51 protein-coding genes (2 of these 51 only partly in view) are annotated in these 55,890 nt (G+C 65.1%); 20 read left to right on the top strand and 31 right to left on the bottom strand.

Features of this window, described 5'->3' with window-relative positions:
- On the top strand, positions 1-1,125 hold the 3' portion of the coding sequence (gene metK, locus AAEO60_RS13165) for a methionine adenosyltransferase (RefSeq protein ID WP_341674168.1). 93 nt of this gene lie to the left of the window's left edge; only the last 1,125 of its 1,218 coding nucleotides appear in the window; the start codon falls outside the window, past its left edge; its stop codon occupies positions 1,123-1,125.
- A gap of 19 nt (positions 1,126-1,144) precedes the next feature.
- Positions 1,145-2,395, top strand: coding sequence for a DUF418 domain-containing protein (locus AAEO60_RS13160; RefSeq protein WP_341674167.1), 1,251 nt, complete (start codon positions 1,145-1,147; stop codon positions 2,393-2,395).
- Here the strand turns inward: AAEO60_RS13160 and AAEO60_RS13155 are convergent.
- Positions 2,349-3,641 carry a spinster family MFS transporter gene (locus AAEO60_RS13155; RefSeq protein WP_341674166.1) on the bottom strand — a complete coding sequence of 431 codons (1,293 nt, stop codon included), beginning with the start codon at positions 3,639-3,641 and terminating at the stop codon, positions 2,349-2,351. The genes AAEO60_RS13160 and AAEO60_RS13155 overlap by 47 nt on opposite strands.
- 246 nt (positions 3,642-3,887) lie before the next feature.
- Here AAEO60_RS13155 and AAEO60_RS13150 point away from each other — a divergent pair, with 246 nt between their 5' ends.
- Positions 3,888-4,079 carry a hypothetical protein gene (locus tag AAEO60_RS13150; protein WP_341674165.1) on the top strand — a complete coding sequence of 64 codons (192 nt, stop codon included), beginning with the start codon at positions 3,888-3,890 and terminating at the stop codon, positions 4,077-4,079.
- On the opposite strand, the gene AAEO60_RS13145 is transcribed toward AAEO60_RS13150, so the two are convergent.
- The 5 genes from AAEO60_RS13145 to AAEO60_RS13125 are packed head-to-tail and all read right to left on the bottom strand — an operon-like array spanning position 4,070 to position 8,391.
- Entirely contained in the window at positions 4,070-4,753 is a 684-nt protein-coding gene (locus AAEO60_RS13145) for a glutathione S-transferase family protein (protein ID WP_341674164.1), read from the bottom strand. The two genes, AAEO60_RS13150 and AAEO60_RS13145, sit on opposite strands and share 10 nt — an antisense overlap.
- Before the next feature lie 24 nt (positions 4,754-4,777).
- Positions 4,778-5,413 carry a CoA transferase subunit B gene (locus AAEO60_RS13140; RefSeq protein ID WP_341674163.1) on the bottom strand — a complete coding sequence of 212 codons (636 nt, stop codon included), beginning with the start codon at positions 5,411-5,413 and terminating at the stop codon, positions 4,778-4,780.
- A gap of 20 nt (positions 5,414-5,433) precedes the next feature.
- A complete protein-coding gene (locus AAEO60_RS13135) occupies positions 5,434-6,060 on the bottom strand; it encodes a hypothetical protein (protein WP_341674162.1) in 627 nt (208 codons plus the stop codon).
- Positions 6,061-6,070: 10 nt separating this feature from the next.
- A complete protein-coding gene (locus AAEO60_RS13130) occupies positions 6,071-7,672 on the bottom strand; it encodes a hypothetical protein (protein ID WP_341674161.1) in 1,602 nt (533 codons plus the stop codon).
- Positions 7,672-8,391 carry a CoA transferase subunit A gene (locus AAEO60_RS13125; protein WP_341674160.1) on the bottom strand — a complete coding sequence of 240 codons (720 nt, stop codon included), beginning with the start codon at positions 8,389-8,391 and terminating at the stop codon, positions 7,672-7,674. The genes AAEO60_RS13130 and AAEO60_RS13125 overlap by 1 nt, the downstream gene beginning before the upstream one ends.
- 437 nt (positions 8,392-8,828) lie before the next feature.
- On the opposite strand from AAEO60_RS13125, the gene AAEO60_RS13120 reads away from it, so the two are divergent.
- Positions 8,829-11,135, top strand: a complete 2,307-nt coding sequence (locus AAEO60_RS13120) for a CDC48 family AAA ATPase (RefSeq protein WP_341674159.1) — start codon at positions 8,829-8,831, stop codon at positions 11,133-11,135.
- A 36-nt stretch (positions 11,136-11,171) separates the two neighbouring features.
- Here AAEO60_RS13120 and AAEO60_RS13115 read toward each other — a convergent pair whose 3' ends face one another.
- Both AAEO60_RS13115 and polA read right to left on the bottom strand, forming a co-directional pair.
- Positions 11,172-12,263 carry a mechanosensitive ion channel family protein gene (locus tag AAEO60_RS13115; RefSeq protein WP_341674158.1) on the bottom strand — a complete coding sequence of 364 codons (1,092 nt, stop codon included), beginning with the start codon at positions 12,261-12,263 and terminating at the stop codon, positions 11,172-11,174.
- Positions 12,264-12,304: 41 nt separating this feature from the next.
- A complete protein-coding gene (polA, locus tag AAEO60_RS13110) occupies positions 12,305-15,154 on the bottom strand; it encodes a DNA polymerase I (protein WP_341674157.1) in 2,850 nt (949 codons plus the stop codon).
- 110 nt (positions 15,155-15,264) lie between these two features.
- Between polA and AAEO60_RS13105 the strand changes: the two genes are divergently transcribed.
- Positions 15,265-15,606 (top strand): hypothetical protein, encoded by a 342-nt coding sequence (locus AAEO60_RS13105; protein WP_341674156.1) that lies wholly within the window; start codon positions 15,265-15,267, stop codon positions 15,604-15,606.
- A 109-nt stretch (positions 15,607-15,715) separates the two neighbouring features.
- Here the strand turns inward: AAEO60_RS13105 and AAEO60_RS13100 are convergent, their stop codons facing one another.
- The 3 genes from AAEO60_RS13100 to AAEO60_RS13090 form a co-directional block, all read right to left on the bottom strand.
- Positions 15,716-16,744, bottom strand: a complete 1,029-nt coding sequence (locus AAEO60_RS13100; protein WP_341674155.1) for a serine hydrolase — start codon at positions 16,742-16,744, stop codon at positions 15,716-15,718.
- A gap of 143 nt (positions 16,745-16,887) precedes the next feature.
- Complete coding sequence (locus tag AAEO60_RS13095; protein ID WP_341674154.1) at positions 16,888-17,295, bottom strand: baeRF12 domain-containing protein; 408 nt, start codon at positions 17,293-17,295, stop codon at positions 16,888-16,890.
- Between the two features lie 72 nt (positions 17,296-17,367).
- On the bottom strand, positions 17,368-18,156 hold the full coding sequence (locus AAEO60_RS13090) for a class I SAM-dependent methyltransferase (RefSeq protein WP_341674153.1): 789 nt from the start codon (positions 18,154-18,156) through the stop codon (positions 17,368-17,370).
- A 150-nt stretch (positions 18,157-18,306) separates the two neighbouring features.
- Here AAEO60_RS13090 and AAEO60_RS13085 point away from each other — a divergent pair, with 150 nt between their 5' ends.
- A complete protein-coding gene (locus tag AAEO60_RS13085; protein ID WP_341674152.1) occupies positions 18,307-20,643 on the top strand; it encodes a DUF305 domain-containing protein in 2,337 nt (778 codons plus the stop codon).
- 131 nt (positions 20,644-20,774) lie between these two features.
- On the opposite strand, the gene AAEO60_RS13080 is transcribed toward AAEO60_RS13085, so the two are convergent.
- From AAEO60_RS13080 to AAEO60_RS13070, 3 genes are read right to left on the bottom strand one after another with little or no spacing between them, the layout of a single operon-like run.
- Positions 20,775-21,020 (bottom strand): hypothetical protein, encoded by a 246-nt coding sequence (locus tag AAEO60_RS13080; RefSeq protein WP_341674151.1) that lies wholly within the window; start codon positions 21,018-21,020, stop codon positions 20,775-20,777.
- A 56-nt stretch (positions 21,021-21,076) separates the two neighbouring features.
- Positions 21,077-22,072 (bottom strand): copper resistance protein B, encoded by a 996-nt coding sequence (locus tag AAEO60_RS13075; protein ID WP_341674150.1) that lies wholly within the window; start codon positions 22,070-22,072, stop codon positions 21,077-21,079.
- Positions 22,072-23,823 carry a copper resistance system multicopper oxidase gene (locus tag AAEO60_RS13070; protein ID WP_341674149.1) on the bottom strand — a complete coding sequence of 584 codons (1,752 nt, stop codon included), beginning with the start codon at positions 23,821-23,823 and terminating at the stop codon, positions 22,072-22,074. The genes AAEO60_RS13075 and AAEO60_RS13070 overlap by 1 nt, the downstream gene beginning before the upstream one ends.
- Before the next feature lie 52 nt (positions 23,824-23,875).
- Between AAEO60_RS13070 and AAEO60_RS13065 the strand changes: the two genes are divergently transcribed.
- The 3 genes from AAEO60_RS13065 (at position 23,876) to AAEO60_RS13055 (ending at position 25,528) form a co-directional block, all read left to right on the top strand.
- Positions 23,876-24,163, top strand: coding sequence for a metal-sensitive transcriptional regulator (locus AAEO60_RS13065; RefSeq protein ID WP_341674148.1), 288 nt, complete (start codon positions 23,876-23,878; stop codon positions 24,161-24,163).
- Positions 24,164-24,189: 26 nt separating this feature from the next.
- A complete protein-coding gene (locus AAEO60_RS13060; RefSeq protein ID WP_341674691.1) occupies positions 24,190-24,903 on the top strand; it encodes a MauE/DoxX family redox-associated membrane protein in 714 nt (237 codons plus the stop codon).
- A 64-nt stretch (positions 24,904-24,967) separates the two neighbouring features.
- Positions 24,968-25,528: a DUF305 domain-containing protein gene (locus tag AAEO60_RS13055; protein ID WP_341674147.1), complete on the top strand. Its 561-nt coding sequence runs from the start codon at positions 24,968-24,970 to the stop codon at positions 25,526-25,528.
- A gap of 6 nt (positions 25,529-25,534) precedes the next feature.
- Here AAEO60_RS13055 and AAEO60_RS13050 read toward each other — a convergent pair whose 3' ends face one another.
- From AAEO60_RS13050 to AAEO60_RS13030, 5 genes are all read right to left on the bottom strand, one after another.
- Positions 25,535-26,839, bottom strand: coding sequence for an APC family permease (locus AAEO60_RS13050; RefSeq protein ID WP_341674146.1), 1,305 nt, complete (start codon positions 26,837-26,839; stop codon positions 25,535-25,537).
- A 121-nt stretch (positions 26,840-26,960) separates the two neighbouring features.
- Positions 26,961-28,808, bottom strand: a complete 1,848-nt coding sequence (locus AAEO60_RS13045; RefSeq protein ID WP_341674145.1) for a DUF885 domain-containing protein — start codon at positions 28,806-28,808, stop codon at positions 26,961-26,963.
- A gap of 119 nt (positions 28,809-28,927) precedes the next feature.
- Entirely contained in the window at positions 28,928-30,577 is a 1,650-nt protein-coding gene (gene groL / locus AAEO60_RS13040) for a chaperonin GroEL (protein WP_341674144.1), read from the bottom strand.
- A 116-nt stretch (positions 30,578-30,693) separates the two neighbouring features.
- Complete coding sequence (gene groES / locus AAEO60_RS13035; protein WP_341674143.1) at positions 30,694-30,981, bottom strand: co-chaperone GroES; 288 nt, start codon at positions 30,979-30,981, stop codon at positions 30,694-30,696.
- Between the two features lie 117 nt (positions 30,982-31,098).
- Positions 31,099-32,496: an MATE family efflux transporter gene (locus AAEO60_RS13030; protein ID WP_341674142.1), complete on the bottom strand. Its 1,398-nt coding sequence runs from the start codon at positions 32,494-32,496 to the stop codon at positions 31,099-31,101.
- A 196-nt stretch (positions 32,497-32,692) separates the two neighbouring features.
- On the opposite strand from AAEO60_RS13030, the gene AAEO60_RS13025 reads away from it, so the two are divergent.
- Positions 32,693-33,247 (top strand): c-type cytochrome, encoded by a 555-nt coding sequence (locus tag AAEO60_RS13025; RefSeq protein WP_341674141.1) that lies wholly within the window; start codon positions 32,693-32,695, stop codon positions 33,245-33,247.
- A gap of 120 nt (positions 33,248-33,367) precedes the next feature.
- On the opposite strand, the gene AAEO60_RS13020 is transcribed toward AAEO60_RS13025, so the two are convergent.
- The 3 genes from AAEO60_RS13020 to rplJ form a co-directional block, all read right to left on the bottom strand.
- Positions 33,368-33,787, bottom strand: a complete 420-nt coding sequence (locus tag AAEO60_RS13020; protein WP_341674140.1) for an MOSC domain-containing protein — start codon at positions 33,785-33,787, stop codon at positions 33,368-33,370.
- Positions 33,788-33,901: 114 nt separating this feature from the next.
- Positions 33,902-34,279 (bottom strand): 50S ribosomal protein L7/L12, encoded by a 378-nt coding sequence (rplL, locus tag AAEO60_RS13015; protein ID WP_341674139.1) that lies wholly within the window; start codon positions 34,277-34,279, stop codon positions 33,902-33,904.
- A gap of 69 nt (positions 34,280-34,348) precedes the next feature.
- Positions 34,349-34,864 (bottom strand): 50S ribosomal protein L10, encoded by a 516-nt coding sequence (gene rplJ / locus AAEO60_RS13010; RefSeq protein WP_341674138.1) that lies wholly within the window; start codon positions 34,862-34,864, stop codon positions 34,349-34,351.
- Between the two features lie 353 nt (positions 34,865-35,217).
- Between rplJ and AAEO60_RS13005 the strand changes: the two genes are divergently transcribed.
- Positions 35,218-35,727, top strand: a complete 510-nt coding sequence (locus AAEO60_RS13005) for a hypothetical protein (protein ID WP_341674137.1) — start codon at positions 35,218-35,220, stop codon at positions 35,725-35,727.
- A gap of 43 nt (positions 35,728-35,770) precedes the next feature.
- Here the strand turns inward: AAEO60_RS13005 and AAEO60_RS13000 are convergent, their stop codons facing one another.
- A complete protein-coding gene (locus AAEO60_RS13000) occupies positions 35,771-36,283 on the bottom strand; it encodes a MarR family winged helix-turn-helix transcriptional regulator (RefSeq protein ID WP_341674136.1) in 513 nt (170 codons plus the stop codon).
- Between the two features lie 60 nt (positions 36,284-36,343).
- Here AAEO60_RS13000 and AAEO60_RS12995 point away from each other — a divergent pair, with 60 nt between their 5' ends.
- Positions 36,344-37,468 (top strand): dipeptidase, encoded by a 1,125-nt coding sequence (locus AAEO60_RS12995; RefSeq protein WP_341674135.1) that lies wholly within the window; start codon positions 36,344-36,346, stop codon positions 37,466-37,468.
- Positions 37,469-37,507: 39 nt separating this feature from the next.
- Here the strand turns inward: AAEO60_RS12995 and AAEO60_RS12990 are convergent, their stop codons facing one another.
- The 3 genes from AAEO60_RS12990 to AAEO60_RS12980 form a co-directional block, all read right to left on the bottom strand.
- Positions 37,508-37,981, bottom strand: a complete 474-nt coding sequence (locus AAEO60_RS12990; RefSeq protein WP_341674134.1) for a nuclear transport factor 2 family protein — start codon at positions 37,979-37,981, stop codon at positions 37,508-37,510.
- A complete protein-coding gene (locus tag AAEO60_RS12985; protein ID WP_341674133.1) occupies positions 37,981-38,610 on the bottom strand; it encodes a pyridoxamine 5'-phosphate oxidase family protein in 630 nt (209 codons plus the stop codon). Before AAEO60_RS12985 ends, AAEO60_RS12990 begins: the two co-directional genes overlap by 1 nt.
- A 69-nt stretch (positions 38,611-38,679) precedes the next feature.
- Positions 38,680-39,225 (bottom strand): carboxymuconolactone decarboxylase family protein, encoded by a 546-nt coding sequence (locus AAEO60_RS12980; RefSeq protein WP_341674132.1) that lies wholly within the window; start codon positions 39,223-39,225, stop codon positions 38,680-38,682.
- A gap of 117 nt (positions 39,226-39,342) precedes the next feature.
- Between AAEO60_RS12980 and AAEO60_RS12975 the strand changes: the two genes are divergently transcribed.
- Entirely contained in the window at positions 39,343-40,251 is a 909-nt protein-coding gene (locus AAEO60_RS12975) for a LysR substrate-binding domain-containing protein (protein ID WP_341674131.1), read from the top strand.
- A 60-nt stretch (positions 40,252-40,311) separates the two neighbouring features.
- Here the strand turns inward: AAEO60_RS12975 and AAEO60_RS12970 are convergent, their stop codons facing one another.
- The 4 genes from AAEO60_RS12970 to AAEO60_RS12955 form a co-directional block, all read right to left on the bottom strand.
- Complete coding sequence (locus tag AAEO60_RS12970) at positions 40,312-40,548, bottom strand: helix-turn-helix domain-containing protein (protein ID WP_341674130.1); 237 nt, start codon at positions 40,546-40,548, stop codon at positions 40,312-40,314.
- Entirely contained in the window at positions 40,548-41,105 is a 558-nt protein-coding gene (locus tag AAEO60_RS12965) for a DUF2975 domain-containing protein (protein ID WP_341674129.1), read from the bottom strand. Before AAEO60_RS12965 ends, AAEO60_RS12970 begins: the two co-directional genes overlap by 1 nt.
- Before the next feature lie 23 nt (positions 41,106-41,128).
- Positions 41,129-41,263 carry a hypothetical protein gene (locus AAEO60_RS12960; protein WP_341674128.1) on the bottom strand — a complete coding sequence of 45 codons (135 nt, stop codon included), beginning with the start codon at positions 41,261-41,263 and terminating at the stop codon, positions 41,129-41,131.
- Positions 41,264-41,576: 313 nt separating this feature from the next.
- Positions 41,577-43,016 carry a S41 family peptidase gene (locus tag AAEO60_RS12955; RefSeq protein ID WP_341674690.1) on the bottom strand — a complete coding sequence of 480 codons (1,440 nt, stop codon included), beginning with the start codon at positions 43,014-43,016 and terminating at the stop codon, positions 41,577-41,579.
- Between the two features lie 121 nt (positions 43,017-43,137).
- Here AAEO60_RS12955 and AAEO60_RS12950 point away from each other — a divergent pair, with 121 nt between their 5' ends.
- A complete protein-coding gene (locus tag AAEO60_RS12950) occupies positions 43,138-43,542 on the top strand; it encodes a hypothetical protein (protein WP_341674127.1) in 405 nt (134 codons plus the stop codon).
- A gap of 44 nt (positions 43,543-43,586) precedes the next feature.
- On the opposite strand, the gene AAEO60_RS12945 is transcribed toward AAEO60_RS12950, so the two are convergent.
- On the bottom strand, positions 43,587-44,342 hold the full coding sequence (locus AAEO60_RS12945; RefSeq protein WP_341674126.1) for an HAD family acid phosphatase: 756 nt from the start codon (positions 44,340-44,342) through the stop codon (positions 43,587-43,589).
- 437 nt (positions 44,343-44,779) lie between these two features.
- Here AAEO60_RS12945 and rpoB point away from each other — a divergent pair, with 437 nt between their 5' ends.
- From rpoB to gltX, 6 genes are all read left to right on the top strand, one after another.
- Entirely contained in the window at positions 44,780-48,976 is a 4,197-nt protein-coding gene (rpoB, locus tag AAEO60_RS12940) for a DNA-directed RNA polymerase subunit beta (RefSeq protein WP_341674125.1), read from the top strand.
- 71 nt (positions 48,977-49,047) lie between these two features.
- The gene (gene rpoC, locus AAEO60_RS12935) at positions 49,048-53,346 is read left to right on the top strand and encodes a DNA-directed RNA polymerase subunit beta' (RefSeq protein WP_341674124.1); all 4,299 of its coding nucleotides are present in this window, start codon (positions 49,048-49,050) and stop codon (positions 53,344-53,346) included.
- 172 nt (positions 53,347-53,518) lie between these two features.
- Positions 53,519-53,971, top strand: a complete 453-nt coding sequence (locus AAEO60_RS12930; RefSeq protein ID WP_341674123.1) for a hypothetical protein — start codon at positions 53,519-53,521, stop codon at positions 53,969-53,971.
- A gap of 88 nt (positions 53,972-54,059) precedes the next feature.
- Positions 54,060-54,770 (top strand): hypothetical protein, encoded by a 711-nt coding sequence (locus AAEO60_RS12925; RefSeq protein WP_341674122.1) that lies wholly within the window; start codon positions 54,060-54,062, stop codon positions 54,768-54,770.
- Positions 54,767-55,222: a hypothetical protein gene (locus AAEO60_RS12920; RefSeq protein WP_341674121.1), complete on the top strand. Its 456-nt coding sequence runs from the start codon at positions 54,767-54,769 to the stop codon at positions 55,220-55,222. The genes AAEO60_RS12925 and AAEO60_RS12920 overlap by 4 nt, the downstream gene beginning before the upstream one ends.
- A gap of 27 nt (positions 55,223-55,249) precedes the next feature.
- Positions 55,250-55,890: the 5' portion of a glutamate--tRNA ligase gene (gene gltX, locus AAEO60_RS12915; RefSeq protein WP_341674120.1), read on the top strand. Its footprint extends 691 nt past the window's final position; the window shows 641 of its 1,332 coding nt (coding positions 1-641); its start codon is at positions 55,250-55,252; its stop codon lies beyond the right edge, outside the window.

Here is a 55,890-nt window from a genome sequence, read left to right as displayed (position 1 = left end):
TTCCTGTCGAAAGATCTCGAAGCCCGCGTGGCTTGTGAAACGCTGACCACGACGCAGCGCGTCGTGCTGGCGGGCGAGATCCGCGGCAAGGGCATCATCGACGGCGACGACTGGGCACCTGGCGTGGAGCAGGAGATTGAGGACACCGTGCGTTCGGTCGTGCGCGACATCGGTTACGAGCAAGAAGGCTTCCACTGGGAAACGCTGAGGTTCGACAACTACCTGCATGGCCAGAGCGTCCACATTGCGCAGGGCGTGGATGCGGGCGTCGAAGGCTCGAACAAGGACGAAGGCGCGGGCGACCAGGGCATCATGTTCGGCTTTGCCTGCGACGAGACGCCCGACCTGATGCCGGCGACGATCGACTACAGCCACAAGATACTCCAGCAGATGGCGACCGATCGCAAGAACGGCACGGCCCCCTTCCTGGAGCCGGACAGCAAGAGCCAGGTCACCCTGCGCTATGAAAACGGCAAGCCCGTCGCCTGCACTGCCCTGGTCGTCTCCACCCAGCACGCGCCGGGCTATGACGAGGGCGAGAAGGAAGCCGAACTGCACGCCTACGTGAAGGGCGTCGTCGGCAAGATCCTGCCCGAAGGCTTCATCACCGACGCCACCGAGTGGCACATCAATCCCACCGGCAGCTTCGTGATTGGCGGCCCGGATGGCGACGCAGGCCTGACCGGCCGCAAGATCATTGTCGACACCTATGGCGGCGCGGCCCCGCACGGCGGCGGCGCGTTCTCGGGCAAGGACCCAACCAAGGTCGACCGTTCGGCCGCCTATATCACCCGCCATCTCGCAAAGAATGTCGTCGCGGCTGGCCTGGCCACCAAGTGCACGATCCAGATCGCCTATGCCATCGGCGTGTCGAAGCCGCTGTCGCTCTATGTCGACACCCACGGCACCGGCACGGTGGACGACGCCGCGATCGAGGATGCGATCCGCAGCAATGCCAAGCTGGGCGGTCTTACCCCGCGCGCGATCCGCACCTACCTTGGCCTCAACAAGCCGATCTACCGCCAGAGCGCAGCCTATGGCCACTTCGGGCGTACGGCTGAAGGCGACCTGTTCCCGTGGGAACGCACCGACCTTGCCGCCGACCTGAAGGCAGCGCTCGCCTGATCCGGGAAGGAGCCCGATCATGTCGGGCTCCGCCCTCGCTTCTCCGCCGGACCCTCGCCAGCGCGTAACCGCGCTCGATGCTCTGCGCGGGGTCGCGGTGATCGGCATCGCGGTGATGAACGTCATCGCCTTTTCCATGCCTGCCAATGCCTATCTCAACCCGGCGGTCTGGGGCGGCACGGGGCCGCTCGAAACCACGCTCTGGACGGCGAGCTATGTGCTGGTGGAGGACAAGTTCCGCGCCCTGTTCGCCATGATGTTCGGCGCCGGCGTGGCGATCTTGCTCGGCAAGGGAGAGCACCCCGCCCGCGCGCACTATGCCCGCATGGCGGCCTTGCTGGCGATCGGCATGACCCATGCCGTGCTGCTGGCCAGCAACGACGTGCTGCGCATCTATGCCGTGGCCGGCCTACTGCTGCCGCTGGCGGCGCGCTGGCCCGCGCGGCGACTGGTCTGGGCAGCGGTGCTGCTGGTCGCGGGACAGCTGGCTGTTTCGGGCTGGTACGCCTGGGGCTGGCTCGACTTCTGGTACCAGCGGGCGAGCGGCGCCCTGGTCGACCCGGCGTGGATCGAGGTGGCCGAGCGCACCTATGGCGGCCACCCGGATACCACGGCCGCCGCCTTTGCGCGCGGCGAGGAGGGCTTTGCCGAGCGGATTGTCCGGCGCATCGAGACCCTCCCGGCGCAGGCCAATTACATCATCGCCTCGCTGCCCTCGGCACTGGCGGCCATGTTGCTGGGCATGGCCTTCTGGCGCAACGGCCTGCTGGCGGGCGAGTGGCAGGCAGATCGCGCCTTGCGGCTGGCCCGCACCTGCGCGCTGGCGAGCCTGCCGGTGCTGGTCGTGCTGGCCGCATGGTCGATCCTGTCGGGCTTCGACGTGATCGTTACCGCTGCCAATGCCATCGTCTGGTCCGCGCCGTTCGATATCGTGCTGGGCGTGGCCTATGCCGCGCTCGCCATGGCGCTGTTCGGCGGAGCGCTGAATGACAGCAGGGCAACCCGCGTGCTGGCAGCGACGGGACGGCTGGCCTTGACCAACTACCTTGCCACCAGCCTGATCTTCTCGGCCCTGTTCGCCAGCTGGGGGCTCGGCCTGTTCGGCGAGGTCTCGCGCGGGCAGGCGCTGCTGCTGACGCTGGTGCCGATCACCGCCATGCTCTTGTGTTCCGCCCCGTGGCTGGCGCGCTTCCGGCAGGGGCCGATGGAGTGGCTCTGGCGCTCTATGTCTGCGGCGCGGCTGCAGCCGTTCCGGCGGCGCCAAGCCTGATCCTCTCGCTGTCGCGCGGCAGGTGCCGTGCGGCGACGAAATAGTGCGCCGAGGCCCACCAGTAGATCGCGGCAGAGATCGCCATGGCATAGGCCAGCCCGCGCGCCGGTCCATAGTCGCCCGCCAGCCAGTCGCTCAGCAGGCCGAGCAGGGACGGCCCCAGCGCGCCCGCTACGCCGTAGAGCCCGCTGAGCAGGGCCGAGGCGGTGGCGCGCATGCGCGGGTGCATCAGGTTCTGCAAGGCGGCGTAGGTGACGCCGAGGTAGCCGAAGTTGAGGAAGGTCGCGACGCTGACCAGCGACAGCAGCAAGACCAGGTTCTCGCGGGTGATGGCGAAGATGTAGAGCGGCGCGCCCAGCAGCAGGGCGACGGCGGGCACCATGGCATAGGCCGCGATCGAGCGCGTCCCCAGCTTGTCGGACAACCAGCCGCTGCCGACCACGGACAGCGCGGCGGGCAGGCTGGCGATCACGCCCGCGTAGAGCCCCGCCTCACCGATGCCGAGCTCGAACTTGCGCATCATCAGCGAAGTGAAGAAGTAGTTGAGCCCGAAGCCGAGCATGGCTGCCAGCGCCGATCCGATCACCAGGTTGCGCGCGCTCGGCAGGGCCAGCAGCCGCGAGACCACGGCAGAGATCGGCGGGACCGCGTCATCGGCCTCCGGGTCGTGCTGTCCGCGCTTGGGTTCGGCGACGAAGAAGTAGGCAATCACGCCCAGGACCAGTCCGGGTACGGCGGCGACAAGGAAGGTGGCGCGCCAGTCCAGCTCCTGCGCGATCCAACCGCCACCGACGAAACCGATGAAGGCCCCCAACGGCGGCGACAGCAGCAGCACCGACATGGCGAGGCCGCGCCTTCCGGCGGGGAAGTAGTCGGCGATCACCGACTGGTTGCTGGGCAGCCCGATAGCCTCGCCCAGTCCCACGCCCATGCGCGCCACCAGCAGCTGCGGCCAGCTGGCCGCCGCACCGCAGAGCGCGGTCGCCACGGACCACAGCACCGTGCCCACCGAGATCAGCGTCAGCCGCCGCACCCGCTCGGCAATGCGCGCGATCACCACGCCCGCGCCGATGTTGAGCGCGGCAAAGGCCCAGGCCATCAGCGATACCTGGAAGTCGGTCAGGCCGAACTCGGCCTTCACCGGCTCCACCAGCACGTTCACCACGATGCGGTCGATAAAGCCGACCGTGCCGATCGAGGCGAGTACGACCAGCGCCAGCCATGGTGAATTTCGTTGTGTTTTCATGCGTTCCCTCTCCGGTGCGCAGGGTTGGCATGATTGCCACGAAACGCAAGCGCTTCGGGCGGGCGGACAGCCAAGGTGTTACAGGTGTGACAGTGTCCTGGAGCAAGAAAGCCGGGCCGCGCGAATGACCTCGCAACCGGCGGAAAACTGGCAAGAACGAACGGCACCGCGACATGGCCATGCGTTGGCCATGCGCGGTGCCGCTTAGGAAAGCGCTATCCGCTCAGGCGGCCCGACGGCCCCTACATGCGCATCGAAACCGGCGGCTACGAGCTGGAACGCCTGCCGGACGGTCGGCACCTGCTGCGTCTCCACACCACCTATGCCGCGCAGACGCACTTCAACGGCTATGCCGCGCTATGGGGCGAACTCTTCCTCGGCGATATCCAGGCCAACGTGCTGGAGGTGATCCGCCAGCGGGCGGAAGGTCAGGACTGACGCAGGTCCTCGACCAACGTCCCGACCGCGCCGATCTCGGCTTCGTGGCTCACTTCGCGCCATGTCTCGGCGAGCGCGGCCTGCTCCCATTCCTGCATGGCTGGATGTGCCAGCACACGCTCAACCCAGGCCATGCCGCGCCCGACATCGAGCCCGAAGGTACGTACGCGGTAGGCGACCGGGGCGAAGAAGGCATCAAGTGCGGTGAAGTCCGGCCCGGCGAGCCACGGTCCGCCGAAACGGTGCAGTCCCTCCTCGAACAGCTCGCGGACACGCGCCACGTCCTTGGCCAGCGCCGCATCGTGCGGCGGCATCTGCACCCGCACGCCGACATTCATCGGGCACTGGCCCCGCAGGGCAGAGAAACCGCCGTGCATTTCCGCCACCCCGCACTGCGCGAAGGCGCGCGCGGCCTCGTCCGTGGGCCAGACACCCGCGTGCCGTTCTGCAAGGTAGAGCACGATGCCGAGCGAATCCCACACGGTCCGCTCGCCATCACGCAAGGCCGGCACCTGTCCGGCAGGCGAGAACTTGCGGAACTCGTCCCAGTTCACCGCCTTGGTGAAGGGCTCGATCCGGTCAGTGAAACCAATCCCCAGCGCCTTCATCAGCACCCAGGGCCGCAGGCTCCAGCTGGAATAGTTGCGGTTGGCAGTGATCAGCACATAGCCCATCGCCGCATCCTCCCGGCTCGTGGCCTAGCTGACGTAGTGCGCGGTGGTCTTCTCGGCCACTTCCTCGGCACTGACGCCGGGAGCCAGTTCGACCAGCTTGAACGGGCTGTCGTGATCAGGCCGCTGGAATACGGCAAGGTCGGTGATGATCATGTCGACCACGTTGGTGCCGGTCAGCGGCAGGGTGCATTCGGGGATGAACTTGGGATCGCCGTGCTTGGAAGTGTGCTCCATCACCACGATGATCTTCTTCACGCCGGCGACCAGGTCCATCGCGCCGCCCATGCCCTTCACCATCTTGCCGGGGATCATCCAGTTGGCGATGTCGCCGCCTTCGGAAACTTCCATTGCGCCCAGTACGGTGAGGTCGATGTGCCCGCCGCGGATCATCGAGAAGCTGGTGGCGCTGTCGAAATAGGCGGTATTGGGCAGCTCGCTGATGGTCTGCTTGCCCGCGTTGATCAGGTCGGCGTCGACCTCGTCCGGGTAGGGGAACGGCCCGATGCCGAGCATGCCGTTCTCGCTCTGCAAGGTCACGTGCATGCCGTCCGGGATGTGGTTTGCCACCAGCGTCGGGATGCCGATGCCGAGGTTGACGTAGAATCCGTCCTCCAGCTCGCGGGCGGCGCGGGCGGCCATGTCGTCACGGGTCCAGGGCATCTGTCTTTCCTTTGCGGGTCTTAGCGGTTGGCGGCCTGGCGGACAGGCCGGTTGAAGTGGAGGATCAGGAATTCGTATTCGCCATGGTCCATCGAGCCGTCCTCGTCATCGTCGAACCAGGCGACAAGGTAGAGTCGGTCGGACTGCACACTGACGGGGTATTCGCGGCGTTCGTCGTTGCCGAGATAGAGCATACTCGACACATTGAAGGTGTGCCGGTCGCGCTCGGGACCAAGCCGTAATCCGTTGAGGAAATGGTGGCCTTCGTCGTTGATGAACAGGGTGCCCGAACCTGCCGCAGTGTCGGCCATGCCGGTCGCTTCGCTGAAGTAGAAGGGCACGCCGTTGTCGCGGCTCTGGATCCTGCGGCTGTCGGGATCAGCTTCGGTGAAGATCGAGGGGTCGGTCCAGGCGGTTACGCGGTAGGTGTCATTATCCGTGCGAACCGGCAGGACCACGGTGAACGGCGTGCGCGACAGGTACACGTCCGTCATGAGATCATTAAGTCGCGACATTCGGACTTCGCCATCCGCCTGCTCGAACTGCAGGCCCAGCCACGGCGTATGCACCAGTGGCGCGCCGGCCGGCACGGAGGCGCAGCCGGTTGCAGCCAGTATCAGCAGGCAGGCTGGCAGGCGGGCGACCATAGGTGCGCGGTTACTCCCCGACCGGGTTGTCGATGATGAACCAGCCGGACCCCAGCATCGGCTCCAGCGCGCGGGCGTCGCTGTAGTCGATCAGGTAGTTGTAGAGGTCGTCGAAATCGGCGCGCTCGTCACCGGCCACCGCGATGATGCAGCTGGTCTGCCCGATCGATTCGCGGCGGGCCTGCTTGGTCTCACCCGGATAGCGTTCGACGTAGATCGAATCGCGCGAGTCCGGATCGAGGCCGGAGGCGACCAGCCGGTCACGCACGGCACGCGCGTCGAGCGGGGTGCGATCGGTGATCCAGGCCACGTTGACATCGCGGGCGCGAAGTTCCCGCAGGATACCGGCCAGGGCGTTGTTGATGCCCAGCGGGCCCGCCAGCGGCACGAGGCCGCCCGCCGGATCGAGGTCGATCACGATGGTGGGCGAATTGCCCGAGCATTCGCGGCGCACCGGCTGCAGGGTCGTGGGATCGGCGAGCATGGCCGAGGGTAGCGGCAAGCCACCCCCCAGCGTGCGCAGGGCATAGCTGCGCAGCGCGGCATAGCCGACCAGCCCCTGGCCGGGTTCGACCGCCGGGGCCAATTCGGCCGGCGCGACTGGCGGCTCGACCGGCGCGAGTTCGGCCTGTTGCGGGGCGGGCACCGGAGCTGGAGCAGGTGCGCGAGTTGGCATGGGCATGCTTACAGGTGGCTCGCCCGGCGGTACGGCGGGCAGTTCGGCCACCGCGAGTTCGACCGGCTCGGGTGCAGGCTCTGGCATGGCTGCCGGAGCGGGAGCTGGCGCTGGTTCAGGTTCGACCTCGGCCAGCTCTGCGGGTGCGGGTTCCGGAGCAGGAGCGGGCATGGGAGCCGGTTCCGGCTCGGGCTCGGGCTCGCTCAAGTCGGCGAAGGCTGTTTCCAGCGTTTCGTTCGCCGGTTCCGGAGCGGGATTGCTTGGCGGTACGGCGGGCAGCTCGGCAGCTGCCAGTTCGGCCGACCCGGGCTCCGGCTCCGACGATGGTTCGGGTGCCGGGGCGGGCGGTTCGACTGGGGGTTCGGCAGCGGCGAGCGTGGCAGCTTGCGGTTCCGGTTCGGGCACGGGGTCCGGCGTCGGTGCAGGCGCGGGACTCGGCGCGGGCGGTACATCCGCCAGCGTCATCACGATTACCGGTTCCGACTGGTTGCGCGTGGCAGGCGGCGGGGCCGAAGTCTGGGGCAGGGGTTCGACGGTCGCAAGTGCAGGCGTGGCAGGCTCCGGCTCGGGAGCAGGCGGCAGAGCAGGCGACGGGGCTGGCGTTTCGAGCATGGAGAAAGACGGACGGGGTTCCGGTTCCGGCTCGGGTGACGCGGGCGTCGGGGCAGGCGGCGTGGCTGCTGCCAGTGCAGGCTCCGGGGCCGACAATGTGGCCGGTTCCGGCGTAGGAGAAGGGGCGGGTACCGGCTGGATCTCCACGCGTCCGTCGGCCACCGGCTCACCAGCCGGATTGGCTTCACGACCCTCGACACCGCTGCGCACGATGCCGCCGGCACCGGCAACGATGGGAATGGCCGCCGCCGCGATACATCCGGACAGGCTGACCGCCGTGCCGGCCAGCAGCAGGGCTTGCTTGAGCCGGTTGTTCCTCCGCATCACGCCTCCTCGCGTTCTCGCGTCGTTACGAACTCGATCTTCTTGTCGTAGGGCGCCCCCACCACCATCCGGTTGATAAAGACGCCGGGCAGGTGGATGCAGTCAGGGTCGAGCGATCCGACCGGCACGATCTCTTCCACCTCGGCCACGCACACCTTGCCGCAGGTGGCGGCAGGCTGGTTGAAATTGCGCGCGGTCTTGCGGAACATCAGGTTGCCCGTCTCGTCCGCCTTCCACGCCTTCACGATCGACAGGTCGGCGAAGATGCCCTTTTCGAGGATGAAATCCTCCGGCCCGTCGCCCTTGTCGAACTGCTTCACTTCCTTGCCCTCGGCCACCTGGGTGCCGACGCCGGTCTTGGTGTAGAAGCCGGGAATGCCCGCGCCGCCGGCGCGCATGCGTTCGGCCAGGGTGCCCTGGGGGCAGAACTCCACCTCCAGCTCGCCAGAGAGGTATTGCCGTTCGAATTCCTTGTTCTCGCCGACGTAGGACGAGATCATCTTCTTCACCTGCTTGCTGCGCAGCAGCTTGCCGATCCCTTCGTTGTCGATCCCGGCGTTATTGCTGGCGAAGGTGAGGTTCTTCACGCCGCTGGCCTGGATGGCGCCGAGCAGGCGTTCGGGAATGCCGCACAGGCCAAAGCCGCCGGCAGCGATCAGCATGTCATCCTTCAGCAGGCCATCGAGCGCGGCTTCGGCTGAAGGAAAAAGTTTCTGCATGATATAAGTCCTCAGGGTCTCGCTCAGTTTCTTGCTTGCCGGTGTTAAAGCCATGCAGCCTTGCTGTCACCTGCCAAACCTATGCATGCTGCATTGCAATAGAGATGCTGGCTCGCTGCAGAGGAAGGGCATGGTTGCAATGGAACGAACACGGTTGTCAGCCCACAATCCATTGCAAAACAACAGAAAAAGATCACTATTGCGTTTTGTGCAACAAATCATGCTCTTTTCGCACTTGCGGAATCGGGCGGCCCCAAGCATATCTCTCCCTGCCTTTCAGGCATCCTCTCCCAAAACTTTCAAGGCCCGGTCGGCAACGACCGGGCCTTTTTTCTTGCCTCGCTCCGATCCCTCGCGCAGGCCGTCAGTGGTTTGCAATAGGTGGTGCGGCTTCCTAGGTCCGCCCAAGACCCCGAGAAGAGAGGACGACAGCACGCATGGCAGACGCGGACGCAGCAAAGGTCGAGGACGGTACGGTCAGGCTGCAGGTGGCTGCGGCGCGGCAGGAAGAATCGGGCCGCGGCGTCGTGCGCATGCCGCGTTCGGCCTTCCAGGCGCTTGGCATCACCGAAGGTGACGCGGTAGAGATCGAAGGCAAGCGCGCCACCGTGGCCTTGGCGGCAACGGCCTATCCCGAAGACGAGGCGCTGGAAGTGATCCGCCTGGACGGGCTGCAGCGCGCCAATGCCGAGACCGCCTCGGGCGAACACGTCATGGTGCGCCGCGCCGAGAGCAAGCCCGCCACCCGCGTGGTCTTTGCTCCCGCGCGCCGCGAAATGCGCCTGCAGGGGCCGACCGAAGCGCTCAAGCGCGTGTTCTTCAAGCATCCGCTGACGGCGGGCGATCTTGTCGCCACGCACGGCCAGCAGCCGGTGCAGAACGTGCCGCCCGAAGTGCGCCGCATGTTCAACGCCCCTGCCTATGCCCTGACGCAGATCCGCCTGCAGGTAATCTCAACCGTGCCCAAGGGCGTGGTCCACATCGACGAGGACACCGAAGTCGAGCTGCGCGCCGAGTTCGAAGAACCGCGCGATGCCCGCGGCATGATCAACTATGACGACGTCGGCGGCATGGACGAGACCATCAAGGCCTTGCGCGAGATGGTCGAACTGCCGCTGCGCTATCCCGAGCTGTTCACCCGCCTCGGCGTCGACCCGCCCAAGGGCGTGCTGCTGCACGGCCCGCCCGGTACCGGCAAGACGCGCCTGGCGCAGGCCGTGGCCAACGAAAGCGATGCCGAGTTCTTCACCATCAACGGGCCGGAGATCATGGGCAGCGCCTATGGCGAGAGCGAAAAGCGCCTGCGCGAAGTGTTCGAGGAAGCCGAGAAGAGCCAGCCCGCCATCGTCTTCATCGACGAGATCGATTCGATTGCGCCCAAGCGCGAGCGCGTCTCCGGCGAGGCGGAAAAGCGGCTGGTCGCCCAGCTGCTGACACTGATGGACGGCCTGCAGGCGCGGGCCAACCTGGTGGTAATCGCGGCCACCAACCGTCCCGACGCCATCGACGAGGCCCTGCGCCGCCCGGGACGCCTGGACCGCGAGATCGTGATCGGCGTGCCCGACGAGACGGGCCGCCGCGAGATCTTGGCGATCCACACCCGCGGCATGCCGCTGGGCGAAGGTGTCGACCTGATGGAGCTGGCGCGCTCGACGCACGGATTTGTCGGGGCGGACCTTGCCGCGCTGACGCGTGAGGCCGCCATCGAGGCCGTGCGCCGGATCATGCCGAAGATCGACCTCGACGCGCGCGAGATCCCGGCCGAGGTGCTGGAAGAGCTCTGCGTAGAGAAGGACGACTTCCGCGAAGCGCTGAAGCGCGTGCAGCCGTCGGCCATGCGCGAGGTCATGGTCCAGACGCCCAAGGTCGGCTGGAGCGATCTTGGCGGGCTGGACGATGCCATTGCCTCGCTGAAGGAAGGCGTCGAACTGCCGCTGAAGAACCCGCAGGCCTTCGAGCGGCTGGGTATCCGCCCGGCCAAGGGCTTCCTGCTCTATGGTCCGCCCGGCACCGGCAAGACGCTGCTGGCCAAGGCCGTGGCCAAGGAGGCCGAAGCCAACTTCATCTCGATCAAGTCGAGCGACCTCCTGTCCAAGTGGTATGGCGAGAGCGAGCAGCAGATCGCCCGCATGTTCGCCCGCGCGCGTGCCGTGGCGCCCTGCGTGGTCTTCATCGACGAGATCGATTCGCTCGTCCCGGCGCGCGGCACCGGCGCGGGCGAGCCGCAGGTGACGGCGCGCGTGGTCAACACCATCCTCGCCGAAATGGACGGGATGGAGGAGCTGTCATCGATCGTGGTGATCGGTGCGACCAACCGCCCGACGCTGGTCGACCCGGCGCTGCTGCGTCCGGGCCGGTTCGACGAGCTGGTCTATGTCGGCGCACCGGACCTTGCCGGACGCGAGCACATCCTCAATATCCATACCAAGGACATGCCGCTGGCGGACGACGTCTCGCTGGCTGACGTGGCCAAGGAAGCCGAACGCTTCACCGGTGCGGACCTTGAAGACGTGGTCCGCCGCGCGGGCCTCAACGCCATCCGCCGCTCCGACGGTGCGCCCGATACGGTGAGCGCGGCAGACTTCACCGAAGCACTGAAGGATTCGCGCGCCACGGTGACCGCCAAGATGGAAGCCGAGTACCGCAAGATGAAAGGCGAGCTGAAGAAGCGCGCCATGGAAGTGCGACCGATCGGTTTCATTTCCGAAGGCATGGTGGAAAGCACGCGAGACAGTAAGCATTAGCTTGTTTTTCGCTCACGCGGAGGTCGGAGCGAAAAGCTAACCAGGCCCGCCAGCTTCGCCCGCCTTCTCATGCCCGCCGGGCACTTCCAGCCGGTGGCGGATCAGCGCATCGGGCTGTTCCTTGCGTAGCCATGCCAGCATGTGTTCGCGCACGGCGCAGCGCAGGTTCCACAGGTCGCCGATGGTGCGCGCGCTGACCGACAGGCGCAGTTCGACACTTTCGGGGTAGGCTTCGGTCATCAGCAACTGCACGGCGCGGCCATCCCACAGCTCGTGTCCACCCACGAAGCGTTCGAACTCGGCGCGGATCGGATCGACGTCGGCAATCGGATCGAGGTGCAGGTAGACTGGCCCGGTCAACTCTTCGTTCTTGCGCGACCAGTTCTCGAAGCTGGTGTCCAGCACCTGTGCGGTGGGAACCACCACGGCGCGTTCGTCCCAGGTGCGCACGATGATGAAGGCCATGTGGATTTCTTCCACCCTGCCCGTGTGTCCGTCGATCACCACCAGGTCGCCCAGTCGCAGGGGCTCGGTAATGGCGATCTGCAGCCCGGCGATCAGCGACTTGAGCGCAGGCTGCGCCGCGGCACCGATGGCCAGCGCCGCAAGACCGGCCGAGGCCAGCAGGGTTGCGCCGATATTCTGCACGGTCGGAATGGCGAACAGCATCAGTCCGACGGTGATGAAGATGATGGCAAAGGTCGCGGTGCGCGAGAGGATCGAGATGCGTGTGCGCCGGCTGCGCACGGCCACCGGATCGACTGCCTGGTCCAGCCGCAACTCGAGCACGGCGGTGAATGCCTTGACCAACGAATAGGCGATCCAGCCCAGCAAGGCCGGGCGCAGGAACTGGCCGACCGGCTCCCAGTATTGCGCCAGCAGCGGGTCACGCTGCGCGGCGATGGTGACCGCGAGGGCAATCAGCGACCATTTGATCGGGTGGCGGATGCGCTGCAGGATCAGGTCGTCGACGGGCGAATCCGACTGCCTGGCAAGGCGGACCACCAGTGCGAACAGGATCCGGTAGGCCACGTAGGCGACGGCCACGGCCAGCACCACGCCGACGGAAGCGACGCCCAGCTGTTCCCACTCGATGGTCCAGTTGCGGGGATCGTAGGGTTCAAACATGGTTCGGACCTATGGCCGCGCAGGCTGGCCTGCAAGGGGGGCTAGTGCGCGGCATCCCAGCTCTCTCCCGTGCCGATCTCGACTCCCAGCGGTACCGAAAGCGTGACTGCGGGTTCGGCAGCCTCGGCCATGACCTTCTCGATCACCGGCGAGGCCGCTGCGACATCGCCTTCGGGCAGTTCGAACACCAGTTCGTCATGCACCTGCAGCAGCATGCGCACGTGCCCGAGACCAGCGTCAGCCAAAGCCGGCTTCATCCGCGCCATGGCCCGCTTGATGATATCGGCGCTGGTGCCCTGGATCGGTGCGTTGATCGCTGCACGCTCGCTGCCCTGGCGCTCGGCCTGGTTCTTCGAATTGATGCGCGGGAACCACGTCTTGCGGCCGAACAGCGTCTCCGAATAGCCCTTGGACCGCACGCTCTCCAGCGTGGCATGGATGTACGACTGGATGCCGGGGAAGCGCTTGAAATAGGTGTCGATCAACTCCTGCGCCTCGTCGGATTCGATACCCAGGCGGCCCGCCAGGCCCCAACGGCTGATGCCGTAGAGGATGGCGAAGTTGATGGTCTTGGCCTTGGCGCGCGTGTCGCGGTCGACCTCGCCGTACATTTCCCTGGCCGTGCGGGCGTGGATGTCCTCGCCGTTGGCGAAGGCTTCCCTCAGTTCGGGCACGTCGGCCATGTGTGCGGCCAGCCGCAGCTCGATCTGCGAATAGTCGGCGGCGAGCAGGACGTTGCCCTCTTCCGGCACGAAGGCCTTGCGGATCTCGCGTCCGATCTCGGTGCGGATGGGGATGTTCTGCAGGTTGGGATCGGTGGAGGACAGGCGTCCGGTCTGCGCGCCGACCAGCGAATAGGAGGTGTGCACGCGGCCCGTGTCGGGGTTGATCGCTTCCTGCAAGGCATCGGTATAGGTCGACTTGAGCTTCGACAGCTGGCGGTATTCCAGCACCTTGTTGGCGATGGTCGCGCCTTCGATCGCCAGGCGTTCGAGTACCGACTGGTCGGTCGAATACTGGCCGCTCTTGCCCTTCTTGCCGCCCTTGTATCCCATCTTTTCGAACAGCACTTCGCCCAGCTGCTTGGGACTGCCGATGGTGAATTGTTCGCCCGCTTCCTCGTGGATCTCGCCTTCGATCCGCGCGGTGGTTTCGGCGAACTGTTCGCTCAGCCGCGACAGGGCGGCGCGATCCACCTTGATGCCTTCGCGCTCCATGCCCGCGACCACGGGGATCAGCGGGCGGTCGACCCGCTCGTAGACCTGCGTCGCGCCATCCAGCGGCAGGCGGCGGTGCAGTACCTGGTAGAGCCGCCAGGTGACGTCGGCGTCCTCGGCAGCATATTGCGTGGCCTTGTCGAGCGGTACCTCGCCGAACGAGATCGCCTTCTTGCCGGTGCCGCAGACATCCTTGAACTTCATGCAGGTGTGGCCGAGATGGCGTGCTGCCAGCTCGTCCATGCCGTGTCCGCCGCCGATCCCGTCTTCGGACCGGCCGGCATCCATGTCGAAGCTGATGACCATGGTATCGTGTACGGGGGCGACCTCGATGCCGCAGCGGGCAAGCACGTTGAGGTCATACTTGATGTTTTGCCCAACCTTGATGACCGCGTCGCTTTCGAGCAGCGGCTTGAGCACGGCTATCGCAGCCTCGCGGTCGACCTGCTGCGGCTTCTCGGCGAACATGTCGTCGCTGCCCCCGGCCCCGCTGAAGTGGCCCAGCGGGACATAGCAGGCATCATTGGGGCCAAGGCCCAGGCTGAAGCCGACGAGGTCCGCCTGCATGGCATCGAGGCTCGAGGTCTCGGTGTCGACCGCCACCAGCCGTGCGGCAAAGGCGCGTTCGATCCAGTGCTCCAGCCGTTCCATGGTCTGCACGCATTCGTAGGCCGACCGGTCCACGGCAGGCCATTCGGGCAAGTCCTGCACATTGCCGTCAGGCGAGGCTTCCGCCCCGGCGCGTTCGGCCTTGGCGGGGTTGAGGTTGTTCGCTCGCTCGGGGCTGCCTGTGCCTGCGCCCAGCCGCTTGAGCAGGCTGTTGAAGCCGTGGGTTTCAAGGAAGGCAGCCAGCGGCTCGGGCGGAACGCCGTCGAGCTTGAACTCTTCCAGGGGCATGGGGAGGTCGCAATCTTCCTTCAGGGTCACCAGCACGCGGCTCAGCTCGGCATCGGCGCGGTGTTCCAGCAGCCGCTCCTTGAGCTTGGAGGTCTTCATCTCCCCGGCCGAATCCAGCGCTGCTGTCAGGTTGCCGTGTTCGGCGATCAGCTTGCTCGCCGTCTTGGGGCCGACGCCGAAGATGCCGGGGATGTTGTCGACCGAATCCCCCATCAGCGCGAGGACATCGCCCACCAGTTCTGGCGCGACGCCAAACTTTTCCTCGACCTCCGGGATATAGATGCGGTTGCTCTTCATCGTGTCGAGCATGTCGATGCGGGCGCCGTCCACTTCACCCACCAGTTGCATCAGGTCCTTGTCGGAAGAGACGATGGTGACGTCCCAGCCCTGGCGCTGCGCGGCGCGGGCATAGGTGGCGATCATGTCGTCCGCCTCGACGTCGGGTTCCTCGATCAGCGGCAGGCTGAAAGCGCGGGTGGCATCGCGAATCAACGGGAACTGCGGGACAAGGTCTTCCGGGGCCGGAGGGCGGTTCGCCTTGTATTCCGGATAGATTTCGTTGCGGAACGACTTGCCCGATTTGTCGAGCACGACGGCGAGGTGGGTGGGGCCGTCTGCCTTGTCCAGATCCTCCGCCAGCTTCCACAGCATGGTGGTATAGCCATAGACCGCGCCCACCGGCGTGCCCTCCGGGTTTGTCAGCGGCGGAAGCCTATGATATGCGCGGAAAATATAGGCGGAGCCATCGACCAGGTAGAGGTGCTGCTTGTCTGACATAAGCGCGGGTTACCACGCGTTTCCGCCATGGGTAAGCACCAATGATCGGTTAACCTCAGCGCAATCGTTTGGCCGCATTTGCGCCACAATTTCCTTGCGCTTGCCCAATTGTGGCCTTATTTGGGCAAGCAGAACTGGCGGAAGGGCTGGTTCCGGGACGGGCATTAGCTTCTCCCATATTATCGCAATTCAAGGGGTTTATTCCTATGCGTAAGATCATTCTCGTTGCAGCCGCCGCCGGCGCTGCTCTGTCGCTCGCCGCTTGCTCGGAAGAAGCTGCTGAAGACGCCACCGAAGAAACTGCAGCCGACATGGAATCTGTCGCTGACGACACCATGGCCGAAGGCGAAGCCATGATGGAAGAAGGCGCTGAAATGGCTGAAGAAGGCGCTGAAATGGTTGACGAAGCCGTGGAAGAAGCTGAAGATACCATGGAAGAAGCAGCCGAATAATCGGTTCAGCCTTCTAGGTTTTACAGAATTAGGGCGTGGCCAGCGATGGCCGCGCCCTTTTTCTATGCTCGTCGTGGATGTCGGCGGGCCGGGAATGTCGTGAAGGAGATCAGCGCGCCGAGCCGTTGCCGCTGCCGTATTCGGCATTGGCGAAGCTGCGCTGGGCTTCCTCGGCATAGCCATCGTAGATGGCGCGCGCGATCGAGGCGATGCGGGCCTCGCGGTTGGGGCGGCTGCCCTGGCCGGTTACGTAGATCGCCACGGCGATCGAGCGGCCATCGGGCGCGGTGAGGATGCCGATGTCGCTGGAGGTATTGTTCAGCGAGCCGGTCTTGTGCGCCACGGTGACGTTGTCCGGCATCAGCGCCGGGATGCGGCGGCGACCGGTACGGCACCGCTCCATGGCATCGATGATGACTTCGCGGCTGGAGGCCGAGAGCCAGCGGCCCTGGTAGAGGCCGGACAGCAGTTCCACCATGGCTTCGGGCGTGGCGCTGTCGCGTTCGTCGATATGGACTGCCGGGTCGAATTCGCCGTCGTCGCGCACCAGGGTGGCGATGTCGCGGGTCAGCGTGAAATCCTCGAGGCCCGCGCGGCGGGCCCAGTCGTTTACCGGGTCGACGCCGCCGATAGCGGCCAGCAGGGCATCGGTGGCGGGGTTGGAGCTGCGCGTGATCATCAGGTCGATCAGGTCGAGCGCGCTCATGTATTCGCCTTCGCGCACCGGGGCGGCGGCGCTGGAGAAGCGCTGCGAACGCACGGCCCACAGCAGCGGGTATTCGCTCGTCAGGCTGCGCTCACCGCGATCGACCATTTCAAGGTAGGTCGCGGCAATGGCGATCTTGCTGGTCGAAGCCATGGGAAAGCGCTGGTCTCCCAGCACCGAGATCGTCCGGCCCGTTGCCAGGTCTACCGCGTGGACGCCGATGCGCCCGTCGCTGCCTTCGGCAAGCTGGGCAATGTTGAGATCGAACTGGTCGCGGTATTCGGGTGAGTAATCTCGCGGCTCGCGCACTTCGGTGCCGAAGGTGCTGTCAAAGACGGTTTCGAACTGCTGTGCATGTACAGGCGAAGCCGTCAGCGCCGTTGCGGCCAGGGCGAGGGGAGCAAGAATTCGTCCGATCACTGATCTATCCATGTCACGACATTGCCTGAATCGTACTTAGCAAATGCTTAATCACTCGCGCAATGGCGATCCATGCGCGACGAGCCGCGCCGGAATATCGGTGATTCGAGGTTTTTGGACGGTGCGGAGGGCGATTTGTGCCCTCCTGCGCCTCCTCAAGCGTCGGCGAGGGCCTTTTCGATCCGCTCCAGCGGTTCGCCGGTCAGGGTCTTGTCGATCTCCGCCACCAGCCGGTTCTTCAGTTCGACATGGTAGTGCCGCCGCATCTCGCCCAGCGTCTTGGGGTCGGCGATGATCACCAGGTCGTCAAAGTCACCGGCAATGGCCTTGGCGTTCAGCCATTCGGCAACCGCAGCGCCGTGCGCCAACTCGCTCAGGTCCGTGGCGCCGATGCGCTGCCCGACATGGTCCTGGTGCCTGACGCCGGCACTGAAATTGGTCGCCTCCACGTCCGGCTCGGCAACCTTGGTCAGCTTGGGGTCGAGGATCTGCCCGTCATTGCGGAGCACGACGAAGTGCTCTCCATCGGCAAGGGCGACAAGGGCCTTGTGGGGTACTTTCACGGTTCGGTTCTCCTCTCGTCGGTGGTTTCCCAGTCAACGTGCGGAAGTGGCAAAGGTGCCGGAAAAGCGCCTCTACTCGGGCTTGCGCAGGCGCCAGGCGAACTGGTCGGTCTGGCCGCGGATCTCCGGATCGAAGACATTGGCGTCGCGCGGATCATCAGGCCGGGAGTAGAGATCGCTCTCTGCCTCCAGCTCGAACCCGGCATCGGTCAGCGCCGTCAGCGCCATCTCGCGGTCCATGCGGTGCAGCTGGTCCGCCGCTTCCGCCCCGCCGCCTTCTGCCGCCAGGTGATCCACCACTACCAGCGCGCCGCCGGGCTTGAGCGAATCGTAGAGCATGGCGATGGCCGCATCGGCCGTGCCTTCGGGCATCTGCGAAATGTACAGGTCGTGGAAGTTCATCACCGTGATGATGACGTCGAGCGGTTCGGGCCAGCCCGGTTCCGCGATCGGTCCGCGCAGCGGGAAGACGTTGACCGGATTGCCCTCGGCATCTGCATAGCGGCGCACGGTTTCGTCCTGCTCTTCGGCATATTCTGGACGGAAGCCGATGAATTCTTCCGGCTGGAAGGCATAGACCTTGCCGTCACTGCCCACGGCGATCGCCAGCAGGCGCGTGACGTAGCCGCCGCCCATGATGTAATCGCCTACCACGTCGCCGCGGTCGATCTGGGCAAAGGCCAGAAGCTCGCCCGGCTGGCGGGTGGCGTCGGTTTCGAAATCGTCAGACCGCGCAATGTCGGTAACCGCCGAAGCATATTCGGCTGCCGTATATTCGTGTGCCCGTGGTGCTTCCTCAGCATCCCCGCCGCAAGCCGACAGGCCGAGCAGCATTGCACTGGCAATGATCATGGTGCGCATGGTTGTCCTCTCCATTTTCCCTCGATGCGCAGGCTATAGGGCAGCGGTGTCTACGGCAAGCGGCGACTGGTCCAAGGTCCATCCTTGACGAACGGGCATGGCGCAGGGCCTATGGTTTCGGGACAAACCAAAATTCGGGAAGCCTTGCCAATGATTCTCCGCCACTCTCGTCATCGCCTCGCCATGGGCAGTTCGATCACCGCCCTGCTGATGGCCGGCGCAGCCAGTGTCTCGGCGCAGGAAGCCGTCATCGTGCAGCCCGGCGGGGTGGGCGAGGCCCCGCGCACGATCACCGAAGAACAGGCACTTGCCCTGGCGCGCAATTCCTATTCCTCGGCTGACGTCTCCTTCATGCAGGGGATGATCGTGCACCACCAGCAGGCCGTCGACATGGCGGAGCTGGTCGCGGACCGCACCAATACGCCCGAGATCCTCGCCGTTGCGGGCCGCATCGAGGCCTCGCAGGTCGACGAGATGGACTTCATGCGCGGCTGGCTGACCGATCGCGGCGAGCTGGTGGAAATGGCGGGCATGGGTCACACCGATCACGCCGGGATGCGCGGCATGGCCACGGCCGAGCAGATGGCGCAGCTGGAAGCCGCGCGCGGCACGGCCTTCGACCGGCTGTTCCTGGAACTGATGGTCCACCACCACCAGGGCGCTGTCTACATGGTCGACGTGCTGCACAGCCAGCGCGGCACCGCCGCCGATCCGGTGATGTACCAGTTCACCGCTGACGTGGAGAACGACCAGAACGCCGAGATCGAGCGCATGAACGCCATTCTCGCCAGCCTGTCCGACGATCCCCGTGCCGTGCTGACGGCGGGCGTCTTCGATGCGGGCGAGGCCATTTCCAACCTGCGCCACGTGGCCTTCCTGCGCAAGCCGGCGGGCTTCTTCGATCCGGAGAACCCCGCTTCGCTGCGTCCGGAAATCACCGACGACGAGGAAGACGAGGCCGAGACCGAAAGCGCTGTCGATGCCAACCACGCGGCCATGGTGGCAGCGGGCGGCGAAAACGGCGATCATGCCGACCACGCTGCGCACATGGCGCAGATGGCCCTGGACGACGCCGAAGACATTGCCGAAGCCGATCCGGAAGAAGAGCCCGAACGCCGCTACGCCACCCGTTCCGGCCTGCTGAGCTTTGCCAATACCGACATCGCCTTCGCCGGAGACCTGATGGTGGCGGGCAATTACCACGGCTTCAACGCCTACACTCTGGGCGAAGACGGCGTGCCGACGCTGGTCAGCTCGGTGGTCTGCCCCGGCGGCCAGGGCGACGTCTCCATCGCGGGCAACCTGCTGATCATGAGCGTCGAGGAGACGCGCGGCCGTACGGACTGCGGCCTCGAAGGCGTGACCGAGCGCGTCAGCGAGGACCGTTTCCGCGGCCTGCGCATTTTCGACATCACCGACATCCGCGCTCCGCGCCAGGTGGGCCAGGTGCAGACCTGCCGCGGCAGCCACACGCACTCGATCGTGCAGCAGACCGACACCAGCCTGATCGTCTACAACTCCGGCACCGGCTCGGTGCGCGAGGAGGAAGAGCTGTCGTTCTGCGTGGGCGACGTGCCGGGCGACACCCGCACTTCGCTGTTCTCCATCGACGTGATCGAAATCCCGCTGGCCGATCCGGGCGCGGCGCGCATCGTCTCGTCTCCGCGCGTCTTTGCCGATCCCGAAACCGGCCGCCTCGCCGGCCTGTGGGCCGGCGGTGACCATGGTGACCAGACCCAGGACACCCGCCGGACCGACCAGTGCCACGACATCACCGTTTTTCCCTCGCTCAACATCGCGGCGGGGGCCTGTTCGGGCAATGGCATCATCTTCGACATTTCCGACCCGCTGAACCCGACGCGCATGGACGAAGTGGTCGATCCGGGCTTTGCCTACTGGCACTCGGCCACCTTCAACAACACCGGCGACGTCGTGCTGTTCACCGACGAATGGGGCGGCGGGGGCCGTCCGCGTTGCCAGGCCACCGATCCGCGCAACTGGGGTGCCAATGCCTTCTACGCCATCGTCGACGGCCAGCTGGAATATCGCGGCACCTACAAGCTGCCGGCACCGCAGGGCGACAAGGAAAACTGCGTCGCGCACAACGGCTCGATCATCCCGGTCCCGGGGCGCAACGTGTTCGTCCAGGCCTGGTACCAGGGCGGCGTTTCGGTGATCGACTTCACGGACCCGACCAACCCGTTCGAGATCGCCTTTTTCGACCGCGGCCCGATCGATGCCGACCAGCTGGTGACCGGCGGTTACTGGTCCGCTTACTGGTACAACGGCCGCATCTACGCGACCGAGATTGCGCGCGGGCTGGATGTCTTCGCGCTCGAACCGAGCGAGTTCCTGACCGCCGAAGAGATCGCTGCCGCCGAAGCCGCCAGCTACCGCGACAGCGTGTTCAACCCGCAGACGCAGTACCCGGTGACCTGGACCGCAGAGGAAGTGGAAGCCGCAGAACGCAGCCGCAACGGGGGGTAACTTTTGTTGAGCGCTCCGGCCTCCGCCGGAGCGTCCTCGGTGCTGTTCCCTCCGCTCCGCTGCGGGGCACCTGCGGGCGGCCGGTCGGCCTTGCGGTCGGCTGGTCGCCGCCCGATCCAATCGCACAGCGCCTATCCCTTGGCGGAAGCCTTGGGGTAGCGCCTGCGGTAGAGCGACCACAGCGGCGAGGTCACTGTGAAACCGCCTACCGCGCCGCCGAGGTAGATGATGCCGGACTTGCCGCCTTCGTAGCCCAGCTGGTCGGTGAACAGGTAATAGGCCAGCAGCGCGCCGGCTATCGTGAATACCATGCTCAGCAGCACCAGCGGCACGAACAGGAACCAGTTGTTGCGGGTCTTGGTGGGCTTATCGGTCATGCCCCCATTCTAGCGCTACATCAGTGCGGACCCAGTGCCAGAAATATGGGAGCCGCCTAGAACCAGGTACGCAGGCCCAGCAGCAAGGCGACGCGGTCCGGCTCGTCGCCGGTGGCATATTCGACCCCGATATAGGGCGCGAATTCGCGGGCGATCTCGTAGCGCAGCCGGGCGCCCACGGTGACGTGGTAGAAGCCAGCCGTGATATCCCGCTCGGGAATATCCTGCGCGGCGATCTCTGCCTCGACGCGCGGTTGCAGGATCAGTCGCTGCGACAGGCGCATGTCGTGCTCGGCCTCGATCCGCGCGGTCAGGTCGCCCTCGTCGGAGACAAAGGCGGCGAGATCGAAGTGCACGTTATAAGGCGCAAGGCCTGCCAGTCCGACGACGGCGTGGGCAGTGGTGTCGGGCTCCGCATCGACGCGCATGCCCACCTGCAGGTCGACCCACGGCCCCACGGCATGGCCCCAGAGCAATTGCGCTTCGGCCTCTTCGACCGAACCGCCGAATTCGCCTTCCCCTTCGGACTTGAACACGATCTTGTCGGTGCCCGTGCCGTACCAGGCGCTTACGTCCCAGACATAGGTGTCGTGTCCGTCGGCCAGCTGCGCTTCCAGCCGTTCGACCAGCACGGTGCCGGTCGACGTGCCGCCGTGTGATGCGTGGTTGTAGGCGCGCGCTGCGGCCATGTCCTGCGGATCGAAAAAGAGGTCCGCCGCATGCTCGGGGCCCTCGAAAGCGCGCGCGGGTGGCGGGCCGGAGGGGATAACCATCTCCATGCCGTGGTCCATGGCGGAATGGTCCATCTGGCTGTGATCCATCTGCCCGTGGTCCATTTGTGAGTGGTCCATGGCACTGTGATCCATCGTGGAATGATCCATGGCTCCGCGATCCATCGCCCCATGCTGCGAGTGGTCTTCCGTCTGAGCCGGGGCTTGTTCTGGGGCAGGCGCTGGCGTCGGCGCCGGGGTGTGTTGCGAATGGTCGCCGTGGTCCTGTGCCATGGCAGGAGTGGCGACCAGCGCGGCCGAAGCAATCAGAAGTGCGCGCATCAGCCTTCTCCCTCCGGGAAGGGTCGGACTGTCACGGTCTGCATCATCCCGGCGTGCATGTGGTAGAGCAGGTGGCAGTGGAAGGCCCAGTCGCCCGGCTCGTTGGCCGTCAGGTCGAAGGTTGCCGAGGAGCCCGGCTGGACAATCACCGTGTGCTTGAGCGGCTGGTTCATCATCCCCGCACCGTTGACCAGTTCGAAGAAGTGTCCGTGCAGGTGGATGGGGTGCGCCATCATGGTGTCGTTGACCAGCTTCACCCGCACCCGCTCGTCGAAGCCGAAGCGGATCGGATCGTCGGTGACGGCGTTGAACTGCTTGCCGTCGAACGACCACATGTAGCGTTCCATGTTGCCGGTCAGGTGGATTTCGAGCTGTCGCTCCGGCATCCGGTGCGGGTTGGGATTGGCGGCCTTCAGGTCGGTGTAGCGCAGCACCCGGTGGTCGACCGTGTCGAGCCCGAGGCCGGGGAAGTCCATCCGGTCGACCGGCATCGGCGCAACCATGTCCACGCCGGCGTTGAGGTCGACGCTGTCGGGCAGCAGCGAGGCATCGCGCATCGAATGGTCCATGCCGCCTTCACCGGCGTCCGCACCGCCCATGTCCATGCCACCGTGCGCGCCGTGATCCATGGCTCCCATGCCCATGTCGGCCATGGTCAGCGTCACCGGCTCGCGCAGCGGCGGCGGCGTGGCGCGGTGGCCGGCGTGCGAGGTAATGCTGGCAATGCCCATGCCCGACCGGTCCATCGCCTCGGCAACGAAGGCATGGCTGCCGTCGCCGGGGCGGATAATCACGTCGTAGGTCTCGGCGGTGCCGATCTGGAATTCGTCGACCGTGACGGGATCGACCTCCTGTCCGTCGGCGGCGATCACCGTCATCTCCACGCCGGGAATGCGCACGTTGAAGAAGGTCATGGCGCTGCCGTTGATAATCCGCAGCCGGATGGCCTCGCCGGGGGTGAACATGAATTCGAGGTCGTCGGCCGGGCCGTGCCCGTTGACGAGGTAGGTGTAGGTGTCGCCCGTCACGTCGGAAATGTCGCGCGGGTTCATCCGCATGGCGCCCCACATCAGCCGCTCTTCCAGCGTCAGCGAGCCATCGCCCACGGTAGTCATCTGGCGGTTGAAGTAGTGCTCGCCCACGTGGAGCATGCGCGCGATGTCGTGCGGGTGACGCGGGGTGAACTCGCTCAGCAGCAGCACATAGTCGCGGTCGTAGCGCGGGTCCGGCATGTGGTGCGCGTGCTCGCTTTCGATAACCAGCGGGCCGTAGTGCCCCACCTGTTCCTGCAGGCCGGAGTGCGAGTGCCACCAGTAGGTGCCGGTCTGGCGGACCGGGAAGCGGTAGGTGAAGGTCTCGCCCGGACGGATGCCGGGGAAACTGACGCCGGGCACGCCGTCGAACTGGAACGGCAGCAGCAGCCCGTGCCAGTGGATCGAGGTGTCCTCGGCCAGGTTGTTGGTGACGTTGAGCGTCACGTCCTGCCCTTCGCGCAGGCGAATCAGCGGGCCGGGGATGGAGCCGTTGATGGCGATCGCGTGGCCGCTGCGGCCCCCCGTGGAGAAGTGGTGCTCGCCGACGGTGAGGTCGATGACGTCGCCCGACAGTTCGCCGAAGCCCCGGCGCGCGTGGGTGAGCGTTTGGCCGCGCGCCCATGCGGGCACGGCGAGGCCAGCGGCGGCGAGGGACAGTGATCCCTGCATCAGGCCGCGGCGGGAGAGCGAAGGCAATTTCGGCTTGTCGTTCAGCATATGCAGGCCATATAGATACCCCCCAGGGGTATGTGAAGAAGGTATTTGGTCTATGGTCGATCAGACGACTGCAACAACAGACAAGGCGACGGTAAACCGGCTCAACCGGATTGCCGGCCAGGTGCAGGGTGTGGCCCGCATGATCGAGAACGATCGATACTGCATCGAGGTCCTGACCCAGCTGCAGGCGATCAAGTCGGCGCTCGCCAAGGTGGAGACACAGGTACTGAAACGTCACGCCGATTCCTGCGTCGCCTCCGCCATCGCTTCCGGTGACGAGGAAGAGCAGCGCGTGAAGTTCGCCGAACTGGTGGACCTGTTCGAGAAGGCTCGCAAGTGAGTACCAGGACCGCCACACTCTATCGCATGGTCATGCCCGACCACCTCTGCCCCTCCGGCCTGAAGGCAAAGTGGCTGCTCGAAAGCAAGGGCTTCACGGTAGAGGACCACCCGCTGACCACGCGCGAGGAGACCGACGCGTTCAAGCGCCAGCATGATGTGAAGACCACGCCGCAGGCCTGGATCGGGGACGAACGCATCGGCGGCTATACCGACCTGCGCGCCCATTTCGGCGAGACCGTCAACAAGGGCGGCACCAGCTACAAACCTGTGATCGCACTGTTCGCGATGACCTTCCTGATGGCGCTCGGTGCGGCCTTCGTGGCGACGGAGCAGCCGCTGTCGATCCTGTCAGCCGAATGGTTCGTCAGCTTCTCCATGTGTGCGCTCGCCTATCTCAAGCTGCGCGATGTCGAGTCCTTCTCGACCATGTTCCTGAACTACGACCTGCTGGCGCGGCGCTGGGTGCCCTACGGCTACATCTACCCCTTCGCCGAGGGGCTGGCAGGCGTGCTGATGACCGCGCAGGTGCTGCACTGGCTGTCGATCCCCGTCGCTCTGTTCATCGGTACCATCGGCGCTGTCAGCGTGTTCAAGGCGGTCTATGTCGACAAGCGCGAGCTAAAGTGCGCCTGCGTCGGCGGAGACAGCAATGTCCCGCTGGGCTTCGTCTCGCTGACCGAGAACCTGTTCATGATCGGCATGGCCGTATGGATGCTGGCCGAGCCGCTTTTGGCCTGATCGGACCTTCTTCGCTGGTTGTCCGTTGTCCCGGTGCAAAATGAATTGACCGAGGGAGCCGAAAATGGCCGACAAGGAAAAGCAGCACGAAGGCAATTACAAACGATTCATGGCGATGGTGGGTACCTCCACCCTTGTCATGTTCGGCCTGATGTATCTCAACACCTATGCACTGGAGCACGTGTTCTGGAGCGAGACGCGCTTCTGGATGATGTTCGTCATGGGGGCGGCAATGGCCGTGGTCATGCTCATCTTCATGTGGGGCATGTACCGGAACACCGGGAAGAACTGGATCATCATCGGCGTTGCCGTGGCAACTTTTGCGGGCTCCCTGTGGCTCGTGCGAAGCCAGGAAACTATCGACGACAGCGAATGGATGTCGGCCATGATCCCGCATCACTCGATCGCTATCCTGACCTCCGAGCGCGCGCACATTCGTGACAAGCGCGCTCAGGAACTGGCCAACGGCATCATCACGGCGCAGCGCAAGGAAATCGCCGAGATGGAATGGCTGATCGCCGATATCGAGGAGAACGGCGTGGCGGCAACCGAAACAGAGGCCGCAGCGCGACCCGTTCCGCAGTTCGAGGGCTTCCTCAACGCCGACGGCGGCGCGACGCCCTGACCGGATTCAGCCGGTGGCGATGTGGATCTTCTCCACCTCGCCATCGGTCCGCCGCGACAGGAGATAGACCAGCCCGCCCGCAACAAGGATACCCAGCGTCGGCACGGCGGCGCTCTGCGGCACCTGGGCGAGCATCCAGAACATGAAAACCGTGGCTACAGCCGCAATCACGCCCCACCGCGCGCCCAGCCCCTTGGCAAAGGCTCCGGTGCCTCGCTTCCACATGGTGACGAAGGCCGCGATCATTACCAGCACGACCAGCGTTTCCGCCGCCACCAGCAGATTGGCGAGCGACTGGAAGGTGCCGGAAAGGGCGAGGAAAGCGATGATCACGCCGTAGATCGCGATGGCAAACCATGGCGTGTCGAACCGGTCGGAAATGCTGGCAAAGCGGGCCGGCAGCAATCCGCGCCGTCCCATGCCGTAGAGCAGCCGCGGCATGGTGACGAAGTAATTGAGCTGGCCGGTGCCGATGGAAAAGATTGCCGCGACCGCGATCAAGGTGCCACCCCAGCCACCGAACACTGCCTCGCCAGCTGCGGCCAGCGGCCTGTCCACGTTGGCCCCGTCCGGGGCGATGGCGACATAGGCCAGCAGCACCAGCGCATAGAGCGCCGCCACGATGGCGAGATTGATATACATCGACAGGAACACCGTGCGGTGCGGGTTCTTCGTCTCCCCGGCCGAAATGGTCGAAACGCCGCCACCCGAAAAGGCATAGGCCAGCAGTAGCGCGGTCGCCTCGACTTCGCTGAACTGCGGCGCGACGTAATTCGTCGGCAATCCGTTGACGAACAGGCCGGCCAGGCACAGCAACAGGATCGGGGCGAGCTTCAGCACGGTGCCTACCCACAGCGCACCGATGGAACGGCGCGTGCCGGAAATCGCCAACAGCGTGAACACCACGATCAGCGCAAGGATGGTTGCCATGCGGAGCACCGGGTCGTCGAACAGCGGGAACACCGCAGCGAGATAGGAGACGATGACATGGAAGTTGGCTGCCCGCGCGGCGATGTTGGCACCCAATATGCACCAGCCTGCCTCGAACCCGGCGAAACGCCCGAAAGCTGTCTCGACATAGAGCTGCGGACCGCCTGACTGGTCGAACAAGGTGCTGAGCTTGCCGGCAATCGCCAGCGTTGATGCGGTCAGCAGGGCGAAGACAAGGATGGCCAGCGGCGCGAGGCTTCCGGCGCCGGCGTAGAGCAAGGCAGGCAGGGCAAAGATGCCCGCGCCCACCACCCCGTTGAGGTTGAGCAGAACAGCGCTCCCCAGGCCAATGACCCGAGGTGGCTTCTTCGCTTGATCCATGAAATGTCCCCTTGGCATCGAGCCAAGGCGATGCGGGGCACCAAGTCAAACGAATAGGGTTGCACAAGGCAAACGGGCCGGAGGATCGCTCCCCCGGCCCATACTTGCGACAGCGCGCCGATCAGGCTTCGCGCTGGCTTTCGATCCACAGTGCCACGCGCCGTTCCAGGATCGACAGCGGCAGCGAACCGCCGTTCAATACGGTGTCGTGGAAGCCGCGGATGTCGAAGGCATCGCCCAGTTCTTCCTCGGCCTGCGCACGCAGCTGCTGGATGCGGATCTGGCCGATCTTGTAGCTGGTCGCCTGGCCCGGCAGGACGAAGTAGCGCTGCACTTCGCTGCGGGCCGTGGTTTCCGGGTTGGAGGAGTTTTCGAGGCAGTAGGCAACGGCCTCGTCCTCGGTCCAGCCCTTGGAGTGGATGCCGGTGTCGACCACCAGGCGGATGGCGCGCCACATCTCACTCTGCAGCATGCCGAAGCGGGAATAGGGGTCTTCATAGCCGCCCATCTCGCCAGCCAGCGATTCCGCGTAGAGCGCCCAGCCTTCGACATAGGCGGTCTGGAACGAGCCCTGCGTGCGGAAACGCGGCAGGCCTTCGATTTCCTGCGAGATCGAGATCTGCATGTGATGGCCCGGATTGCCCTCGTGATAGGCGATGGCTTCCAGCTGCGGGATCGGCATGGCCGTCATGTCCGACAGGTGGGCATAGTAGACGCCGGGGCGCGAACCGTCGGGCGTGCCGGGGCGATAGTGCTGGGCGGCGCCGTCCTGTTCGCGGAAGGCTTCCACCCGGCGCACTTCCAGCGCCGCCTGCGGCAGGGTGCCGAAGTAATCGGGTAGCTGCGCGGTGATGTTGTCGATCACCTCGGTAGCGCGGTCGATGTACATCTGCGCACCGGCTTCGTTGTCGGGATAGAAGAACTGCGGGTCATCGCGGGTATAGGCGAAGAATTCCTGCATGGTGCCTTCGAAACCGACTTCCTCCATCACCTCTTCGATCTCGCCGCGGATGCGGGCGACTTCGGCCAGGCCCAGCTCGTGGATCTCGTCCGCCGACATGTCGGTGGTGGTCATGCCGCGCAGGGCATAGGTGTAATAGTCGCCGCCGTTGGTGAGGGAAGAGACGCCCTGGGCGACCTCGGTGGTATTGGCGCGGTCTTCGGTGAACCAGTCGACCACGCGCTGGTAGGCGGGGGCCATGTCGTCAGTCAGCGCCACACGCGCTTGCTCGCGCAGTTCGTCAGCGCGTTCCTCGCTGATCGTGTCGGCTTCCACCAGGGCGGCGAGGCGTTCCTCGGTGCCGGTCCACAGCGCGGAGGGCTCACCATCGTCGAACGGCGCGCCGGTGATCAGGCCCTGCGATTCCGCGATTACCGCGTCATAGGCAAAGCGCGGCGGGCGGGTGCCCGCCTCGGCATTGTGCTGCGCGCGGACCAGCAGCTGGTCCATGGCCGTACCGATGCCGGAAATGCGGGAGATGAAGGCTTCCATGTCCTCCTCGCTTTCCACCGTGTGCTGGCCCAGCAGGAACGAGGGCAGGCCGGTGTGGGCGCCGGACATCTGGTCGAGGATATATTCGTTTTCGAGGTACTGCAGCCGCTCGGCCGAGCTTTCGGCGAGGAAGACGAGCACGTCGTAGGACTGCTTGCCCTCGTCCGTCAGCTCGTCGTAGTCGAAGTTGGCTTCCATGTCGGCGCGGGCCTGCTGCAGCCATGCGTCCTGTTCCTCGATGCCTTCGACGCTGAGGTCGTCGATCTTGTCGTAGTCGGTCTTGATGCCAAGGCTGGTCTGCGTGATCGGGCTGAAGGCGAGGTATTCGTCGAACTTCTCTTCGAACCAGGCATTCATGCACTCGGTTTGCGTCTGGTCGGCGCATTCGATGGTGGCCGTTTCGGGACCGGTGACGTCGCAGGCGGTCAGCGCAAGTGGGGCGGCAGCTGCCAGTAGCAGCGGGGCGAATCTTTTCACTGTGGTGGTTTCCCTCGTAACTTTTGGTCCCGCGCGGACCTTGGCAGGAATCGCACAAAAGAAAAGGGCCGGAGGATTGCTCCCCCGGCCCCGTTTCTCGTGTCGGATGACAGCAGGGCTTAGAAGCCCATGCCGCCCATACCGCCCATGCCGCCCATGTCGGGCATGCCGCCACCGGACGACTTGTCTTCCGGAATTTCCGAAATCGCAGCCTCGGTGGTGATCAGCAGGCCAGCGACCGAAGCGGCGTCCTGCAGGGCCGTGCGCACGACCTTGGTCGGGTCGACCACGCCGGCAGCCACGAGGTTCTCGTAGGTGTCGGTCGCAGCGTTGAAGCCCTGGCTTTCGTCGCCTTCGCGCAGCAGGTTGCCCGAAACCACGGCACCGTCATGACCGGCGTTGGTGGCAATCTGCCGGATCGGCGCGAGGATCGCCTGGCGCACGATTTCGACACCGCGGGTCTGGTCGTGGTTCTCACCGGAGACGCCTTCCAGCGCCTTGGTGGCGTAAAGGAGGGCAGTACCACCGCCCGGGACAATGCCTTCTTCGACGGCTGCGCGCGTGGCGTGCAGGGCGTCGTCGACGCGGTCCTTGCGTTCCTTCACTTCGACTTCCGAAGCACCGCCGACCTTGATCACGGCAACACCGCCGGCCAGCTTGGCCAGGCGTTCCTGCAGCTTTTCACGGTCGTAGTCCGAGGTGGTCGTTTCGATCTGGGCACGGATCTGTTCGACGCGGGCCTTGATCGCATCGGCATCACCGGCGCCATCGACGATGGTGGTGTTGTCCTTGTCGATGGTGACCTTCTTGGCTTCACCCAGCATCGACAGGCCGACGTTCTCGAGCTTGATGCCGAGATCTTCGGAGATCATCTCGCCATTGGTCAGGATCGAGATGTCCTGCAGCATGGCCTTGCGGCGATCACCGAAGCCCGGTGCCTTCACGGCAGCGATCTTCAGGCCACCGCGCAGCTTGTTGACCACGAGGGTGGCCAGGGCTTCGCCTTCGATATCTTCGGCGATGATCAGCAGCGGACGACCGGCCTGCACCACGGCTTCGAGCACCGGCAGCATCGACTGCAGGTTTGACAGCTTCTTTTCGTGGATCAGGATGTAGGGATCGTCGAGTTCGACGGTCATCTTTTCCGGGTTGGTCACGAAGTAGGGCGACAGGTAGCCGCGGTCGAACTGCATGCCTTCGACGACATCGAGTTCGAATTCGAGGCCCTTGGCCTCTTCCACGGTGATCACGCCTTCCTTGCCGACCCGGTCCATGGCTTCGGCGATCTTCTCGCCGACTTCACGGTCGCCGTTGGCGGAGATGATGCCGACCTGGGCGATCTCGTCGTTGCCCGACACGTCCTTCGAACGGGCCTGCAGGTCTGCGACAACCTTGGTCACGGCGAGGTCGATGCCGCGCTTCAGGTCCATCGGGTTCATGCCGGCAGCGACGGCGGTCATGCCTTCACGCACGATGGCCTGGGCCAGCACGGTGGCAGTGGTAGTGCCGTCACCGGCAGCGTCGTTGGCCTTCGAAGCCACTTCGCGAAGCATCTGCGCGCCCATGTTCTCGAACTTGTCCTTCAGTTCGATATCCTTGGCGACAGTTACGCCGTCCTTGGTGATCCGGGGAGCGCCGAAGCTCTTGTCGAGCACGACATTGCGGCCCTTGGGGCCCAGCGTGACCTTTACGGCGTTGGCGAGCGTATCGACGCCCTTCAGGATGCGTTCGCGCGCATCACGGCCGAACTTTACGTCCTTGGCAGCCATTGTTGTTTCTCCTGTTCGTCATCCCGGACTTGATCCGGGATCGTTGGGTTCTTGGTAGGAAGCGGTGACCGGGTGGTCAGTGGCCCCGGATCAGGTCCGGGGCGACGCAGGCTGGATCAGCCCAGCACACCCATGATGTCGCTTTCCTTCATGATCAGCAGGTCTTCGCCATCGAGCTTGACCTCGGTGCCCGACCACTTGCCGAACAGCACGCGATCGCCAGCCTTGACGTCGAGCGGGGTGACGGTGCCATCTTCGGCCTTGGAGCCGTTGCCAACAGCGACGACTTCGCCTTCGCTGGGCTTTTCCTTGGCGCTATCGGGGATGATGATGCCGCCGGCCGTTTTTTCCTCGGCCTCGATGCGGCGGACCAGTACACGGTCGTGCAGCGGACGGAATGCCATTATATGACCTCTTCCTGTAGAGTTGTTGTTGCGATTGGCACTCTCCGGTCGAGAGTGCCAGCGCCGCGCAAATGGGGTTCAGCCGAGGCAGAGTCAATGGGGCCGGCAGCAGATTTTTCAGCCGTTGGGTGTCGTCAGGCCCAGTGTTTCGCGGCGATACCAGCGCCACAGCAGCAGCACGGCTGCGAATGTCAGGCCGGTCGCCAGCCCGATCCAGACGCCGGTTCCTTCCAGTGAAGTCATGAGGCCCAGTCCGGCAGCGAGGCCGAAGCCGGGCACCCAGTAGGAGAACACCGCGATCCACATCGGCACGCGCGTATCCTTCAAGCCGCGTAGCGCACCCGCCGCCACGGCCTGCACGCCGTCCGACAGCTGGAAGGCTGCGGCAATGGCAAGGAAGCCGACGGCGACCTCGAGCAGTGCGTCGTTGGCGGGGTTCGCCGTGTCGATGTAGAGCGCCAGCAAGCCGTGCGGGACGAGCACCATGGCAAGCGCGGTTGCGGCCATGAAGCCGGTGCCCATGACAATCCCGGTCCACCCCGCGCGGCCCATGCCGACGGGGTCGCGCGCGCCAAGGAAGTAGCCCACGCGGATGGTCGCCGCCTGCCCGACGCCGAAGGGCACCTGGAAGGCGAAGGCGGCGAGGTTCAGTGCCACGGTATGCGCGGCCAGCTCCAGCCCGCCGATGCGGCCCATCAGGAATGCCGCCGCGCCGAACACGCCGGCTTCGGCCAGCACGGTAATGGCGATCGGCGTGCCGATCTTCACGATCTCGACAAAGCGCGGCCAGTCGGGCCGCCAGAAGTAGCCGAGGATATGGTAGCGGTGCAGCCGCGGATCGAGGCGGATGGCCAGCGCATACATCAGCAGGATCGCCACCGCGGTGATGAAGGTCGCCACGGCGGCACCCGGCAGGCCCATGGCAGGCGCGCCGAGCTCGCCGAAGATGAACATGTAGTTCCCCAGCGCGTTCACCCCGATCCCCAGCGCGGTGATCAGGGTGGCGAACAGCGGGCGCCCCAGCGTGGCGACGAAATTGCGCAGCACGCCGGCCATGATCATCAGCGGCGCGGACCACAGCAGGACGTTCATGTAGCTTGTGGCGAGCGCGGCGATGTGCGGCTCCTGCCCGGTCACCCGCATCAACGGGCCGAGCAGGGCGCAGACGCCCATGCCGAACACCGAAACGATCACCGACAGCCACAGCGCCATGCGCATCGAGCGGCGCACCGGTCGCAGCGCCGGTCCGCGCGCGCCGAGTTCGGCGGCCATGATCGGAGCCACCGCGCCGGTCAGGCTCTGCAGCGACCACAGGACGAGGCCGAACAGCGCCACCGCCAGCGCCGATGCCGCCAGCTCGTCAGGCCCCAGCCGCGCGATGAACATCACGTCGATGGCATAGGTCAGCATCTGCAGCAGGTTGGCGAGCGCCAGCGGTCCCGCGAGGCGGAGCGTTTCGTGCGTCTCGGCTTTCCAGCCGGGCGTGGGAGGGTGGGCTACGGGCCGCATGGTCATGACTGCCGGAAAAGCAGCCGGTCCGGATAGGCGCGCGCTGTTACCGGGGGAAGGCACATGCCGCGCCCGGTGCCGCTTTGCCGCGCTGGTGCGGCGCTGCGGCCACAAGGCGCGGGGACACTTGCCGATCAGGGTGGTTCACGCCTAAAGGGCTGCCTGAATATTTCTTCGGACACGGCCTTTTTGGAAAGACATCATGCGCATTACCCTTGCTCTCGCCACTTCGACTGCACTTGCCCTGGCGCTGACCGCCTGCGGAGCACCCACTGACGAGGAACTGGAAGAGGACGTGGCTTCGGTCGACGCCGAACAGCTGGCCGATTCGCGCGAGATCCACGAAGCCGTGGAGGAGGGCGACGAGGAAGAAGCGCTCGAGATCCTCGACGAGGAAGAGGAAGAAGCCGGGCCGGTACCGGCTGCCAGCGCCACGCCCAGCGCCGCTGCCACCGTGGCTGCAGCTCCGGCTACGCCGCCCGCATCCTTCACCACCTGCGGCGTGTGCCACAGCGTGGAGCCGGGCCAGAACGGTGTCGGCCCGACGCTGGCCGGTGTGGTCGGTCGCCGCGCCGGTGCGGTCGCCGGCGCCAATTACAGCCCAGCCATGCAGGGCGCGAACATCACCTGGACCGAGGCCAACCTGCGCCGTTACCTGGCCGACCCGAATGCCGTGGTCCCCGGCGGCCTGATGCCGGCCCCGGGCCTCGACCAGGCGGAAATCACGGCTGTGGTGAACTACCTCAAGACGCTCTAGACGGGTTCAAGCGGGTGGTGCGGTAAGACGGGCAATTGTACCGCCACCGTGTCGCCGCAGGCGACTTCTCCGTCCACGATTGCGATTGCCATGACTCCGGCGAGTCGCTCGATTGTGCCGTCACCGCGCTTGCGCGCCAGACGTGCGAGCAATCCGGGCCGAAACGCTTCGATTTGCTTCCAGGGGTTGCGCAATCCGGTGACCTTTTAGCTGTGCGGACTGGCCGATCCGAAGCACGGTCCCGGCGGGCAGGCCGAGCAGGTCGATCCCGCGTGTAGTCATGTTCTCGCCCAACTGTCCCGGTTCGACCTCGAACCCCTCTGACCTAAGCTCGTCCAGCAATTCGCTGTGTAGCAAGTGTACTTGCCGCAGGTTGGGCTGCGCCGGGTCAATCGCCACGCGAGAAAGGTGCTGCACCTTCTCGCCAGCGTGAGCGTCACCCTCGATGCCGATGCCGGCAATCACCAGCAGATTTTCGCTGCACTGCTTGGAAAAGTCGTGGGCACCCGAACCGGCGAGCGCGATGATCTTGCCGTTCATGCTGCAGCCTTGTGCCGCCCAGTGCCGTCTCGGCATGCAAAAAGGGCGGCACCTTGCGGTACCGCCCTCCTGTCCGCAGGCGCTTCAAGACACCCACGAAATTCGCATAAAGGCTTACTTTAGCTCGACGGTACCGCCGGCAGCTTCGATCTTGCCCTTGATTTCTTCGGCTTCAGCCTTGTTCACGCCTTCCTTGACGGCCTTGGGCGCGCCTTCGACGAGAGCCTTGGCTTCGGTCAGGCCCAGGCCGGTGATGGCGCGGACTTCCTTGATGACCTGAATCTTCTTGCCACCGTCGCCGGTCAGGACGACGTCGAATTCGTCCTTTTCTTCGGCTGCGGCTTCGCCAGCACCACCGCCGGCGGGGCCAGCAACAGCAACAGCAGCAGCGGCGCTAACGCCCCACTCTTCTTCCAGCGCCTTGGCCAGTTCGGCCGCTTCCATGACGGTCAGCGCCGACAGTTCTTCAACAAGTTTGGCAATATCAGCCATGATGTATCACTCCAATTTGGGCGGGACTTGTGTCCCATGATGTTTCGTCTCGAATGCGAGAACTGTCTCTTAGGCGGCGTCCTTGGCGGCATATGCGCCGAAGACACGGGCCAGCTTGGCTGCGGGGGCGTTGACGACCTGGGCAATCTTGGTTGCCGGGGCGTTGACGAGACCCACGATCTTGCCGCGCAGTTCGTCGAGGCTGGGCATCGAGGCCAGGGACCTGATACCAGCTTCGTCGAGCACCTGCGTGCCCATCGAGCCACCGACGATTTCCAGCTTGTCGTTCGACTTGGCGAAATCGACAGCAGCCTTGGCGGCTGCGACCGGGTCTTCCGACCAGGCCAGACCGACGGGACCGGAGAGATACTCTTCGATACCCGCGTAATCGGTGTCCTTCAGGGCGAGCTTGGCGAGACGGTTCTTCGCAACCTTGTAGGACGCACCTGCATCACGCATCTTGTTCCGCAGGTCGGTGGACTGGTCCACCGTCATGCCGAGGTTGCGGGTGACAACCACCACGCCGACCTCGTTGAACACAGCGTTGAGCTGGGCGACCGCTTCGGTTTTCTGCGAACGATCCATGCCGTACTCCTTCACTATGGCCGCGAACGCCTTTTGGGGCGGCCGCGACCGGCTCATGTTGCCACGCGGCTCATGCCACGTGGACGAGTCCGTTGATGGGGAAGGAGGTGCGTGACACATCACGCGGAAGGCAGGTGCACGAGGCGCCCTGCAAAAACTCTTTTCCCCGTCTAGGCTGGAAATTAAGACCGGCAAATTCCGGTCACCAACTGTCTCGGACGGATGACCGTTGCAAAACGGTCGGGCGGGCCACTAGCGCATATGCTGCGCGAGTCAAGTTGATATCCTCTGGTGCATGGCTTGGCAGGCGCCGCCTTTGCCTTATCGTGATGCCGTTCAGGGGGAGAGGGTTTATGGATCGCAACTTGCTGGTGGTGGTTGGGGCAGGCGTGCTGACCGCGCTGGTCGTGCCTTACGCAAATGCGCTGCTGGAAAACACCGTCGGCTTGTCGCTGTTCGGCATTTCGATTGTCCTGTTCGTGCCGATCGGGGCGATCATCTGCGGCTTCCTCGCGGTGTCCGGGTTCTACCTCACGGCCAGGCAGCAGGGGCTGGAGCGCCCCATGCCGGGCCTGCTGGCTGCGATCCTGGCGGTGCAGGTGCTGTCGCTCGTGCTGTTCTACTGGTTCTCCTATCGCGGGGCCTTCATCCCCGAGTACGACTTTGCCCCCTACCTGACCTTCGGCGAGTTCTTCGAGGCTTCGACCTTCGGCATGACCGTCTCCTCCTCGCGCTATGGCGGGACGGGGGAGGTCGGATCGGCCGGGGCAATCCTCGTTTTCCTGCGCACCGTCGGCTTCGTGCTTGCCGGCGTGGTCGCCTACAAGCAGTTGCCGGGCAGCGGCAGCTTCCTCGACGACTGAGACGCGGAACGACAACGGTCTTGAACCGGCGAGGCCGGAATGATCACCCGGCCTCGTGCCCTTCCGCCGTCTGGCCCGCGAGGTGGCGGTTTACGCGATCAGTGAGCGATTCTTCATCGAGCGCCTGCTCCAGCTGTCCCAGTGCTTCAAGCAGGCCATCCGCCTCCTCGCACAGTTCGCGTGACGCTTCTTCCATGGCCGCCCACAGCGGGGCGAATTGCCGGGTAAGTTGCTTGCCTGCCGGGGTCAGCGACAGCACCGACTTGCGGGCATCCTCCGGGTCAGGGGCAGAGGCGACATAGCCTTCGTTCTCCAGCGACTTGCGCGCCTGGCTGACCGATACGTGGCTGATGCCGAGGATGCCGGCAAGGCTGCCGACCGATATCTGCCCGTGGATCGTCAGCTGGTTGAGGATACCGAACCAGCGCTGCTCGAAACGCGTGCCGAATTGCCCGTAACAACGGCCGGCTTCGCGGTCGATGCGCTCGGATAGCCGCCGCAGCCGCGCGCCGATCGCGCCCTTGCCTGCCTGCAACGGATAGTCGGAATTTGTCATTGCCCCTGCCTATCAACTTGCATATGCGTAGGCACCTACATAAATGCAGGAGCGAGTAAAATGTTGACGCGAAGGATTGGTCGCCGCGGCTTTGTGCAGCTTGGCGGGTGCAGCGTACTCGGAGCCTGTGCAACCGTTCCCGGCATTGCGGAGGCGACGGCAGCGGAGCGTGCCGCGCGCCTCGTTTCCCGCAGCATGGTCATCAATGGCAACCTGTTGCCTGGCTTCCCCGACATTCCCGAGGACGCGGACTTTGCTGCCCAGGTTCGCGCTACCGGCCTGACAGCGGTCAAGTTCAGCCTTGCCGGACCGAATCCGACTTTCGCGGAGACCCAAGAATATATCGCCGGGATCGACGACGCGATCGTGGCGAATGCGCGGTACTTCACGAAGATCGGCAGCGCGCAAGACCTGCTCGTGGCAAAGCACAGCGAGCGTGTCGGTGTCATCTACGCTTTCGAGGCCACCACCATGCTGGAGGGCAATGTCGCGCGCATTGATGTGTTCCACCGGCTGGGCGTGCGGTCGATGCAGCTGTCCTACAACGGCGCGTCGCCCTTCGCAGCCGGCGTGAACATCGCGGACAGCGAAGGCGGGTTGACCGAGCTTGGTCGCGAAGCCGTCGATCGCATGAACACCCTGGGCGTAACCATCGACGCCAGCCATTCCAACGCGCGCTCGACCAGCGAGATAATCGCGGCATCGCAGCGACCCGTGATGATCTCGCACGCCGGTTGCGCTGCGGTCCATCCGCATCCGCGCAACCGGTCCGATGCCACCTTGCGGGCCATTGCCGATAGCGGCGGCCTGGTCGGGCTGTACGAACTGCCGTTCCTTACGCCAGGGTCCGCGCAGCAGGGGTTGGCGGACCTGATGCGTCACATCGAACATGCACTGAATGTTTGCGGCGAAGACGGTGTGGGCATCGGGTCGGACGGGCTGATGTTCGGTTTCGACACCAGCGAAGAAAGCCTGCAGCACTGGAACGCGAGTATCGAAGCCCGGCGCGAAGCCGGAGTCAGCGCGCCAGGCGAAGGCCCGCCGCCTTTCGTGACCGAACTCAATGGTCCGCACCGCATGGTTCGCCTGGCCGAAGAACTGCTGCGGCGCGGGCACCGCGAAAGCGTGGTTGAAAAGGTCCTTGGCAGGAATTTCCTGCGGGTGTTTGCGGAAACATGGGCCTGATGGTCGCACGGCTTTCGTGGCGGATGACAACCGCCTTGGCTAAAGGCTCATTTCCGACAGGCCCGGATGATCGTCCGGACGGCTGCCCAGGGGCCAGTGGAAGCGGCGATCGTGTTCCGGGATTGCCAGGTCGTTGATGCTGGCTACACGCCAGCGCATCAGGCCCTGTTCGTCGAACTCCCACAGCTCGTTACCGTAGGAGCGGTACCACTGGCCGGCCTCGTCGTGCCATTCGTAGGCGAAGCGCACGGCGATGCGGTTGTCGGTGTAGCTCCACAGCTCCTTGACCAGTCGGTAGTCCAGTTCCTTCGCCCATTTGTGGGTGAGGAAGTCGACGATCTGCCCGCGGCCCTGCAGGAACGCGCTACGATTCCGCCAGCGACTGTTCGACGTGTAGGCCAGCGCGACGCGCTCGGGATCGCGCGAGTTCCACGCGTCCTCGGCCATGCGCACCTTGCGCGCGGCGTGCTCGGCATCGGTGAAGGGCGGAAGCGGGGGGCGGGGCATTTCCATTATGGCTCTCCTTGTCGGGTGAGGCGGCTGCGCAGTTCGGTATTCTCGGCGGCGAGTTCGGCGATCCGGGCGTGCAGGGGCGCGACCGCCTCGGTCACCTCGGCCTCGCTGAAACGCGGGGTGATGTGCTGGGGACAGTTCCAGTCGAAGGCGAGCAGGTGCAGGCGGACCACGTGCTCTGCCTTGCCGCGGTAGACGGGGGCGAGCACCGTGGCAGCGAGATCCGGATCGGCGTCCAGCTCGACCAGTTCGGCACGGGCGAAGACCTTCAGTCGTGCGCGGCGCGGATAGTCGACCATGATCATCGAGACGCGCGGATCGGCCGCGACATTGCCCATGGTCAGGTACTGCCGGTTGCCGCGAAAATCGGCGAAGGCGAGCGTCGTATCGTCCACCAGCTTGACGAAGCCGGGCGGGCCGCCGCGGTGCTGCACGTAAGGCCAGCCGTCCTCGCTGACGCTGGCCATGTAGAAGCTGTCGCGCTCGGCAATGAACATGGCTTCCTTGCCGGTGAAGCGGTCGAATTCGCGACTGGTCTCGACGTTTCGCCAGTAGTCCGCGCTGCCCATCTTTGCCTGCATGGCATGGACGCTGGGCGTGCTGGCGATGTCGAGGAAGCCATAGGCCATGCGGGTAACTCCGGGCAAAAAGGGAAGCGGGCCGGCGCAGAGGGGACGGGCAGCGCCGGCCCGCCTGGCTCAGGCGGCCTGAGCCACGTCGACGACGGGGAAGTCGACGTCAGTCTGGGCAACTTCGTTGAGGAAGTTGGTGAACACGTTCTCGGCCACGAGGGCGACGATCTCGACCACCTGCGCGTCGCTGAAACCGGCGTTACGGACAGCGGCGAGGTCGGCATCGCTCACCTTGCCGCGTTCGGCGGTGACCTTGGCGGCGAAGCGCACGGCGGCGTCGGCCTTGGCGTCGGTCGAACCGCCGGCACGGTTGCGGGCGATTTCCTCGGGCGGCAGCTTGGCGAGGTTGGTGGCGAGGTAGGTGTGCGCGGCGAGGCAGTAACCGCAGCCGTTGACCTGGGCGACGGCGAGGGCGATCCGCTCACGCGTCTTGACGTCGAGCGCCTTGGTCAGCGCGCCGTTGGCACTGGTGTAGGCCTTCAGCGCGGCGGGGCTGTTGCCCAGCAGGCGGAACAGGTTGGGCACGCTGCCCAGCTGCTGGTTGACCGCGTCGAGCACGGGGCGCGAATCTGCCGGCGACATGTCGAGGGTGGGGATGGCGATGCGGGACATGGTGTTCTCCAGTTGGGGGGCGGACCGGTTTGTCCGTCTGGTAGCCATCTGGCCCCTTTCTGCGGGCAAGATAATCGTCTAAAGTTGAGACTGTCTGTTCCAATAAGCGGAAGAATGATGGACCGTCTCGAAGCCATGTCGGTGTTCCGGAGCGTCGTGGACGAAGGCAGTTTCACCGCTGCCGCCAAGGCCCTGCGCATGCCGCTCGCCTCGGTCAGCCGGAAGGTGAGCGAGCTGGAAAGCCACCTCGGCAGTCGCCTGCTCACCCGCTCCACCCGCAAGCTGGCCTTGACCGATGCCGGGATGGCCTACCTCACGGCGGCAAGGCGGATCCTCGAAGAGGTCGACCAGGCCGAGCGCGCGGCAGCTGGCGAATACCTCGTCCCGCGCGGCGAGCTGGTGGTGACCGCGCCGCTGATGTTCGGGCGGCTGCATGTGCTGCCGGTGGTCAACGACTTCCTGGCCTCCCACCCGGAGATCAACGTCCGCCTCGTCCTGTCCGACCGCAACCTGCACCTGATCGAGGACCAGGTGGACCTTGGCCTGCGCATCGGTGCCTTGCCCGACAGCGACCTGGTGGCGACGCGGCTGGGCTCCATGCGCACCGTCGTCTGTGCCACCCCGTCCTTGCTTGCGGCCCACGGCTGCCCACGCCATCCGCGCGAGCTGACCGGCATGCCCGCAGTCTGTTTCGACGTCGGCGTCTTGGCGGCCGGCTGGCGCTTCAACGATCCGCGGACGGACATGCCCTTCGAGGTACCCGTGACGCCGCGCCTGGCAGTCACCACCGCCAATGCCGCGGTGACGGCAGCGCTTGCCGGGACCGGCCTTGCGCGCCTGCTGGTTTACCAGGTGCACGAGGCGGTTGAGCAAGGTGCCTTGCGGCTGGTGCTGGAGGACTTCGAACTGGAGCCGGCCCCGGTCCACCTGATCCATGCCGGGCGTGAGCTGCTGCCGCTCAAGACCCGCGCCTTCCTCGACTATGCCGCCCCGCGGCTGCGCCGTTCGCTGGCGGCGCTGGGCTAGGACCGGGAACGCGCGAAGGGCCGGAGCGATGCCCCGGCCCTTCTCCTCCTCCCCGGAAGGTTATTCGGCTGCGTAGCCCAGCAGGTCTCCCGGCTGGCATTCCAGTTCGCGGCAGATCGCCTCGAGCGTGGAGAAGCGGATCGCCTTGGCCTTGCCAGTCTTGAGGATCGACAGGTTGGCGAGGGTAAGGCCGACGCGCTCCGCCAGTTCGGTCAGCGTCATGCGACGGGCGTGCAGCAGGTCGTCGAGTTTCACCACGATCTTGGTTCCTTCTTCGGCAGAGGTCTTGGGAGCCATCACACGGTTCCTTCCAGGTCTTCGCGCATGGCAGCGCCGTGGCGGAACACGCGGGCAAGGATGAACAGGATGATCACCAGCAGGATGCCGGACAGGTCCAGTCCGCCCTCGATGCTGAAGTGTACATCTTCCATTTCGTCGGCATAGCTGGCCAGCCAGGTGCCCAGCGCCATGGCGGGAAACATCAGCAACCGCACCCCCAGCATCAGCCAGCCCATCTGGTTCAGCCGGTCGGCATTGGCAGGCACGAAGGGATCGCCTTCGCCCACCGTGGCGATGATCCGCCGCAGTTTGCCGAAGAAGACAAACAATGAGGCGACGATTGCCAGGCCGATCAGCACCACGCCGACAGCGGCGAAGACGGGGAAGACGGCTTCGGGGTCACCCACATGCTCGGCATATTCGGCGATGATGGTGCCGCGCATCACCAGCAAGGCGCCGACCGCGATCACCAGGACGACGGAGGCAAGGGCCATTATGGACTGCAGGAAGATGGAGAGGACCTTGCCGGCGAGCAGCAGCAGGTCGTTGGGGCGGGCAGACGGGGGCATGGTCATGGGTCAGTCCTCGGTGGTCGGGATCAGGCCAGCGCCGGTGCGAGAGCGATGGCGGCGACGGGCGTATCGGCGGGCACCGACGTGATGGCGGAAAAGCTGGTAGCCATGACGATCAGGGCAAACACGGCGGCGAAGGCATTGTTGGCGAAACGGGTCATTTATCGATCTCCTTGGTGTGTCTTGTTGAAAATCGATATGGCCGCGCGCATTCTTATTGTCAATCAATAATATTGTAAAACGATATGCCGCTTATCGTTTTGCGGTGCAAGCTCCGAGTCGCAGCGTGACGATGGATGATGAAAAACAAGGGGTTGGTTGAGAAAGTACAAGCGAGGGAGGCATGGCTACATCTCCGCGCGGCGGCGGTTCGGCAGTCTGGCTGCGGACCGGGTCAAAAAGGCCTGCGGCGAAGCTAGGCGCGCGATTCGGCTGTAGGAAAGCGGCGAATCGGGCGGCCTGCCCGCTCCGGAGTCAGGTGCCGCGTGCCAGCGCCACCACCTGCATGACCGCGCGCCAGTGCCCGCGCACCGGATCCTCGGCGGGATAGACGTCGATCGCGATCTCCGGCGCAAGGCCCAGCTCTTCGTAGACCGTGCCGTCGGGCGCGGCGAAAACCTCGTTCGACAGTTCCACCAGCCAGCCGTTGGGCAGGCGCTTGGCCAGCGGCGTGGAATAGGCACCACGCGTCACCTGCCCCACCTGCGTCACGCGCGGGTTTTGCCGCAGGGCCAGCGTGGCGAGCTCGCCGCCGCTGACGGTCACGTCGCTGGTGAGTACGTAGACCGGCCCGGTGAAGCGCGGACCCTGGGCCGGTTCGATCCGGTGCGGGAAGGGCGCGAGGCCGGAGCCGCGCGCCTGCGTGGTGAAGCCGGTATAGGCCACGTCGGTGAAGCGTCCGGGCAGGGCCTTGGCCACCCGGTCCCAGCCGCCCCGGTTGTTCGACAGGTCGAGGATCACGGCTTCGACATCCTCTTCGGCAAAGGCGGTGAAGGCTTCGTCCATGATGCGGTTGAACTCGGCCATCTCGGCCTCGGCCCAGGCATCGCTGCCAAAGTCCTCGCGGTCGGTGAAGCCGCCCATCTGGAACACCTGCAAATAGCCGACGCTCTCGTCGGCCAGGCCCCAGATGATCCGGTCGCGGCCGGTGTGGTGTGCGCTGTCGCCAAGGCCGGCCACGGTTTGCTCGATCAGGCCCACCAGCCAGGCGGTCTCGCCGCCTTCGGCGCTGCGCATGCGCGGCAGGGTCTCGCCCTGTCCGTCCTGCACCCGGCGCCGCTCGCCATCGACTTCGCCGATCAGCTTGGTGTGGCTGTCCGACAGGCCTTCCATATAGGAAGCCAGCGCGTCCCACAGTTCCGCCTCGCTCATGTCGGGCCGCACTGCCGCCTCTACCCGCTGCGCCCGTTCGGCGTGGCCAGGCGGCCGCCGGTCGAAGAAGGCATAGTGGCGTTCGAACATGTCGAGGAAGGCATCGGCCACTGCGCGGGGATCGTCGGCGGGGCTCTCAGTGCAACCTTCGGGCAAGGCCTCCAGCCGGTCGAACACGACATTGGTATCGCCGCGCAGCAGCTGGAAGATCGCGCTGTCTTCGCCCGGCAGCATGCGGAAGAAGCGGTAGGAGACCGCGTCCATTTCGCTTTGCGCGCCGTCGCCGCGTGGCGGGGCATAGCAGCTGTCGCCGATCTCGAACCGGGTGACCCCGCTCTCTTCGATATGCAGCAGGCGGCCATAGCCGCGGCTTTGCCACACCCCGCGCACGGCGGGATCGGCGGGGCCGGCATCCGGCTGGACCTCCCGCAAGGGACCGGCCTCCAGCCAGGGCTGCGGCAAGGACGAGGTCGCCGGTGTGGCGACACAGGCGGACAAGGCGAGGGCGACGAGTGGCAGGGCAAGTCTGGGCGCGGCAATCATGTCGGCCACTTGGCCGCGACCGGCGCCCGGTGCAACCCTTCCGGAACGCCCCCTTGCCTATCGGTTGGCCATCGCCCAACATCTGCCCTTGCCGACCGCCTGCAAGCCAAGGGAGCCCAATGTGCAAATTACGAAGTCCCTCTTCGGACCTGCCGCCTGCATGGCGCTGCTCGCCTGCGCTGCCGAGCCCGAAGCGGACAGCGCCGCTGAGGTCCCGGCAGAGGCTCCTGCCGTTACGGCGGCCGATGGCGGCCCCTCGGCCGGACTCTACCATGCCATCGACGAGAACGGCGCGGTCCTGATCGAGGAGCTTCGCCCCGATGGCACCTACGCCTTCCGTGACGAGGACGGCACGGTGATCGAGGAAGGCACCTACGAACAGAAGTCCAGCGCCGAACTCTGCTTCACCGCCGCAGCCGAGGGCGCGCCGCAGATGTGCTATGCCGAAGAGGTCGGCGATGACGGCGTCTGGCGCTCAACCGACCCGGTGACGGGCGGGGTCTATGTGATCGAGCGGATCGAATAGCCGCACCGCCTGCCCGGCAGGTGCGGTCAGGCGGTTGGTACGGCTCAGTTCGCCGCTTCCACCATTTCGGGGAAAATGTCGCCGACATCGCCTTCCAACGCCCGCCCGTATGCGGTGTTGGGCAGGAGGAACCAGCCATTGCCCCAATTGCCGGCATAGGGTCCGGTCATCGCCGCCGCCCTCCGTGCCGGTACCGGCTCGACCGTGTTCAGTATCTGGGCAAAGTCGCCCAGCTGGTCGCCGGCCATGGCCACCACGCACCAGTCTTCGGCAATCGTCCAGCGGCGACCGTCCTTGTTGCCGCCCAGTTCGTCCATGCCGTTGAGGAAGTAGTTCTCGCCCATCACCGGGCGGTCGAGGCCGATCGAAACGAGGAACCCGGCCACCAGTTCGGCCATGTCGACCGTGCGGTTGGTGTTGTAGATCGCGGTGATTCCGGCTTGTTCCAGCCGCCTGATGGCCTCGACCGCACCCGGCGCGGCCCGCACCGGATGCTCGGCTGCCAGCGAACTGTTGCCGCCGGTGAACTGGTTGTAGCCCAAGCCGGTGTTGAGCGTGACCGTCTCGTCGACGTCGAAGACCACGGCCAGCGGCTTGTCACCGCAAGGCACGTAACTTGGCGCGTCCAGCGTGGCTTCGGGTGTCACGATGACGCTGAATTCCGGCCGATCGGCGGCCATGGCCAAGGCGTGGGTTTCCAGGCTGCGATAGGTGCCCAGGCTGACCGCTGCGGCTTCGCCCGAACCATAGAGGAACTGCAGGCCAACGAGCTGCCGCGACTCCGGCTCTTGTGCCTGCACGGTCGGCGCTTCCCCGACCGTTGCACATCCGGCCAACAAGCTGGCTGCGAACCCTGCAACGACTAGACTTCTCATTCCGCTTTCATCCTCCACCTCAAATGATTGGCGACGAGCATTGCACGTTTTCATGCCGCGGCGCTACCGGCGAGGGAAGATCGCGGCGTCGCCCCCATTGACCCGCACCCCTCCTCACCCTATATGCGCCCTCCGGCCGGAGAGCTTCGAGCAAGGTGCGCCTAACGCGGGGGCGCGTCCACGAACGGAAGTTCCGGCATCTGCGTGAGACAAATGAACCAAGGCTGCGAAGGCAGTGCCCGACAGGGTGCGCCCTCTTGCGGCCTTTCGTGCGTTTCACGTTTCCCCGCATGTGATCGACATTTCCGCACTGCCTTCCGCGAGGCCGTGCCCACACGCGAAGAAGAGGCCTCGGCTCTAATATGGCGAAGAAGTCTGTCCCGGCGACCACCGGAACCAAGTCCAAGCGCATCCGCAAGATTTTCGGCGACATCCACGAAGTGGTGGAAATGCCGAACCTGATCGAGGTGCAGCGCGAATCTTACGAGCAGTTCCTGCGTTCCGATCCCTCGATCGGCTACGTCTCGGGCCTCGAGAAGACCCTGCGCTCGGTGTTCCCGATCCGCGACTTCGCCGGCACGGCCGAACTCGACTTCGTCCACTACGAGCTGGAAGACCCCAAGTACGACACCACCGAGTGTCGCCAGCGCGGCATCACCTATGCTGCCCCGATGAAGGTCACCCTGCGCCTGATCGTCTTCGAAGTCGACCAGGAGACCGAGACCCGCTCCGTGCTCGATATCAAGGAGCAGGACGTCTACATGGGCGACATGCCGTTGATGACCGACAACGGCACCTTCCTTATCAACGGCACGGAGCGCGTGATCGTGTCGCAGATGCACCGTTCGCCGGGTGTGCTGTTCGACCATGACCGCGGCAAGACCCACTCCTCGGGCAAGTTCCTCTTCGCTGCCCGCGTGATTCCGTACCGTGGTTCGTGGCTGGATTTCGAATTCGACGCCAAGGACGTGGTCAACGTGCGTATCGACCGCAAGCGCAAGCTGCCGGTCACCGCGCTGCTCTTTGCCCTCGGCCTCGACAGCGAAGGCATCCTCGATCACTTCTACGACAAGGTCACCTGGAAGCGTGCGACCGGCAAGAAGGGCGCCGAGGATTCCGCGGGCTGGGAAATCCCGTTCGTCGCCGAAGCATGGCGCGGTGCCAAGCCCGCCTTCGCCCTGGTTGATGCCAAGACCGGCGAGGAAGTCTTCCCCGCTGGCCAGAAGGTGTCCCCGCGCGCTGCCAACAAGGCAGAGAAGGACGGCCTGAAGACCCTGCTGATCCCGACCGAGGAGATCTTCGGCCGCTATGCCTCGCAGGACCTGATCGACGAGAAGACCGGCCGCATCTACATCGAGGCGGGCGAGGAAGTCTCGCCGGAGAACCTCGAGAAGCTCGACGCCGCCGGCATCGACCAGCTCGACCTGCTCGACATCGACCACGTCACCACCGGTGCGTGGATCCGCAACACCCTGGACGTCGACAAGGCCGAAAACCGCGAGGAAGGCCTCGAGGCTATCTACAAGGTCATGCGTCCGGGCGAACCGCCGACCAAGGAAACCGCCGAAGCCCTGTTCGAAGGCCTGTTCTTCGACAGCGAACGCTACGACCTGTCGGCCGTGGGCCGCGTGAAGCTGAACATGCGCCTCGGCCTCGACGCCGAAGACACCGTCACCACCCTGCGCAAGGAAGACATCCTCGCCGTGGTCAAGGAACTTGTCGACCTGAAGGACGGCAAGGGCGACGTCGACGACATCGACAACCTCGGCAACCGTCGCGTGCGTTCGGTGGGCGAGCTGCTGGAAAACCAGTACCGCGTCGGCCTGCTGCGCATGGAACGCGCGGTGAAGGAACGCATGAGCTCGGTAGACGTGTCGACCGTGATGCCGAACGACCTGATCAACGCCAAGCCCGCCGTGGCTGCCGTGCGCGAGTTCTTCGGTTCGAGCCAGCTCTCGCAGTTCATGGACCAGACCAACCCGCTGTCGGAAGTCACCCACAAGCGCCGCGTTTCGGCACTTGGCCCGGGCGGCCTGACGCGTGAGCGTGCCGGCTTCGAAGTGCGCGACGTGCACCCGACGCACTATGGCCGCATCTGTCCGATTGAAACGCCGGAAGGCCCGAACATCGGCCTGATCAACTCGCTGTCGACCTTCGCCCGCGTGAACAAGTACGGCTTCATCGAGACGCCCTACCGCACCGTTAAGGACGGCAAGGTGTCGTCCGAGGTCAACTACCTCTCCGCCATGGAAGAGCAGAAGCACACCGTCGCCCAGGCCTCGGCCGAAATCGACAAGGACGGCAAGTTCGTGGAAGACCTCGTCTCGGCGCGCCAGAACGGCGAATTCGTGATGAGCCCGAACGAGAACGTCACCCTGATGGACGTCTCGCCCAAGCAGCTCGTCTCGGTCGCCGCATCGCTCATTCCGTTCCTGGAAAACGATGACGCCAACCGCGCCCTGATGGGCTCGAACATGCAGCGCCAGGCCGTGCCGCTGGTCAAGGCCGAAGCGCCTTGGGTCGGCACCGGCATGGAAGAAACCGTGGCGCGCGATTCGGGCGCCGCGATTGCCGCATCGCGTTCGGGCATCGTCGACCAGGTCGACGCCGGCCGTATCGTGATCCGTGCCTCGGGCGAGGTGGACACCACCAACCCCGGCGTGGACATCTACACGCTGCAGAAGTTCCAGCGTTCCAACCAGAACACCTGCGTGAACCAGCGTCCGCTGGTCAAGGTTGGCGAGACCGTGATGGAAGGCGATATCATCGCCGACGGTCCCTCCACCGACCTGGGTGAGTTGGCACTCGGCAAGAACGCGCTCGTCGCCTTCATGCCGTGGAACGGCTACAACTACGAGGATAGTATCCTCATCTCCGAGCGCATCGTGAAGGACGACGTCTTCACCTCGATCCACATCGAGGAATTCGAAGTCATGGCCCGCGACACCAAGCTCGGCCCGGAAGATATCACCCGCGACATTCCCAACGTCGGCGAGGAAGCCCTGCGCAACCTCGACGAGGCGGGCATCGTCTACATCGGTGCCGAAGTGCACCCGGGCGATATCCTGGCGGGCAAGATCACGCCCAAGGGCGAAAGCCCGATGACCCCGGAAGAAAAGCTGCTGCGCGCCATCTTCGGCGAAAAGGCCAGCGACGTGCGCGACACCTCGCTCCGCCTGCCGCCGGGCGTTGCCGGTACCGTGGTCGAAGTGCGCGTGTTCAACCGTCACGGCATCGAGATCGACGACCGTACCCGCGCCATCCAGAACGAGGAAATCGAACGCCTCAAGAAGGATAGCGAGGACGAGCGCAACATCCTCAACCGCGCCACCTACAACCGCCTGCGCGACATGCTGAGCGGCCAGACCGCTTCGGCAGCGCCCAAGGGCGTGAAGAAGGGCACCGTGATCGACGATGCGGTGCTCGACGAGGTCGACCGCCACGAGTGGTTCAAGTTCGCCGTCGCCGACGACAACATGCAGGCCCAGCTGGAAGCAGTGAAGGGCCAGTATGATGAAGCCGTGAAGGCCATCAAGGACAAGTACGAGGACCGCAAGGAGAAGCTCGAACGTGGCGACGAGCTCGCCCCGGGCGTGCTCAAGATGGTCAAGGTCTTCGTCGCGGTGAAGCGCAAGCTGCAGCCGGGCGACAAGATGGCCGGCCGCCACGGCAACAAGGGTGTGATTTCGCGCATCCTGCCGCAGGAAGACATGCCGTTCCTCGAGGACGGTACGCCGGTCGACATCGTGCTCAACCCGCTGGGCGTGCCTTCGCGCATGAACGTCGGGCAGATCTTCGAGACCCACCTCGGCTTCGCCGCGCGCGGTCTCGGCATGCAGATCGGCGAGCAGCTCGACGAATGGCGTGCAGCCAACCCGGACATCACGGCAGGCAAGCCGCCCGCCGCGCTGATCGACAAGCTGAAGGACGTCTACGGCGAGAACTACTACGAGGACATCGAAGGCCGCACCAACGAGGAACTGGCCGAGCTGGCCAGCAACCTTCGCCGCGGTGTGCCGATGGGCACCCCGGTGTTCGACGGTGCCCGCGAAGCCGACGTTACCGAAATGCTGCTGAAGGCCGGCTACGACAGCTCGGGCCAGTCGACGCTGTATGACGGCCGCAGCGGCGAGGCCTTCGACCGCAAGGTGACCGTGGGCATTATCTACATGCTCAAGCTGCACCACCTGGTCGACGACAAGATCCACGCCCGTTCGATCGGTCCCTACTCGCTCGTCACCCAGCAGCCGCTGGGCGGCAAGGCGCAGTTCGGTGGCCAGCGCTTCGGCGAAATGGAGGTCTGGGCACTGCAGGCATACGGCGCTGCCTATACCCTGCAGGAAATGCTGACGGTGAAGTCCGACGACGTGGTCGGTCGCACCAAGGTCTACGAAGCGATCGTCAAGGGCGACGACACCTTCGAGGCGGGCATTCCGGAGAGCTTCAACGTGCTCGTCAAGGAAATGCGCTCGCTGGGTCTCAACGTCGAACTGTCATCGTTCAACGATGGCGCCGAGGACGAAGACGGCGACGGTTTCACCCAGATCGCGGCTGAATGACAGGGGTCGGCGGCCTCCAGCAGGCCGCCTCCCCGCCAACCCCTGTTTATCCCCCCAAGGGAATGTGAAAAATGAACGAACTGACCAAATTCACCAACCAGCTCTCCAAGCCGGAAACCTTTGACCAGATCCAGATCGGCATTGCCTCGCCCGAGCGCATTCGCTCGTGGTCGTTCGGCGAGATCAAGAAGCCGGAAACCATCAACTACCGTACGTTCAAGCCCGAGCGTGACGGCCTGTTCTGCGCGCGCATCTTCGGCCCGGTGAAGGACTACGAGTGCCTGTGCGGCAAGTACAAGCGCATGAAGTACAAGGGCGTCGTCTGCGAAAAGTGCGGCGTCGAAGTGACTGTGACCAAGGTCCGCCGCGAGCGCATGGGCCACATCGAGCTGGCCGCGCCGGTCGCGCACATCTGGTTCCTCAAGTCGCTGCCCTCGCGCATCGGCCTGCTGCTCGACATGCAGCTCAAGCAGCTGGAGCGCGTGCTCTACTTCGAAAGCTACATCGTCACCGAGCCGGGCCTCACGCCGCTGGAGAAGTTCCAGCTGCTGACCGAGGACGAGCTGCTCGACGCGCAGGACGAGTACGGCGAAGACGCCTTCACCGCCGGCATCGGTGCCGAAGCGGTGAAGATCATGCTGATGGACCTCGACCTGGAACAGGAAAAGGCCGACCTGCTGGAAGAGCTGGAGACCACCAAGTCGACGCTCAAGCCCAAGAAGATCATCAAGCGCCTGAAGGTCGTCGAAAGCTTCATCGAATCGGGCAACCGCCCCGAATGGATGATCCTCGAAGTCGTGCCGGTCATTCCGCCCGAACTGCGCCCGCTGGTGCCGCTCGACGGTGGCCGCTTCGCGACCTCGGATCTCAACGATCTCTATCGCCGCGTCATCAACCGTAACAACCGCCTCAAGCGCCTGATGGAGCTGCGTGCGCCGGACATCATTGTCCGCAACGAAAAGCGCATGCTGCAGGAATCGGTCGATGCGCTGTTCGACAACGGTCGTCGTGGCCGCGTGATCACGGGTGCCAACAAGCGTCCGCTGAAGTCGCTGTCCGACATGCTCAAGGGCAAGCAGGGCCGCTTCCGCCAGAACCTGCTCGGCAAGCGCGTCGACTATTCGGGCCGTTCGGTCATCGTGACCGGTCCGGAACTCAAGCTGCACCAGTGCGGCCTGCCCAAGAAGATGGCGCTCGAGCTGTTCAAGCCGTTCATCTACGCCCGCCTCGATGCCAAGGGTCTGTCGATGACCCTGAAGCAGGCGAAGAAGTGGGTGGAGAAGGAACGCAAGGAAGTCTGGGACATCCTGGATGAAGTCATCCGCGAACACCCGGTCCTGCTGAACCGCGCTCCGACGCTGCACCGTCTTGGCATCCAGGCCTTCGAGCCCGTGCTGATCGAAGGCAAGGCCATCCAGCTGCACCCGCTCGTCTGCTCGGCCTTCAACGCCGACTTCGACGGTGACCAGATGGCTGTTCACGTCCCGCTGAGCCTCGAAGCCCAGCTGGAAGCGCGCGTGCTGATGATGTCGACCAACAACATCCTCTCGCCCGCCAACGGCAAGCCGATCATCGTGCCCTCGCAGGACATGGTGCTGGGTCTCTATTACCTGTCGATGGACCGCGAAGGCGAGCCGGGCGAAGGCAAGGTGCTTGGTGATATCAACGAAGTGCACCAGGCACTGCACGTCGGTGCCGTCACGCTGCACTCGAAGATCACCACCCGCGTTCCGCAGACGGACGAGAAGGGCAACCAGTTCATGGCGCGCGTCGATACGACGCCGGGCCGCATGCTGATCGCCGAATGCCTGCCGAAGAGCCACAAGGTGCCCTTCGCCGTGGTCAACCGCCTGCTGACCAAGAAGGACATCGGCGACGTGATCGACGAGGTCTATCGTCACACCGGCCAGAAGGACACGGTGCTGTTTGCCGATGCCATCATGAGCCTCGGCTTCCGTCACGCGTTCAAGGCCGGTATTTCGTTTGGCAAGGACGACATGATCATCCCCGACAGCAAGGTCGGCATGATCGAGGAAACCAAGACGCTGGTTGCCGATTACGAGCAGCAGTACCAGGACGGCTTCATCACCCAGCAGGAAAAGTACAACAAGGTGATCGACGCCTGGAGCCGTTGCGGCGACCAGGTGGCGGCGGCCATGATGGAAGAGATCAAGGCCACGCCGAAGGACGAGAACGGCCGCGAGGCGCAGATCAACTCGATCTACATGATGAGCCACTCGGGCGCGCGTGGTAGCCCCGCGCAGATGAAGCAGCTTGCCGGTATGCGTGGCCTGATGGCCAAGCCGTCGGGCGAGATCATCGAAACCCCGATCATCTCGAACTTCAAGGAAGGCCTGACCGTCCTTGAATACTTCAACTCGACCCACGGCGCCCGCAAGGGCCTCGCGGACACCGCGCTCAAGACCGCCAACTCGGGTTACCTGACCCGCCGCCTGGTCGACGTGTCGCAGGACTGCGTGATCGTCGAGGACGACTGCAAGACCGACAATGCGCTGGAGATGCGCGCCATCGTCCAGGGCGGCAGCGTGATTGCTTCGCTCGGCGAACGTATCCTGGGCCGCACCGTGGCCGAGGACATCGTGAACGTCGCCACCGACGAAGTGATCGTAAAGGCTGGCCAGATGGTCGACGAACCGATGGCCAAGGCCATCGAGGACGCCGAAGTGCAGCAGGCGAAGATCCGCTCGCCGCTGGTCTGTGAAGCCGAACAGGGCGTTTGCGCGACCTGCTACGGCCGTGACCTGGCGCGTGGTACGCCGGTGAACATCGGTGAAGCTGTCGGCGTGATCGCCGCGCAGTCCATCGGTGAACCGGGTACGCAGCTTACCATGCGTACCTTCCACATCGGCGGTGCGGCGCAGATCAACGAAACCAGCCACCTGGAAGCCATTTCCGACGGCAAGATCGTTTACCGCGACATGCCCACCATCAAGGACAAGAAGGGCCGCCGCCTGTCGCTGGCCCGTTCGGGCGAGATGGTCGTGGTCGACGCGGAGGGCCGCGAGCGTGCGATCCACCGCGTGCCTTACGGTACCGTGCTCATGTTCGAGGACGGCGCCAAGGTGAAGGAAGGCGATCGACTGGCTGAATGGGACCCGTTCACCTTGCCGATCATCACCGAACAGGCCGGCGTGGTTCGCTACCAGGACCTGATCGAAGGCAAGACGCTGGAAGAGCGCGTGGACGATGCCACCGGTATCGCCCAGCGCGTGGTCACCGAGTATCGCGCCACCGGTCGCTCCAAGAAGGAAGACCTGCGTCCGCGCCTGACCTTCCTTGGCGAGGACGATCTCAAGGCCAAGGGCAAGAAGGGCGAGGAAACCGAAGCCCAGCGTTACATGCTGGCTCCGGGTACCACGCTTTCGGTCGAGGACGGCCAGGAAGTGCAGGCGGGTGACATCCTTGCCCGTGCTTCGCGTGAAGCCGCCAAGACGCGCGACATCACCGGCGGTCTGCCGCGTGTTGCCGAGCTGTTCGAGGCCCGCGTGCCGAAGGACGCCGCCGTGATCGCCAAGATCTCGGGCCGGATGGAATTCATCCGTGACTACAAGGCCAAGCGCAAGATCGCGATCGTTCCGGAAGAGGGCGATCCGGTCGAGTACCTGGTGCCGAAGACCAAGGTCATCGACGTCCAGGAAGGCGACTTCGTGAAGAAGGGCGACACCCTGATTTCCGGTTCGCCCAACCCGCACGACATCCTTGAAGTCATGGGCGTGGAAGCTCTGGCAGAGTTCCTCTGCACCGAGATCCAGGAAGTCTACCGGCTGCAGGGCGTGAAGATCAACGACAAGCACATCGAGGTGATCGTTCGCCAGATGCTGCAGAAGGTCGAGATCACCGACGGCGGCGACACCACGCTGCTGCCGGGCGAACAGGTGGACTTCGAGGAAATGAACGAGGTCAACTCCAAGCTGACCAAGTCCAAGAAGCCGGCCGTCGGCACGCCGATCCTGCTGGGCATCACCAAGGCCAGCCTGCAGACGCGTTCGTTCATCTCTGCCGCTTCGTTCCAGGAAACCACGCGCGTGCTCACGCAGGCCGCGGTCGAAGGCAAGAAGGACACGCTGATCGGTCTCAAGGAGAACGTGATCGTGGGCCGCCTCATCCCCGCCGGTACCGGTGCGGGCATGAACCGCCTGCGCGTCACCGCCTCGTCGCGCGACGCCGCGCTGCGGGCCCAGTACAAGAAGATGCAGGACGCTCTCGAAGCTGCGAAGGAGGAAGAGGTTCCGGTCGACGCCCCGCCCAGCGAAGAAGCCATGGCTGCAGCCATGGGCGGTTCGGCAGGCGGCGAAGCTGCCCCGGCAGAAGCCGCCGAACCGGCAGCGGAAGAGGGCACCGAGGACTGATCCTCCACTCCCTACTGCAAACAGACAAGGGCCCCGGCGGAGCGATCTGCCGGGGCCCTTTTCTTTGTTGCCTCCAGCAGGTCCGACCTCTGGATAGATAATGCAAATCACTTGCAATAAGGAGTACGGGGGCTAGGTTGGCAGGGAAACGAACAGCAGTACCGAGGTCCCCATGCAGCAACCCGCCCGTCCACTTGCCCTGCCTGCCGCCGATGCCGCGACCCGCAGCCAGGTGGTTGCAGCGCTCGCCCGCCCGCGCATGGCGAACGACTATTCCGAGACGGTAATGACGCTGGTGCTGTCCATCCGCCTCATGGCCGCCGCCATGCGCAGCAACATGGACCCGGTGGTCGAACTCACGCGCAGGCTGAATTCGCTGACCGCGGCAAAGTCCGTGCTCGACCTCGCCAGGGCCTGCTCGCAGGCCTGGCCCGAGAACGTCGCGGTGAACCGGCCATGCTGCCACGCGCTGTCTCCCGACGAGGCGGTGTTCGCGGACATGGCTTCCGCAAGTCTTGCTGCCGACCGCGACGCCTTCTCCGCCGTACTCGACGGGCTGGTACGCCGCGAGCGGCACGACGGGCTCTACGCCGCAATGACCCGGGCGGTTGCCAGCGTCGCCTGACCCTTCGCAGCCTCCCATCTCTCTGGCTTGGCGGCGTTCATCGGCAAGCGCTAGCCTGCCCCCTTCACAGGGAAGAAGGGGTAACGAGATGATTCGCCGTTCAATTCTGGCCGCCACCGCCGCGGTGACCGCCTTCACCGCCATTCCGGCAGCAGCGCAGGTGGTGGTCACCGCATCGCGGCAAGACCGGTCCGCCACCAATGCCTATTTCACCGCCAGCGGCCCGGCTGCCATCGGGGTGACGCGCCGCGCGGACTATTTCGTGACGCCGCTGTTCGTAAGCTCCGACAGCCGCGACCCGGACCTGCGGTCCGAGGAACTGTTCGGCATGCTCGCCGATACCATCGCCCGCGCCGAGCAGGCCGGGATCACGCTGGTGGCCGGCCAGTACACGCTGGAGCCGGTGACCGCGGCCAACATGCGCGAGCTGCGCATCATGGGCGGCAACCGTCCGGACACCAGCCGCGTGCAGATCTACGCCCGCATCCCGCTCACCAGCGACGAGGCCCGCGTGCGCGACACCAGCCAGCGCATCGCCGCCTTCGTGGCAGATATCCCGGCGCAGGGCCGGTCCTTCATCGACGTCGGTACCACCGCGCTGGCGATCGACGACCCGGAGCAATACCGCGCCGACGTTGTGCGTCACGTGGCCGAGGAATCGACCCGCTATGCCGGCATGTTCGGCAATGGCTACGGCGTCGAGATCCGCGGGCTGGAGGGCGACCTCTACTGGCAGCAGGCCAGCGAGACCGAGGTCTTCCTCTACATCGAGCACAATTTCGTGGTCCGGCCGCGATGATCCGGACCTGCTGCGCGACCGCGCTACTCGCGCTTGCTGGCTGCTACCCGGCGCCCGCCGACGATCCGCAGCCGGCCGAAGCGCCTGAGGCAACACAGGCCGAGCCCCGTACCGCCGAAGCGCCAGCACCGGACACGCTGGCGGGCGAATTTCGAGTCGCCGGGATTGACGGTGAACCGCTCGACGCCCCGCAGGGAATAGCACTGTCCGTCGATGAAGACGTAATCGACTTGCTGCCGTGCGCGGGCCTGGTCTGGGACTACACGTACATGGATGGCGCGCTCGAAACGCAGCGGCGGCAGATTGATCCGGTTGGAACGCTATGCCGGCCAACGCCGGAGACGGTCTTGGCTGCGGAGGCGATCGACGCGGCCACGCAAGCGATCAGAACACCTTCGAACGGTATCCGGCTTTCCGGCGGCGGACATTCGCTCACACTCTACTCGCAATAGGCCACGAGCCGCGCTAACTGCCTGCGCATGACTACCGTCACCCGCTTCGCCCCATCGCCCACGGGCCGCCTGCATGTCGGCAATGTGCGCACGGCGCTGCACAACTGGCTGCTGGCCAGAAAGGCCGGCGGCAAGTTCCTGCTGCGGATCGACGATACCGATGCCGAGCGGAGCCGCGAGGAATATGTCGAAGCGATCCGCGAGGACCTCGCCTGGCTGGGCCTGACGCCCGACGGCGAGGAGCGCCAGTCCGAACGGCTGCCGCTCTACGACGAGGCTTTCGAGAAACTGCGCGGCGAAGGGCGCGTCTACCCCGCTTACGAGACCCAGCAGGAACTGGAACTCAAGCGCAAGATCCAGCTGGGGCGGGGGCTGCCGCCGATCTATGATCGTGCGGCGCTCAAGCTGACCGACGCGGAACGCGCGGCGAAAGAGGTCGGGGGCATTGCCCCGCACTGGCGTTTCAAGCTCGACCACGACGAGGCCATCACCTGGGACGACGGAGTGCGCGGGCTCCAGAAATTCGATCCCGCCCAGCTTTCCGATCCGGTGATCCGGCGCGCGGACGGGTCGTGGCTCTACATGCTGCCCTCGGCGGTCGACGATATCGCCATGGGCGTGACCGACGTCCTGCGCGGCGAGGACCATGTTTCCAACACTGCCACGCA

It is taken from the genome of Aurantiacibacter gilvus (assembly GCF_038289935.1).
Taxonomy (GTDB): domain Bacteria; phylum Pseudomonadota; class Alphaproteobacteria; order Sphingomonadales; family Sphingomonadaceae; genus Alteraurantiacibacter; species Alteraurantiacibacter gilvus.
Note: the sequence above shows the minus strand (reverse complement) of the source record. Positions and strands in the feature narration are given on the sequence as shown.

What these genes read in the sequence shown, in the direction of transcription:
- AAEO60_RS13145 (WP_341674164.1), bottom strand. Translation starts at nt 4,753, where the DNA reads ATGGGCTATGTGCTGATCACTGCCAACCGCAACTATTCCAGCTGGAGC.
- AAEO60_RS13065 (WP_341674148.1), top strand. Translation starts at nt 23,876, where the DNA reads ATGGTCGATCAGACGACTGCAACAACAGACAAGGCGACGGTAAACCGG.
- AAEO60_RS13160 (WP_341674167.1), top strand. Translation starts at nt 1,145, where the DNA reads ATGTCGGGCTCCGCCCTCGCTTCTCCGCCGGACCCTCGCCAGCGCGTA.
- AAEO60_RS12990 (WP_341674134.1), bottom strand. Translation starts at nt 37,981, where the DNA reads ATGGAAATGCCCCGCCCCCCGCTTCCGCCCTTCACCGATGCCGAGCAC.
- rpoC (WP_341674124.1), top strand. Translation starts at nt 49,048, where the DNA reads ATGAACGAACTGACCAAATTCACCAACCAGCTCTCCAAGCCGGAAACC.
- groES (WP_341674143.1), bottom strand. Translation starts at nt 30,981, where the DNA reads ATGGCATTCCGTCCGCTGCACGACCGTGTACTGGTCCGCCGCATCGAG.
- AAEO60_RS12920 (WP_341674121.1), top strand. Translation starts at nt 54,767, where the DNA reads ATGATCCGGACCTGCTGCGCGACCGCGCTACTCGCGCTTGCTGGCTGC.
- AAEO60_RS13100 (WP_341674155.1), bottom strand. Translation starts at nt 16,744, where the DNA reads ATGGATAGATCAGTGATCGGACGAATTCTTGCTCCCCTCGCCCTGGCC.
- AAEO60_RS13020 (WP_341674140.1), bottom strand. Translation starts at nt 33,787, where the DNA reads ATGAACGGCAAGATCATCGCGCTCGCCGGTTCGGGTGCCCACGACTTT.
- AAEO60_RS13140 (WP_341674163.1), bottom strand. Translation starts at nt 5,413, where the DNA reads ATGCCCTGGACCCGTGACGACATGGCCGCCCGCGCCGCCCGCGAGCTG.
- AAEO60_RS13150 (WP_341674165.1), top strand. Translation starts at nt 3,888, where the DNA reads ATGCGCATCGAAACCGGCGGCTACGAGCTGGAACGCCTGCCGGACGGT.
- AAEO60_RS13050 (WP_341674146.1), bottom strand. Translation starts at nt 26,839, where the DNA reads ATGGATCAAGCGAAGAAGCCACCTCGGGTCATTGGCCTGGGGAGCGCT.
- AAEO60_RS13155 (WP_341674166.1), bottom strand. Translation starts at nt 3,641, where the DNA reads ATGAAAACACAACGAAATTCACCATGGCTGGCGCTGGTCGTACTCGCC.
- AAEO60_RS13120 (WP_341674159.1), top strand. Translation starts at nt 8,829, where the DNA reads ATGGCAGACGCGGACGCAGCAAAGGTCGAGGACGGTACGGTCAGGCTG.
- AAEO60_RS13125 (WP_341674160.1), bottom strand. Translation starts at nt 8,391, where the DNA reads ATGCAGAAACTTTTTCCTTCAGCCGAAGCCGCGCTCGATGGCCTGCTG.
- AAEO60_RS13085 (WP_341674152.1), top strand. Translation starts at nt 18,307, where the DNA reads ATGATTCTCCGCCACTCTCGTCATCGCCTCGCCATGGGCAGTTCGATC.
- AAEO60_RS12975 (WP_341674131.1), top strand. Translation starts at nt 39,343, where the DNA reads ATGGACCGTCTCGAAGCCATGTCGGTGTTCCGGAGCGTCGTGGACGAA.
- AAEO60_RS13130 (WP_341674161.1), bottom strand. Translation starts at nt 7,672, where the DNA reads ATGCGGAGGAACAACCGGCTCAAGCAAGCCCTGCTGCTGGCCGGCACG.
- polA (WP_341674157.1), bottom strand. Translation starts at nt 15,154, where the DNA reads ATGTCAGACAAGCAGCACCTCTACCTGGTCGATGGCTCCGCCTATATT.
- rplJ (WP_341674138.1), bottom strand. Translation starts at nt 34,864, where the DNA reads ATGGATCGTTCGCAGAAAACCGAAGCGGTCGCCCAGCTCAACGCTGTG.
- AAEO60_RS12960 (WP_341674128.1), bottom strand. Translation starts at nt 41,263, where the DNA reads ATGACCCGTTTCGCCAACAATGCCTTCGCCGCCGTGTTTGCCCTGATC.
- AAEO60_RS13115 (WP_341674158.1), bottom strand. Translation starts at nt 12,263, where the DNA reads ATGTTTGAACCCTACGATCCCCGCAACTGGACCATCGAGTGGGAACAG.
- AAEO60_RS13055 (WP_341674147.1), top strand. Translation starts at nt 24,968, where the DNA reads ATGGCCGACAAGGAAAAGCAGCACGAAGGCAATTACAAACGATTCATG.
- AAEO60_RS13090 (WP_341674153.1), bottom strand. Translation starts at nt 18,156, where the DNA reads ATGCGCACCATGATCATTGCCAGTGCAATGCTGCTCGGCCTGTCGGCT.
- AAEO60_RS12965 (WP_341674129.1), bottom strand. Translation starts at nt 41,105, where the DNA reads ATGACCATGCCCCCGTCTGCCCGCCCCAACGACCTGCTGCTGCTCGCC.
- AAEO60_RS12980 (WP_341674132.1), bottom strand. Translation starts at nt 39,225, where the DNA reads ATGTCCCGCATCGCCATCCCCACCCTCGACATGTCGCCGGCAGATTCG.
- AAEO60_RS13030 (WP_341674142.1), bottom strand. Translation starts at nt 32,496, where the DNA reads ATGACCATGCGGCCCGTAGCCCACCCTCCCACGCCCGGCTGGAAAGCC.
- AAEO60_RS12955 (WP_341674690.1), bottom strand. Translation starts at nt 43,016, where the DNA reads ATGATTGCCGCGCCCAGACTTGCCCTGCCACTCGTCGCCCTCGCCTTG.
- AAEO60_RS12995 (WP_341674135.1), top strand. Translation starts at nt 36,344, where the DNA reads ATGTTGACGCGAAGGATTGGTCGCCGCGGCTTTGTGCAGCTTGGCGGG.
- AAEO60_RS13135 (WP_341674162.1), bottom strand. Translation starts at nt 6,060, where the DNA reads ATGGTCGCCCGCCTGCCAGCCTGCCTGCTGATACTGGCTGCAACCGGC.
- AAEO60_RS12925 (WP_341674122.1), top strand. Translation starts at nt 54,060, where the DNA reads ATGATTCGCCGTTCAATTCTGGCCGCCACCGCCGCGGTGACCGCCTTC.
- AAEO60_RS13060 (WP_341674691.1), top strand. Translation starts at nt 24,190, where the DNA reads ATGGTCATGCCCGACCACCTCTGCCCCTCCGGCCTGAAGGCAAAGTGG.
- AAEO60_RS12985 (WP_341674133.1), bottom strand. Translation starts at nt 38,610, where the DNA reads ATGGCCTATGGCTTCCTCGACATCGCCAGCACGCCCAGCGTCCATGCC.
- AAEO60_RS13025 (WP_341674141.1), top strand. Translation starts at nt 32,693, where the DNA reads ATGCGCATTACCCTTGCTCTCGCCACTTCGACTGCACTTGCCCTGGCG.
- rpoB (WP_341674125.1), top strand. Translation starts at nt 44,780, where the DNA reads ATGGCGAAGAAGTCTGTCCCGGCGACCACCGGAACCAAGTCCAAGCGC.
- AAEO60_RS13075 (WP_341674150.1), bottom strand. Translation starts at nt 22,072, where the DNA reads ATGCGCGCACTTCTGATTGCTTCGGCCGCGCTGGTCGCCACTCCTGCC.
- groL (WP_341674144.1), bottom strand. Translation starts at nt 30,577, where the DNA reads ATGGCTGCCAAGGACGTAAAGTTCGGCCGTGATGCGCGCGAACGCATC.
- AAEO60_RS12970 (WP_341674130.1), bottom strand. Translation starts at nt 40,548, where the DNA reads ATGGCTCCCAAGACCTCTGCCGAAGAAGGAACCAAGATCGTGGTGAAA.
- rplL (WP_341674139.1), bottom strand. Translation starts at nt 34,279, where the DNA reads ATGGCTGATATTGCCAAACTTGTTGAAGAACTGTCGGCGCTGACCGTC.
- AAEO60_RS12930 (WP_341674123.1), top strand. Translation starts at nt 53,519, where the DNA reads ATGCAGCAACCCGCCCGTCCACTTGCCCTGCCTGCCGCCGATGCCGCG.
- AAEO60_RS13005 (WP_341674137.1), top strand. Translation starts at nt 35,218, where the DNA reads ATGGATCGCAACTTGCTGGTGGTGGTTGGGGCAGGCGTGCTGACCGCG.
- AAEO60_RS13070 (WP_341674149.1), bottom strand. Translation starts at nt 23,823, where the DNA reads ATGCTGAACGACAAGCCGAAATTGCCTTCGCTCTCCCGCCGCGGCCTG.
- AAEO60_RS13080 (WP_341674151.1), bottom strand. Translation starts at nt 21,020, where the DNA reads ATGACCGATAAGCCCACCAAGACCCGCAACAACTGGTTCCTGTTCGTG.
- AAEO60_RS13000 (WP_341674136.1), bottom strand. Translation starts at nt 36,283, where the DNA reads ATGACAAATTCCGACTATCCGTTGCAGGCAGGCAAGGGCGCGATCGGC.